51 protein-coding genes, 1 tRNA gene and 3 pseudogenes (2 of these 55 only partly in view) are annotated in these 56596 nt (G+C 60.1%); 31 read left to right on the top strand and 24 right to left on the bottom strand.

Going from position 1 to position 56596, the window contains the following annotated elements; all coding sequences use genetic code 11:
• Window positions 1–584, bottom strand: partial view of a histidine utilization transcriptional repressor HutC gene (gene hutC, locus AC1RBR_RS27095; protein ID WP_162803449.1) — the 5' portion only. It extends 127 nt beyond the left edge of the window; the window shows 584 of its 711 coding nt (coding positions 1–584); it begins with the start codon at window positions 582–584; the stop codon falls past the left edge of the window.
• 146 nt (window positions 585–730) lie between these two features.
• Between hutC and AC1RBR_RS27090 the strand changes: the two genes are divergently transcribed.
• Complete coding sequence (locus AC1RBR_RS27090; protein WP_492567352.1) at window positions 731–2095, top strand: formimidoylglutamate deiminase; 1365 nt, start codon at window positions 731–733, stop codon at window positions 2093–2095.
• A 118-nt stretch (window positions 2096–2213) separates the two neighbouring features.
• On the opposite strand, the gene AC1RBR_RS27085 is transcribed toward AC1RBR_RS27090, so the two are convergent.
• Complete coding sequence (locus tag AC1RBR_RS27085) at window positions 2214–2783, bottom strand: lipocalin family protein (RefSeq protein ID WP_492567351.1); 570 nt, start codon at window positions 2781–2783, stop codon at window positions 2214–2216.
• 31 nt (window positions 2784–2814) lie between these two features.
• Entirely contained in the window at window positions 2815–3069 is a 255-nt protein-coding gene (locus tag AC1RBR_RS27080; RefSeq protein ID WP_003220802.1) for a hypothetical protein, read from the bottom strand.
• A gap of 282 nt (window positions 3070–3351) precedes the next feature.
• On the opposite strand from AC1RBR_RS27080, the pseudogene AC1RBR_RS27075 reads away from it, so the two are divergent.
• Window positions 3352–4386: pseudogene (locus AC1RBR_RS27075) on the top strand (HAMP domain-containing protein); the annotation flags it as partial.
• Window positions 4387–4479: 93 nt separating this feature from the next.
• On the top strand, window positions 4480–5244 hold the full coding sequence (locus AC1RBR_RS27070; RefSeq protein WP_370872645.1) for a methyl-accepting chemotaxis protein: 765 nt from the start codon (window positions 4480–4482) through the stop codon (window positions 5242–5244).
• A 134-nt stretch (window positions 5245–5378) separates the two neighbouring features.
• On the opposite strand, the gene AC1RBR_RS27065 is transcribed toward AC1RBR_RS27070, so the two are convergent.
• The 5 genes from AC1RBR_RS27065 to AC1RBR_RS27045 all read right to left on the bottom strand — a co-directional run bounded on the left by AC1RBR_RS27065 (window position 5379) and on the right by AC1RBR_RS27045 (window position 14987).
• On the bottom strand, window positions 5379–5981 hold the full coding sequence (locus tag AC1RBR_RS27065; protein WP_492567350.1) for a DUF924 family protein: 603 nt from the start codon (window positions 5979–5981) through the stop codon (window positions 5379–5381).
• A gap of 3 nt (window positions 5982–5984) precedes the next feature.
• Window positions 5985–6995, bottom strand: coding sequence for a class 1 fructose-bisphosphatase (locus AC1RBR_RS27060; protein WP_007961744.1), 1011 nt, complete (start codon window positions 6993–6995; stop codon window positions 5985–5987).
• Window positions 6996–7323: 328 nt separating this feature from the next.
• Window positions 7324–8688 (bottom strand): DUF3999 domain-containing protein, encoded by a 1365-nt coding sequence (locus AC1RBR_RS27055; protein WP_492567349.1) that lies wholly within the window; start codon window positions 8686–8688, stop codon window positions 7324–7326.
• Complete coding sequence (locus AC1RBR_RS27050; protein ID WP_492567348.1) at window positions 8685–12281, bottom strand: DUF2339 domain-containing protein; 3597 nt, start codon at window positions 12279–12281, stop codon at window positions 8685–8687. The genes AC1RBR_RS27055 and AC1RBR_RS27050 overlap by 4 nt, the downstream gene beginning before the upstream one ends.
• Window positions 12282–12536: 255 nt before the next feature.
• Window positions 12537–14987, bottom strand: a complete 2451-nt coding sequence (locus tag AC1RBR_RS27045; protein ID WP_492567347.1) for a glycogen/starch/alpha-glucan phosphorylase — start codon at window positions 14985–14987, stop codon at window positions 12537–12539.
• 259 nt (window positions 14988–15246) lie between these two features.
• Here AC1RBR_RS27045 and AC1RBR_RS27040 point away from each other — a divergent pair, with 259 nt between their 5' ends.
• Entirely contained in the window at window positions 15247–15684 is a 438-nt protein-coding gene (locus tag AC1RBR_RS27040) for a YkgJ family cysteine cluster protein (RefSeq protein WP_007961740.1), read from the top strand.
• A gap of 229 nt (window positions 15685–15913) precedes the next feature.
• On the opposite strand, the gene typA is transcribed toward AC1RBR_RS27040, so the two are convergent.
• Both typA and thiI read right to left on the bottom strand, forming a co-directional pair.
• Window positions 15914–17734, bottom strand: coding sequence for a translational GTPase TypA (typA, locus tag AC1RBR_RS27035; RefSeq protein ID WP_007961739.1), 1821 nt, complete (start codon window positions 17732–17734; stop codon window positions 15914–15916).
• 139 nt (window positions 17735–17873) lie between these two features.
• Window positions 17874–19328, bottom strand: coding sequence for a tRNA uracil 4-sulfurtransferase ThiI (gene thiI, locus AC1RBR_RS27030; RefSeq protein ID WP_492567346.1), 1455 nt, complete (start codon window positions 19326–19328; stop codon window positions 17874–17876).
• A 328-nt stretch (window positions 19329–19656) separates the two neighbouring features.
• Between thiI and glnA the strand changes: the two genes are divergently transcribed.
• The 5 genes from glnA to ntrC all read left to right on the top strand — a co-directional run bounded on the left by glnA (window position 19657) and on the right by ntrC (window position 25228).
• The gene (gene glnA / locus AC1RBR_RS27025; protein WP_007961736.1) at window positions 19657–21063 is read left to right on the top strand and encodes a glutamate--ammonia ligase; all 1407 of its coding nucleotides are present in this window, start codon (window positions 19657–19659) and stop codon (window positions 21061–21063) included.
• A 288-nt stretch (window positions 21064–21351) separates the two neighbouring features.
• Window positions 21352–21864: a DUF4124 domain-containing protein gene (locus AC1RBR_RS27020; RefSeq protein ID WP_492567345.1), complete on the top strand. Its 513-nt coding sequence runs from the start codon at window positions 21352–21354 to the stop codon at window positions 21862–21864.
• Complete coding sequence (locus AC1RBR_RS27015; protein WP_492567344.1) at window positions 21861–22478, top strand: DUF4124 domain-containing protein; 618 nt, start codon at window positions 21861–21863, stop codon at window positions 22476–22478. The genes AC1RBR_RS27020 and AC1RBR_RS27015 overlap by 4 nt, the downstream gene beginning before the upstream one ends.
• A 231-nt stretch (window positions 22479–22709) precedes the next feature.
• Entirely contained in the window at window positions 22710–23795 is a 1086-nt protein-coding gene (gene glnL, locus AC1RBR_RS27010; RefSeq protein WP_007909240.1) for a nitrogen regulation protein NR(II), read from the top strand.
• A complete protein-coding gene (gene ntrC / locus AC1RBR_RS27005) occupies window positions 23792–25228 on the top strand; it encodes a nitrogen regulation protein NR(I) (RefSeq protein ID WP_007961729.1) in 1437 nt (478 codons plus the stop codon). Before glnL ends, ntrC begins: the two co-directional genes overlap by 4 nt.
• A 519-nt stretch (window positions 25229–25747) precedes the next feature.
• Here the strand turns inward: ntrC and AC1RBR_RS27000 are convergent.
• Window positions 25748–26188 (bottom strand): hypothetical protein, encoded by a 441-nt coding sequence (locus AC1RBR_RS27000; protein WP_492567343.1) that lies wholly within the window; start codon window positions 26186–26188, stop codon window positions 25748–25750.
• On the opposite strand from AC1RBR_RS27000, the gene AC1RBR_RS26995 reads away from it, so the two are divergent.
• On the top strand, window positions 26187–26642 hold the full coding sequence (locus tag AC1RBR_RS26995; RefSeq protein WP_095137967.1) for a tRNA (cytidine(34)-2'-O)-methyltransferase: 456 nt from the start codon (window positions 26187–26189) through the stop codon (window positions 26640–26642). The genes AC1RBR_RS27000 and AC1RBR_RS26995 overlap by 2 nt on opposite strands.
• 130 nt (window positions 26643–26772) lie before the next feature.
• Here AC1RBR_RS26995 and secB read toward each other — a convergent pair whose 3' ends face one another.
• The 3 genes from secB to AC1RBR_RS26980 are packed head-to-tail and all read right to left on the bottom strand — an operon-like array spanning window position 26773 to window position 27985.
• Window positions 26773–27258: a protein-export chaperone SecB gene (secB, locus tag AC1RBR_RS26990; protein WP_025110924.1), complete on the bottom strand. Its 486-nt coding sequence runs from the start codon at window positions 27256–27258 to the stop codon at window positions 26773–26775.
• A 57-nt stretch (window positions 27259–27315) separates the two neighbouring features.
• Window positions 27316–27570: a glutaredoxin 3 gene (gene grxC / locus AC1RBR_RS26985; protein ID WP_003220774.1), complete on the bottom strand. Its 255-nt coding sequence runs from the start codon at window positions 27568–27570 to the stop codon at window positions 27316–27318.
• Window position 27571: 1 nt separating this feature from the next.
• Window positions 27572–27985, bottom strand: a complete 414-nt coding sequence (locus AC1RBR_RS26980) for a rhodanese-like domain-containing protein (RefSeq protein ID WP_007961724.1) — start codon at window positions 27983–27985, stop codon at window positions 27572–27574.
• A gap of 153 nt (window positions 27986–28138) precedes the next feature.
• Between AC1RBR_RS26980 and gpmI the strand changes: the two genes are divergently transcribed.
• The 6 genes from gpmI (at window position 28139) to AC1RBR_RS26950 (ending at window position 36458) form a co-directional block, all read left to right on the top strand.
• The gene (gene gpmI, locus AC1RBR_RS26975) at window positions 28139–29668 is read left to right on the top strand and encodes a 2,3-bisphosphoglycerate-independent phosphoglycerate mutase (RefSeq protein WP_166496358.1); all 1530 of its coding nucleotides are present in this window, start codon (window positions 28139–28141) and stop codon (window positions 29666–29668) included.
• Between the two features lie 252 nt (window positions 29669–29920).
• Window positions 29921–31207, top strand: a complete 1287-nt coding sequence (locus tag AC1RBR_RS26970; protein WP_027611262.1) for a murein hydrolase activator EnvC family protein — start codon at window positions 29921–29923, stop codon at window positions 31205–31207.
• Window positions 31208–31238: 31 nt separating this feature from the next.
• A complete protein-coding gene (locus tag AC1RBR_RS26965) occupies window positions 31239–32558 on the top strand; it encodes a S41 family peptidase (RefSeq protein ID WP_047600888.1) in 1320 nt (439 codons plus the stop codon).
• Between the two features lie 2 nt (window positions 32559–32560).
• The gene (locus AC1RBR_RS26960; protein WP_492567342.1) at window positions 32561–33337 is read left to right on the top strand and encodes a divergent polysaccharide deacetylase family protein; all 777 of its coding nucleotides are present in this window, start codon (window positions 32561–32563) and stop codon (window positions 33335–33337) included.
• Window positions 33338–33467: 130 nt separating this feature from the next.
• Window positions 33468–34952 carry a S1 family peptidase gene (locus AC1RBR_RS26955; protein WP_492567341.1) on the top strand — a complete coding sequence of 495 codons (1485 nt, stop codon included), beginning with the start codon at window positions 33468–33470 and terminating at the stop codon, window positions 34950–34952.
• Window positions 34953–35153: 201 nt separating this feature from the next.
• Complete coding sequence (locus AC1RBR_RS26950) at window positions 35154–36458, top strand: Vps62-related protein (RefSeq protein ID WP_492567340.1); 1305 nt, start codon at window positions 35154–35156, stop codon at window positions 36456–36458.
• On the opposite strand, the gene AC1RBR_RS26945 is transcribed toward AC1RBR_RS26950, so the two are convergent.
• The 7 genes from AC1RBR_RS26945 to AC1RBR_RS26915 all read right to left on the bottom strand — a co-directional run bounded on the left by AC1RBR_RS26945 (window position 36439) and on the right by AC1RBR_RS26915 (window position 42249).
• Window positions 36439–37194 carry a substrate-binding periplasmic protein gene (locus AC1RBR_RS26945; protein ID WP_492567339.1) on the bottom strand — a complete coding sequence of 252 codons (756 nt, stop codon included), beginning with the start codon at window positions 37192–37194 and terminating at the stop codon, window positions 36439–36441. The genes AC1RBR_RS26950 and AC1RBR_RS26945 overlap by 20 nt on opposite strands.
• Window positions 37195–37267: 73 nt before the next feature.
• Entirely contained in the window at window positions 37268–38038 is a 771-nt protein-coding gene (gene hisF / locus AC1RBR_RS26940; RefSeq protein ID WP_007909211.1) for an imidazole glycerol phosphate synthase subunit HisF, read from the bottom strand.
• A 9-nt stretch (window positions 38039–38047) separates the two neighbouring features.
• Complete coding sequence (gene hisA, locus AC1RBR_RS26935; protein WP_095137961.1) at window positions 38048–38785, bottom strand: 1-(5-phosphoribosyl)-5-[(5-phosphoribosylamino)methylideneamino]imidazole-4-carboxamide isomerase; 738 nt, start codon at window positions 38783–38785, stop codon at window positions 38048–38050.
• Window positions 38786–38827: 42 nt separating this feature from the next.
• A complete protein-coding gene (locus tag AC1RBR_RS26930) occupies window positions 38828–39088 on the bottom strand; it encodes a DUF2164 domain-containing protein (RefSeq protein ID WP_007952545.1) in 261 nt (86 codons plus the stop codon).
• Complete coding sequence (gene hisH, locus AC1RBR_RS26925; protein WP_103368308.1) at window positions 39089–39727, bottom strand: imidazole glycerol phosphate synthase subunit HisH; 639 nt, start codon at window positions 39725–39727, stop codon at window positions 39089–39091.
• Complete coding sequence (hisB, locus tag AC1RBR_RS26920) at window positions 39727–40320, bottom strand: imidazoleglycerol-phosphate dehydratase HisB (RefSeq protein WP_007909204.1); 594 nt, start codon at window positions 40318–40320, stop codon at window positions 39727–39729. Before hisB ends, hisH begins: the two co-directional genes overlap by 1 nt.
• A gap of 264 nt (window positions 40321–40584) precedes the next feature.
• The gene (locus AC1RBR_RS26915) at window positions 40585–42249 is read right to left on the bottom strand and encodes an OFA family MFS transporter (protein WP_096796694.1); all 1665 of its coding nucleotides are present in this window, start codon (window positions 42247–42249) and stop codon (window positions 40585–40587) included.
• A 318-nt stretch (window positions 42250–42567) separates the two neighbouring features.
• On the opposite strand from AC1RBR_RS26915, the gene AC1RBR_RS26910 reads away from it, so the two are divergent.
• The 7 genes from AC1RBR_RS26910 (at window position 42568) to AC1RBR_RS26880 (ending at window position 48780) form a co-directional block, all read left to right on the top strand.
• Window positions 42568–42972: an acetyl-CoA sensor PanZ family protein gene (locus AC1RBR_RS26910; protein WP_492567338.1), complete on the top strand. Its 405-nt coding sequence runs from the start codon at window positions 42568–42570 to the stop codon at window positions 42970–42972.
• Between the two features lie 78 nt (window positions 42973–43050).
• Window positions 43051–45276, top strand: a complete 2226-nt coding sequence (locus AC1RBR_RS26905; RefSeq protein WP_456018461.1) for an AsmA family protein — start codon at window positions 43051–43053, stop codon at window positions 45274–45276.
• Window positions 45273–46340, top strand: a complete 1068-nt coding sequence (mutY, locus tag AC1RBR_RS26900) for an A/G-specific adenine glycosylase (RefSeq protein WP_492567337.1) — start codon at window positions 45273–45275, stop codon at window positions 46338–46340. Before AC1RBR_RS26905 ends, mutY begins: the two co-directional genes overlap by 4 nt.
• The gene (locus AC1RBR_RS26895; RefSeq protein ID WP_003220737.1) at window positions 46337–46609 is read left to right on the top strand and encodes an oxidative damage protection protein; all 273 of its coding nucleotides are present in this window, start codon (window positions 46337–46339) and stop codon (window positions 46607–46609) included. The genes mutY and AC1RBR_RS26895 overlap by 4 nt, the downstream gene beginning before the upstream one ends.
• 103 nt (window positions 46610–46712) lie before the next feature.
• Window positions 46713–46788: transfer RNA gene (locus tag AC1RBR_RS26890), tRNA-Phe, on the top strand.
• Between the two features lie 113 nt (window positions 46789–46901).
• Window positions 46902–48056 (top strand): hypothetical protein, encoded by a 1155-nt coding sequence (locus tag AC1RBR_RS26885; protein WP_492567336.1) that lies wholly within the window; start codon window positions 46902–46904, stop codon window positions 48054–48056.
• Between the two features lie 376 nt (window positions 48057–48432).
• Window positions 48433–48780 (top strand): hypothetical protein, encoded by a 348-nt coding sequence (locus tag AC1RBR_RS26880; RefSeq protein ID WP_492567335.1) that lies wholly within the window; start codon window positions 48433–48435, stop codon window positions 48778–48780.
• 13 nt (window positions 48781–48793) lie between these two features.
• Here the strand turns inward: AC1RBR_RS26880 and AC1RBR_RS26875 are convergent, their stop codons facing one another.
• Both AC1RBR_RS26875 and AC1RBR_RS26870 read right to left on the bottom strand, forming a co-directional pair.
• Window positions 48794–49075 (bottom strand): YceK/YidQ family lipoprotein, encoded by a 282-nt coding sequence (locus AC1RBR_RS26875; RefSeq protein ID WP_121183221.1) that lies wholly within the window; start codon window positions 49073–49075, stop codon window positions 48794–48796.
• Between the two features lie 75 nt (window positions 49076–49150).
• A pseudogene (locus AC1RBR_RS26870) lies at window positions 49151–49411 on the bottom strand (carboxypeptidase regulatory-like domain-containing protein); the annotation flags it as partial.
• Window positions 49412–49574: 163 nt separating this feature from the next.
• Between AC1RBR_RS26870 and AC1RBR_RS26865 the strand changes: the two are divergent.
• The 3 genes and pseudogenes from AC1RBR_RS26865 to AC1RBR_RS26855 all read left to right on the top strand — a co-directional run.
• Window positions 49575–50522, top strand: a pseudogene (locus AC1RBR_RS26865) (alpha/beta hydrolase family protein); the annotation flags it as partial.
• 31 nt (window positions 50523–50553) lie between these two features.
• Window positions 50554–50967 (top strand): hypothetical protein, encoded by a 414-nt coding sequence (locus tag AC1RBR_RS26860; RefSeq protein WP_492567334.1) that lies wholly within the window; start codon window positions 50554–50556, stop codon window positions 50965–50967.
• 6 nt (window positions 50968–50973) lie between these two features.
• Window positions 50974–51426 (top strand): hypothetical protein, encoded by a 453-nt coding sequence (locus AC1RBR_RS26855; protein WP_443531814.1) that lies wholly within the window; start codon window positions 50974–50976, stop codon window positions 51424–51426.
• Window positions 51427–51496: 70 nt separating this feature from the next.
• Here the strand turns inward: AC1RBR_RS26855 and gabP are convergent, their stop codons facing one another.
• Window positions 51497–52888, bottom strand: coding sequence for a GABA permease (gene gabP / locus AC1RBR_RS26850; RefSeq protein ID WP_166496346.1), 1392 nt, complete (start codon window positions 52886–52888; stop codon window positions 51497–51499).
• 560 nt (window positions 52889–53448) lie between these two features.
• On the opposite strand from gabP, the gene AC1RBR_RS26845 reads away from it, so the two are divergent.
• The 5 genes from AC1RBR_RS26845 to AC1RBR_RS26825 all read left to right on the top strand — a co-directional run.
• Window positions 53449–54222 carry an ABC transporter ATP-binding protein gene (locus tag AC1RBR_RS26845; RefSeq protein ID WP_041071351.1) on the top strand — a complete coding sequence of 258 codons (774 nt, stop codon included), beginning with the start codon at window positions 53449–53451 and terminating at the stop codon, window positions 54220–54222.
• Between the two features lie 13 nt (window positions 54223–54235).
• Window positions 54236–54985 (top strand): ABC transporter substrate-binding protein, encoded by a 750-nt coding sequence (locus AC1RBR_RS26840; RefSeq protein ID WP_027611242.1) that lies wholly within the window; start codon window positions 54236–54238, stop codon window positions 54983–54985.
• 77 nt (window positions 54986–55062) lie between these two features.
• Window positions 55063–55758: an ABC transporter permease gene (locus AC1RBR_RS26835; RefSeq protein WP_492567333.1), complete on the top strand. Its 696-nt coding sequence runs from the start codon at window positions 55063–55065 to the stop codon at window positions 55756–55758.
• Window positions 55755–56444: an ABC transporter permease gene (locus tag AC1RBR_RS26830; protein WP_007961692.1), complete on the top strand. Its 690-nt coding sequence runs from the start codon at window positions 55755–55757 to the stop codon at window positions 56442–56444. Before AC1RBR_RS26835 ends, AC1RBR_RS26830 begins: the two co-directional genes overlap by 4 nt.
• Window positions 56425–56596: the beginning of a methyltransferase gene (locus AC1RBR_RS26825; protein WP_492567332.1), read on the top strand. Its footprint extends 1064 nt past the window's final position; the window shows 172 of its 1236 coding nt (coding positions 1–172); the start codon lies at window positions 56425–56427; its stop codon lies off the right edge, out of view. Before AC1RBR_RS26830 ends, AC1RBR_RS26825 begins: the two co-directional genes overlap by 20 nt.

Here is a 56596-nt window from a genome sequence, read left to right as displayed (position 1 = left end):
TGCAGCAGCTTGCACTCGGATGGCTCGGCGAGGATCGCTTCAACCACATGCTCGCCTTCGGTCAGCGGCGCCACCTGATTGAGATAGGCGTAAGGCGTCTGCAGGGTGAAGTCCTGCTTGAGGTATTCCGGGGCGACCAGTGCGTTGACGAAACGGTCTTCGATTTGCACCGGAATATCGTTTTCGTAATGCACGATCAGCGAGTGGAAGACCTTCTGCCCTTCGCGCATGTCCAGCGCCAGTGCACGCTCGGAGCCGGCAGCCTCTTCTTCGAGGGTGATCACCTGGCAGGTGTGGCGATGGCCACGGGAGGCGATTTCGTCGGCGATGTTGTGCACTTCGAACAGCGCGGACTGGCTCTTCGGTTCGGCGACAAACGTACCGACACCTTGCATGCGCACCAACAGGCCGTCGGCGGTCATTTCGCGCAGCGCACGGTTGATGGTCATGCGGCTGAAGCCGAGCTGGCTGACCAGTTCGCTTTCCGACGGTACGCGGTAATGCGGTGGCCAGTTACCGCTGTCGATCTGCTGGGTGATCATCTGTTTGACGCGGGCGTACAAGGGCGCCGGACTGTCGCCCATGTTCGCGGCCAACGGGGAGACTGGAGGCGGAGTCGGCACGGTTGATCCCTGTTCATTGGATGAAGGTTGCTAGCTTGCCGGAGTTTACCGGGCAGGCAAACGTCTGTATATGTATATACAAATAACACACGATGGGGTGCTGAACCATGTCCGCTTTCTTTGCCGAACGCGCGCTGCTGCCTAACGGATGGGCCAATAATGTACGTCTTGAGGTCAATGCCGATGGCGTGTTGACCCAAATCCTGGCCGATTCCACCGCAGACGGCGCCGAACGGCTGAGCGGTCCGCTGCTGCCGGGCATGCCCAATCTGCACTCCCACGCCTTTCAGCGCGCGATGGCCGGGCTGGCCGAAGTGGCCGGTAATCCCAACGACAGTTTCTGGACCTGGCGTGACCTGATGTATCGCCTCGTCGGAAAAATCAGCCCGGAGCAGCTCGGCGTGATCGCCCGTCAGCTGTACATCGAAATGCTCAAGGCCGGTTACACCTCAGTTGCTGAATTCCACTATGTGCACCACGACAACAACGGTCAGCCGTATGCCGATCCGGCCGAGTTGGCACTGCGCATCAGTCAGGCAGCGAGCGAAAGCGGTATCGGCCTGACTCTGTTGCCGGTGCTGTACAGCCATTCCGGATTCGGCGGCCAAACGCCCAATGATGGGCAGCGCCGCTTTATCAACAGCACCGAAAACTACCTGAAGCTGCAATCGCGCCTGCAACCGCTGCTGGCTCAGCAAAAAGCGCAATCGCTGGGTCTGTGCTTCCACTCGCTGCGCGCGGTCACCCCGCAGCAGATCAGTGAAGTTCTGGGGGCCAGCGACAAACAATGCCCGGTGCACATCCACATCGCCGAACAGCAGAAAGAGGTCGATGACTGCCTGAGCTGGAGCGGTCGCCGGCCGCTGCAATGGCTCTACGAAAACACCGAGGTCGATCAGCGCTGGTGCCTGGTTCACGCGACCCACGCCAACCCGGAAGAAGTCACGCTGATGGCCAAAAGTCGGGCCATCGCCGGACTGTGCCTGACCACTGAAGCGAATCTGGGCGACGGGATTTTCCCGGCCGTGGATTTCCTCGCTCAGGGCGGACGCATGGGCATCGGGTCCGACAGCCATGTCTCGCTCAGCGTGGTCGAGGAATTACGCTGGCTGGAATACGGCCAGCGTCTGCGTGATCAGCGGCGTAACCGTTTGTATGGCGCGGATCAACCGATGGTCGGGCGCACGTTGTATGACGCGGCGCTGGACGGCGGCGCCCAGGCGCTGGGGCAGCCGATTGGTGCGCTGGAAGTCGGCAAGCGTGCCGACTGGATCGTGCTCGATGGCAATGATCCGTATCTGGCGACGGCCAGCGGTGACGGGATTCTGAATCGCTGGCTGTTTGCCGGTGGCGATCGTCAGGTGCGCGACGTGTTGGTCAATGGCCAGTGGGTGGTGCGCGATGGCCGGCATGCGGGCGAAGAAGACAGTGCACGCGCGTTCACCCAGGTTCTGCGTGAACTGCTGGGCTGACACAAAGCAAAATGTGGGAGTGAGCCTGCTCGCGATGGCGGTGTGTCAGACATAAATATGTGACTGACACACCGCCATCGCGAGCAGGCTCACTCCTACATTGATTTTGTGGTGACCTTTAGTTCGAAGTCTTGGCCATCTGCCGATCCGACGCCCGCCAGATCAGTCGCGTGGTGTCGTAACCCTGCTGCCGCGCCTTGCTCAAAAGCTCTTCACGCACCACACCGTTGACGGTCGGCGTGCGCGACAGCAGCCACATGTACTTGCGAGTCGGGTCGCCGACAATGGCGGTCTTGTAGTCGTCGCTGACGTACAACACCCAGTATTCGCCTTTCGCCACACCCGGAATCAAGCGCGAGAACCAGGTATCGAACTCGACCCACAACTTGTCGGTCTTGCCCGGCACCTGTGGGTAGGCCTTGCCCTTGGCTTCTTCCCATTGCCAGTCGGCGGTCAGGCAGCGATTGAGCACATCGACATTGCCGTCCGGTCTGAGCGAGTAATGGGCTTCGGACTGCGCGCAGTTACGCTGGAAGTACATCGGCAGGCGCGCCAGTTCATACCAGGTGCCCTGATAACGCTTGAGGTTGACACTATGAGCCGTCTTGGGCGCCAGCGGATCTTCACCGTGGGTGGCGCAGCCGGCCAGTACCAGGCCGGCAAAAAGGACGAACAATAACCGCTTCATTATTTTTCTCCCGTGGGCGCGTAGCCCCGGTTTACTTCAGGCCTTGGCCGGAAAACATCAGCACTTTGTCACCGGCGTACTGCACGCTGATAAAGCTGTTTTTGTCGCCCCAGGTGCAACTGGACATGCCGAGCGCGCCCGAACAGTCGGTGGGTTTGCCGAGCAGCGTCTCAACCTCGGCCTTGGCCATGCCGGCCGAAAGCTTGGAATAGTTTTCCTGATTGACCTTGCTGCACGCGGCCAACAGCACGCAAAAAGTCAGAAGGGCGATAGATCGCAGCGACATGAAGTAACTCCTGGAGCGGAAGGGGGATGGCATGGTGCCAACCAGAAGCTTAGAAGAGAAAACCCTCATCTGGTTCCCTTCAGAAAGGCCTATTTATTGCTCCGCTCGTCTGGCATTTACCGGTAAATCAGACACTTTCTGCGGCTAATGAGCATTTCGTCGCATTTCATCCAAGACGCCTAATCTTTGGCGCGCTGCGGTCGAAATAAGAGCAGCGCAAAGCCCCCGAGTGTGGCAAATTGCCGCCCTTTCTCGACCAGCCCCTTCGCGGTAGTTCATTCGATGACCAGAAACATGAAATTCAGCCACAAGATCTTGTTGGCTGCCGCCCTCGTGGTGGCCGTTGCATTCGCCTGTTTCATTTTGTTCAACGACTATCGACAACGCGAAGCCCTGAGCAGCAGCACCGAAGCCTCGATGCAGGAGCTGGGCAGCCTGACCACCAGCAACATCCAGACCTGGCTGGAAAGCCGCATCCAGTTGCTGCAATCGCTGTCGCAGCAGGTCGCCGCCGACGGCAGCGCCCCGGCCAGCCTGAAGCGCATCATCGACCTGCCCGCCTACACCGGCAATTTCCAGCTCAGTTACTTCGGCGGCGCTGACGGCGTGATGTTCTCGGTACCCGCCGGCAACCGCGCGCCGGATTACGATCCGCGCGCCCGTGGCTGGTACAAGGCGGCCAACAGTGCCCAACAGACCATCGTCACCGAACCCTACATCGCCGCTTCCTCGGGCAAACTGGTGATCACCGTCGCCACCCCGGTGCAACGTCAGGGCCAGATGATCGGTGTAGCCGGCGCGGATATCGACCTGACCAGCGTCAGCGCGATCATCAACTTGCTCAACTTTGGTGGCCACGGCCATGCGTTCATCGTCAGCGCCGATGGCAAGATCCTGATTCACCCGGACAGCAAACTGGTCCTGAAAACCCTTGCCGAGGCCTATCCGAACGGCGCACCGAAAGTCAGCCCGGGCCTGAAAGAAGTCGAGTTCGACGGCAAGACGCAGTTGATCTCCTTCACCCGCGTCAATGGCGTGCCTTCGGCTGACTGGTACGTGGCGCTGGTGCTGGACAAGGACACCGCGTTCTCGATGCTCAGCGAGTTCCGCACCTCGGCGCTGATCGCCATGATCATCGCCGTGGTGATCATCATCGCCCTGCTTGGCATGCTGATCCGCGTGCTGATGCAACCGCTGCTGACCATGGGCCGCGCCATGCATGACATCGCTGAAGGTGAAGGCGACCTGACCAAACGTCTGGTGATCCACGGCCACGACGAATTCGGCGCGCTGGGCCTGTCGTTCAACCGCTTCGTCGAGCGCATTCACACTTCGATCCGCGAAGTGGCCTCGGCCACCGGCCAGGTCAACGAAGTCGCCCTGCGCGTGGTCGCCGCGTCGAACTCATCGATGTACAACTCGGATCAACAATCCAGCCGCACCAACAGCGTGGCCGCCGCGATCAACCAGCTCGGCGCCGCCGCCCAGGAAATCGCCCAGAACGCGGCCCTCGCCTCGCAGCATTCCAGCGATGCGCGCAGCCTGGCGGTCGACGGCCAGCAGGTTGTGGATAAAACCATTCACGCGATGCAGCAGTTGTCGGCAAAAATCAGCGACTCCTGCGGCAACATTGAAACCCTCAACAGCAACACGGTAAACATCGGGCAGATTCTGGAAGTGATCACCAGCATCTCGCAGCAGACCAACCTGCTGGCGCTCAACGCCGCCATCGAAGCGGCCCGCGCCGGTGAGGCTGGCCGTGGTTTCGCGGTGGTCGCTGATGAAGTGCGCAACCTCGCCCACCGCACTCAGGACTCGGCGCAGCAAGTGCAGAAGATGATCGAAGAACTGCAAGTCGGCGCACGCCAGGCAGTGAGCATCATGACCGAGAGCCAGCGCGAGAGCGAAAGCAGCGTTGGCATCGCCAACCAGGCTGGCGAACGCCTGGGCAGCGTGACCCAGCGCATCGGCGAGATCGACGGCATGAACCAGTCAGTGGCTACCGCGACCGAAGAGCAGACTGCCGTGGTCGAGTCGATCAACGTCGACATCAACGAGATCAACACGCTGAACCAGGAAGGTGTGGAGAACCTGCAGGCAACCTTGCGTGCGTGCTCGGATCTGGAGCAGCAGGCGGCGCGCTTAAAGCAGTTGGTAGGCAGCTTCAGGATCTAAGGCGCGGCCACTGGCCTCTTCGCGAGCAAGCCCGCTCCCACAGGGATCTTCGGTGTTAACACAATGTGTGTTCCACCATGAGGCACTGTGGGAGCGGGCTTGCTCGCGAAGACGGCAGCAGCCTTAACGCAAGTTTAGAATCGGGAACCTGGCCCGGCGAGAAATTCAAGTTCTTCCGCCATCGACTCCCGCCCCAACACCGCATTGCGATGCGGAAACCGTCCAAACCGCGCAATCACTTTCTGATGCCGCTCGGCATAGTCCAGATTGTCGGCAAACACCGCCCGCTCGGCTTCCGGCTGTTCAGCCACCAGTTCGATGAATCTGGACACCGCTTCATTCTGCACCGCGAGGTTTTCGCAGTGTTCGAACACCAGATAAATGAATACCCGCTGAATCGGCTTCAGTTGCCGGTCGAAGTCCGCCGCAATGCCCTGCGCGACGAGTTTCTGCGCGCGCAGATCACCGGAAAAGGCTTTGGGTGTATCGCGAAAGATCATTCGCGGCAATTGATCGAGCAGCAGCACCACAGCCAGCCAACCTTCGGGACGTTGCGTCCACTCGGTCAATTCGCCGGCGAGGGCCTGATCGACAAAGACCCCGAAACGCTCACGCGCTTCGAGGTCTTGGCTGTCTTTCTTGCCGAACCACAACTTGCCCTTGTCAGCCGCAATCTCGTCCGGTGATTCGCTTTGTCCGAACCACCAATCGAGCAACGGCTGCCAGGGCGCGTTCATGGCTTATTCCTTGTGGTAAGCCGTGGCGCGGGCGACTTCTTCTTTCGAGCCGAGGAACACCGCTACGCGCTGGTGCAGGCCTTCCGGCTGAATGTCGAGGATGCGCTGGTGACCGTCGGTGGACGCGCCGCCGGCCTGCTCCACCAGGAACGACATCGGGTTGGCTTCGTACATCAGACGCAGTTTGCCCGGCTTCGACGGCTCACGGCTGTCGCGTGGGTACATGAACAGACCGCCACGGGTCAGGATGCGGTGCACGTCGGCCACCATCGCCGCGACCCAACGCATGTTGTAGTTCTTCTTCAGCGGGCCTTCTTCGCCGGCCAGCAGTTCGCTGACGTAGCGTTGTACCGGGGCTTCCCAGTGGCGCTGGTTGGACATGTTGATCGCGAATTCCTGGGTGGTTTCAGGAATGGTGATGTCTTCGTGGGTCAGCACGAAGCTGCCCATTTCGCGATCCAGGGTGAAGCCTTTGACGCCGTCGCCCAGGGTCAGCACCAGCATGGTCTGCGGGCCGTAGATTGCGTAACCGGCAGCAACCTGCTGGGTGCCTGGCTGCAGGAAGGCTTTTTCGTTCAGCGGCTCGTTCTGGCTCAGGTATTCGTTCGGGCAACGCAGTACCGAGAAGATGGTGCCGACCGGCGCGTTGATGTCGATGTTCGACGAGCCGTCCAGTGGGTCGAACACCAGCAGGTAGGCGCCTTTCGGGTATTTGCCCGGGATCTGGTAGGCATTGTCCATTTCTTCGGACGCCATGCCGGCCAAGTGACCGCCCCATTCGTTGGCTTCGAGCAGGATCTCGTTCGACAGCACGTCGAGTTTCTTCTGCACTTCGCCTTGGACGTTTTCAGTGCCCATGCTGCCCAGAACACCACCCAGGGCGCCTTTGGACACGGCGTGGCTGATCTCTTTGCAGGCACGCGCCACCACTTCGATCAGGAAGCGCAGATCGGCAGGAGTGTTATTGCTGCGGGTCTGCTCAATCAAATAGCGACTCAGGGTAACGCGGGACATGGACGGCTCCGGTGGAATGGGGGGCTAAAAACCCGCGCAGTTTACAGGGAGTCTGAAAACCTAGCGAGCGATGACGCCCGGTAACGTGCATTGGGGCGCAATTGCTTGTATCAGACGTGATCGGGTCGAGAGAGTTCAGGTGCCGGATTGAGCGTAGTTCGAAACGGGACGGGTGGTGCGTGGCGCAAACGTCCGGACAGAAATTTTTGTCGGCTGACCGGACGCCTTCGCGAGCAAGCCCGCTCCCACATTGATCGCGTCCATCAAGGCTACTCGGTCAACTGTGGGAGCGGGCTTGCTCGCGAATGGCGCGCAGCGCCAGCCATTCTCAGGAATTGGTGGGTGGCTTGCGCAACAGACTCGCCGCCATCATCCCCAGGAACACCACACTCACCAGCAACACCGCCCACAGGCCAATCTTCTTCCAGTTGGTCTCGGCTACCGCCGTCGTGGTTGCTGGTGCAGCCTGCGTGGCAACCACCTCACCCTGCACAGTCGCCTTGCCCAGCGTCGCGAGTTTTTCCGGCTTGAAATCCGGAATCAGCGTACTCAGCGGCAGGTGCGCGGTTTTCACCGTCGGATTGCCCAGTGCCAGGCTGTAAGGCCCGTCACCACGTGCGAGGAAAATCACCTGCGTCGCCCGCACCGCGTATTTCAGGCTCGGTGCCTGCTCGCCCAGACCACCGCCACGCTCGTCCACGCTCAGTTTCAATTGCTGCACAGTCTGCCCGTACAACTGCAATTCGTTTTGCACCACGTCCTGACCGTTCTGGGTCAGGCGATACAGCAAACCGTTGCTCAGTGTCTGCCACGGCAGGCTGCTTTCGCGGCGGCCCGCGAGCGTGACCGGAGCCAGACTGTTCGGTTGTTTCAGCTCGACCTGCACCCGCTCGACATTCAGCCCCATCGGCAACTGCCAGGTGTACTCGCCGGACTTGGTGCTACTGCCCGCCAGCGCTTGCGACCAGACCAACGGCAGCGGCACGTTGCGTGGATCGCTGCTTTTCAGTTGCGCCGACGTGAGGATGGGCGCCGAGGTTGGCGCATCCCACAGCAGACGCAGATAGCGAGCGGATTGCCCCGGCAGCGTCACTTCGTGCTGTTCGATGCGTTCGTCGGAAAAGGTCAGCCGCGCGACCTGCCCCTCGCCCCACGCCTGCCAATGCTGCAAGTCATCACTGGCCTCGATGCTGAAACGCTGGAAGCCGTCACGCTCGCTGGTCCAGTCAAGAATCAGTTGCTGCAGCGGCGCCTTGATCGCACTGGCATCGAGCAGCCAACCACGCAGCACTTCTTCACCAGCCTCCAGCTGAGTCGACGGCTGCACTTCCACCAGTGTGCCGGTGGTGGTCGATTGCACGCGCACGTTCGGCGCCCGCTCGCTGGCATCGGCAGCGTTGTACAACGGAAACCACTTCACCTCATGCAACTGCCCGTCATCGCGGGTCTGCGCCGATTCCCGGGCCAGGGCGTAGGCCTGCGGCTCGCCAGCAGCGTTGAACACGCGCAGATCACTAAGATCGGTCTGGCGAGCCTGCAATTGCGCGCTCAGCGGAAGATCGAGGCGATACCACGGGCCGTTGCCGCTCACCGTCAGCGGCACCTGCGTGGCGAAGTCCGCCGGTTTTTCCTGGGCGCCGGCAGCCATCACCACGCCCAGCGCCAACCACCCCAGATTCAGCATGCGACTCAAGATGAAACTCCTTCGGTATCCGGCACGGGTTTGTCCGCCGCCGGTTCGGCTTCGACACGTTTAGGCGGCAGCGGCGCAAAGTAGCCCACCACCAACAGCAACACGCCGACCCCGATAAACGAGACGATCCGGGCGAGGCCTCCACGGTTGCTCAATTCGACAAAAATCAGTTTGGCCACCACCAGCGCAATCAGCGCCGCGCCGATCAGCCAGACTTCGCGCCGGTGACGCAAATGCCCGCCGATCATCAGACCCAATGCCATCAAGGTCCAGACGATGGACAACCCGGCCTGCACCAGCATCGATTCGAGCAGCAGATCCAGCTCGAACGGAATGCCCGCCCAATGGTGCGCAGCGCGGGTCAACAGTGCGGTGCAGAAAGCGAACAGCGAAACCCCGGCGACCAGTTGCGTGGCGTACTCGGCGTAATCCTTGCGCAGGGCAAACTGCGTCACCGCATGACGCGACCACACGTACACCCCGAACAGAGCGAACAGCAGGCCCAGCTCCAGCGGGTTGAGCAGTGGCACGTACGGCAGCGGTTCGGCGTTACCGTCGCTGAAGCCGTTGGCCAGCCAGAACCACGCCAGCATCAGCACTGCCAAGGGCGCCGCAGCGTACAAACGATATTCGCGCGGGAATGCCGCCACCGGCCATGGCCAGTTGCGCGGAGCCGCCGCCAGCAACAGATACAGGCTCGGCAGGATCGCCCAGCCCAGCCAGCGCCACGCGTTGTATTGCTCGGACAACAGCAGCAAGCCGTAGCGCAACTCCAGCGCCAGCACGCCAATCAGCAGCCAGCAACCCAGCACGTGCGCCGTGCTCAAGGCGCGTGCCGGCAGCATCGGCTCCAGGCGCCGCAAGCTGAAGAAGTGCACGACCAACACCAGCCCCCACGCCAGCCAGCCGAAGTTCGCCGCCGGGTGATAACGAGCATGCCACGCCGCCAGCAGCACCAGCCCCGCCGCCGGGATCAGCAAGGTGCAGAGCAGGCCCAGCGCCGGCCATTTCAAGCGCAGCGCCAACAACGTCCACAACGCCACGCTCAGCGCAGCGACCAGCAGCAATAGCGGCGCCTGCAGACTCAACGGCGCAAAACGCAGCACCTCACTGACCCACGCCAACGCCCACCAACCGGCGCCCCACACCAGCAGCACTACAGACAGGCGTTGCAAACTCAGCGCATCGAACGCCGAGGCGTGATTGCCCAGTTGCAGGCGCCAGGCACCGACCAGCGCGGCCAGCCCCAGCACCAGCGGCGTCCAGAAGCCGCCATGGGCCAACGGCCGCAGTCCTTCGCTGGACAGCAGCCCGAGCAACTCGGGGCCGGCCAACAAGAACGCCGCGCCACCGATCAACTGCAACAACAGGCCGAAAACAAAACTCACCCGCTGCTTGAGGTACAGGCTCAGCCAGATGATCAGCAGACCGCTGGCCGCCCAGACCGCACTCGCGGTTTGCCACGGCAGCACGAACAGCACCGCCAGATTGATCAGCACCAACCCCGCCAGCAACACCACCGACAAGCCACGCAGCAGCCGCACATCGCCGCGCACCATCTCGTCGCGCGCCGCCAGCAGCATCCCGCCGATCAACGCCAGACCGATCACGGATGCGCTGAGCAAACCGCTCCACCCGGCGCTGAACACCGCCGCTGAATCCTCGCCCGCGCCTTGCAGACGCAACAGGAACAGCGCACCACCGAGCAACTGCACAGCGAACGCGGTGAACAGGAACGTGCGCGATTGCAGGCGCAGGCCGACAAACAGGGTCAGCAGTCCGGCCAAGGCCCAACTGATCGCTGTCGCCTGAACCAGGAAAAACAGCGGCGCCAGCAGGTACAGGAACGTCAGTCCCAGCGCCGCCAGCACCGGCAAGCCCTGGCGCTCCCACGGCGAAGCCTGTTCCGCCGAGGCTTTGCGCAATTGATAGAAACTGAACAGCAGCGCGATGCCGAGCATCAACGCCCCCAGCGGTGCGCCGTCGAGCAGGCTACTTTCGCCGACGCGCAACTGACTGAGGAACGCCAACGCCGAACCCAGTTGCAGCAGCAGGGCAAACGCTCGGGCGAACGGCCGCTGCTGACGCAGGCCGAGCCAGAAAATCCCCGCGCCCTCCACTGCCCAGGCCGCTGAAGTCCAGCGCGCATCGAGGCCCAGCGGGATCGCCAGGCTGGCGAAAATCACCCCCAGCGCCAGACAGGTCTCACCAAGCAGCAATGCGCGACCGCCCATCAACACCCGGGCCAGGCCCATGTAGATCACGCCCAGTGCGAGTGCGCTGAACGCGGCGGCGAACTCCAGGTGCTGCACTAGCGCAAACTGCAAGCCGAAGCCCACGATCGGCGGCCCGAACAGCATCGTGCCGTCGACGTAGTCGCCCTTGCGCGCCGACCAGTGCAGCAGCGCCTCACGATCGGCGTCCGCCGGCGCATCGGGCATGTCGAGCAACTTGCGCCGGGCGAACAACAGGCCGATGGCCAGGTACATCAGGAAGAACAGAATCAGGAACGGTTCGGTACTCCACAGCAGCTCGGGCGCATACGAACGCAGGCCCCAAGCGAAACCGATGCCGAAGGTACCGACAAAACCGATCAGGTTGAGCAGGCGCCAGGCCTTGAACCAGGCGATGGCGAGGATGCCGGCATTGAGCAACGCGAAATAGCTGAATAGCGCGACATGGTTGCCGGCACCGGTCGAGGTCAGGATCGGCGCGGCGAAACCGCCGAGCGCAGCGGCGGCAGCCAGTCCAAGAGCATCCTGAGAGATGGCGAGAATCGCCGAGAACACCGTGACCGCCACCAGCAAACCCAGCGCGGCGGACGGATCGAGCAACGGATGCAGACGCATCGCCGCAAACACCGTCAGGTACAGCACCGCGATCCCGGTGCCCTGCAAGATCAGCGCATAACTGCTGTTGCGCGTACGCAGCCACCAGCCCAGTGCCAGCAGGGCCAACGCCGCCGCCGCGACGCCGGCATAACGCAATTCGATTGGCACCACCATGCCCTCGGTGGCGTAGCGCAGCAGGAACGCCAGACCGAAAAACAGCAGCACTACGCCGACCCGCAACACGGTGTTGCCGCCGAACAGCCAGTTACGCGCCGCACGGATACCACGCTCGATCAGGTTCGGGCCACGGGGTTCGGCAGGTTGTGCCGGGGCTGCTGGCTCGTCGGTGACTGCATCCAGCCGCCAGACATCGGCCGGCAGCGGCTGACTGGTTTCGCTGGCGACGGTAGAGATCGGTTCGAGTTCGGGCGGCAGTTCCCAGACCAGATCCGGCGTGGGGGAGGATGATTGTTCGGCGACGATGACGGGTTCGACGGTGGCGTCCGGGGTCGGTGCCACGCTGGGTGGTGTGGTGCGCACGTCGGCACCTTCCAGCAGAAACAGACGCTGCTCGACGGCTTGCAAGGCGACCTTGGCCTGTTCCAGTTGAAGCTGTTGTTCGGTGGCCTGCGAGCCAAGACGGGCGATGCGCAGCGTTTGCCCGATCGCCAGCCCGAGCAGTGCACCAAGCAGCGCGGCACTGAACGACTCATCGAGCAGCCAGCCGAGCACCAGCCCGATCAACATGAACATCCATTGCATGGTCGATATCCCTAAGCAGCCCCAAGGCGGGGCAATCCCGACAGTTGCTTCAGTCTAGGCACAAACCCTTGTAGGAGTGAGCCTGCTCGCGATAGCGATTTGTCAGTCAACGAAGCTGTTGAATGTGACGGTGCTATCGCGAGCAGGCTCACTCCTACATTGGATCAGTGGTGACTGAACAGCCCGGTAACCGGCGCTCAGTATATCGATCCGGCCCAACAAACGTTGGGCCTTACGCACATTTGTTGCAGAAAATCACTCCAGTGCCTTCCAGATATCCGTGGCGTACTCGCGAATCGTCCGGTCGGACGAGAACCAGCCCATCCGCGCCGTGTTGAGCACTGCCGAACGCCACCAGTTGTTGGCGTCGTGCCAGTGCGCATCGACGCGTTTTTGCGCTTCCCAGTAGGAATCGAAGTCGGCGCAGACCAGGAAGCGGTCGTAGTCCACCAGCGAGTCGATCAGTCCGGTGTAACGCGACGTGTCATCCGGCGAGAACACACCACTGCGGATCGCTTGCAGCACATCGTTCAGACGATGAGACGCAGCGATGTCCGGCACGGCGCTGAACTCGTGGTTCTGTTTGCGCGCCTCGACCTGCTGTGCGCTGAGGCCGAAGATGAACATGTGCTCCGCACCGATGCGCTCGCACATCTCCACGTTGGCACCGTCTAGCGTGCCGATGGTCAGCGCACCGTTGAGGCCGAACTTCATGTTGCTGGTGCCCGAAGCCTCGAAACCGGCGGTGGAAATCTGCTCGGACAAGTCCGCCGCCGGAATGATGCTTTCCGCCAGGCTGACGTTGTAGTTGGGCAGGAACACCACTTTGAGCAGGCCGCGCACTGTCGGGTCGTTGTTCACCACCCGGGCGATGTCGTTGGTCAGCTTGATGATCAATTTGGCCTGGTGATAACTGGCCGCCGCTTTACCGGCGAAGATTTTCACCCGGGGCACCCAGTCGACTTCCGGCTCGGCACGGATTGCCTGATACAGCGCCACGGTGTGCATCAGGTTGAGCAACTGGCGCTTGTATTCGTGGATACGTTTGACCTGCACGTCGAACATCGCCGCCGGGTTGACCGCGATCCCCAGCCGCTCGTGAATCAGATAGGCCAAGGCCTTTTTGCTGTGCAGGCGCTGTTCGGCAAAGGCTTTGCGGAAGGCGGGTTTCTCGGCGAACGGTTCCAGATCGAGCAAGCGCTCTTCCGGGTTATCCAGCACCTCCGGGCCGAGGGAGTCGACCAGCATCGAGGTCAGTTCGGAGTTGGCCTGGAACAGCCAGCGGCGGAAGGTGATGCCGTTGGTTTTGTTGTTGATCCGCTCCGGGTAGAGCTTGTGCAATTCGGCGAACACGGTCTTGCGCATCAACTGCGTGTGCAGCCCGGACACGCCGTTGACGCTGTGCGAACCGAGGAACGCCAAGTTACCCATGCGCACCCGGCGACCGTTGTCCTCTTCGATCAACGACACCGCGCGCAGCACGTCGAAATCATGAATGCCTTTGGCGCGCAGCGAGTCGATGTGCTGCGCATTGATCAGATAAATGATCTGCATGTGCCGCGGCAGCATGCGTTCCATCAGGCCGACCGGCCAGGTTTCCAGCGCTTCGGGCAGCAGCGTGTGATTGGTGTACGACAGCGTGTCGACGGTGACTTGCCACGCGGCATCCCAGGCCACGTCGTAGACGTCGACCAGTTGCCGCATCAGTTCGGCGACGGCAATCGAAGGGTGGGTGTCGTTGAGCTGGATCGCCGCGTGATCGCCCAGGGTCAGCACCGAGGTGTGCATGTTGCGATGGCGACGCAGCAAGTCCTGCAAGGACGCGGCAACGAAGAAGTATTCCTGACGCAGGCGCAGTTCCTGGCCCGCCTCGGTGCTGTCGGCCGGATAGAGAACCCGGGAGATACTTTCAGCCCGGGCCACTTCGGCGACGGCACCCAGGTGGTCACCGGCGTTGAAACGCTCCAGGTGCAGATCTTCCATGGCGCGCGCGCGCCACAGGCGCAAGGTGTTGACGCTCGCCCCGCGCCAGCCGACCACCGGCGTGTCGTAGGCAATCGCCCGTACGGTTTCTGCTGGCGACCAGACCTGTTTGGTTTTGCCGCTGGGATCGGTGACGGTTTCGACACTGCCGCCGAAACCGATGGTGTACACCACCTCCGGACGTTCAAATTCCCACGGGTTGCCGAAGTCCAGCCAGTGCTCGGTCTGCTCCTGCTGCCAGCCATCGACGATGGCCTGCCGGAACAGCCCGTGCTCGTAGCGAATGCCATAGCCGTGCCCGGCGATGCCGAGGGTCGACATGCTTTCCATGAAGCACGCCGCCAGGCGTCCGAGGCCGCCGTTGCCGAGAGCCGCATCGGGTTCGAGCAGACGGATGCGTTCGAGATCGACACCGAGTTCGGTCAGCGCTTCACGGGCGACGTCGAGCAGGCCGAGGTTGCTCAGGCTGTCATAGAGCAAACGGCCGATGAGAAATTCCAGCGAGAGGTAATACACCCGCTTCTGGCCTTTGCGGTAGATCTGCCGGGTGTGGTCCATCCAGTGTTCGACCATGTGGTCGCGCGCAGCCAGGGCAATGGCTTCGAACCAGTCATGGTCGAAGGCGTGATCCGGGTCTTTGCCCACCGCGTAGGTGAGTTTGGTCAGGACGGCATCGCGGAATGCGGCCACCTCTGCTTCGCGAACTAGTGGTTCTTGAGTCATCGATAGGACCTCGAGCGAGCGGGGAATTGTCTGAGCCTAGACGGTCTGACCGACGGTAGAGGCGCAGGTTCGGCAGTTTTTCCGAAGACGTTGAGATAGCCCGGCATTACCTTGGCGAGTGGGCTAATGAATGCAGGGGCCGTGCCGGACTGAATGGCATTTGCGTGGCGTTTGCAAAAATCTGGCGAAAGGTTGTTCAAAAATCCACCAGTCCCGGTATGATCGCGCGCCCTGATGCACACACGCCTGGTAACCCCCGATGATGAAGCCCAACCTGATTGCCGCCGCCGAGATCGACCGTCTCGATACGTGGGCCAAATATTCGGCCCCGATGTGCGGCTCTTGTGTCTCCAGCTGCTGCACCCTGCCGGTCGAGGTCAAGATCAAGGACCTGGTACGCATCGGCGTGGTCGATGAGTTCGAGCTGGGCGACCCGCCGAAGAACATCGCCAAGCGCCTGCAAAAGGAAGGGCTGGTCGAGCGCTTCAATCAGAAGTCGGGGATCTTCACCCTGCAGCGCATGAGCAACAACGATTGCTACTACCTGGATCGTAAGAGCCGCCTGTGCACCATTTATGACAAGCGTCCGGACACCTGCCGCAACCACCCGAAGATCGGCCCGCGCCCAGGGTATTGCGCGTACAAGCCGAAAGAAGTCGAGCGGGTGCAGAATTCGCGGTCGATCGAGAAGTTTTGATCTTTCCTGAAATTTGCGGCGGCTGATCCGCCGCCTTCGCGAGCAGGCTCGCTCCCACAGTAGATCCTTGGTGAACACAACTCTTGAGTACGCCATGGATTCCCTGTGGGAGCGGGCTTGCTCGCGAAGAGGCCAGCACCAACACCGCACAACCCTCAGTTGAACCCCAGACAAACAAAAACGCCCCCGGTCTCGCGACCGGGGGCGTTTTTTTCAAGCTCGGGCTAAATTACGCCTTGGCTTTCTTGGCAGCGCGGGTACGCTCGCTTTCGTCCAGGATCTTCTTGCGAAGACGGATGGACTTAGGAGTGACTTCGCACAGCTCGTCTTCCTGGATGTATTCCAGAGCCTGTTCCAGAGTGAAGCGAACAGGCGGTACCAGAGCGATGGTTTCGTCTTTACCCGAAGCACGCATGTTGTCGAGCTTCTTGCCTTTGGTAGGGTTCACACCCAGGTCGTTGTCGCGGCTGTTCTGACCAACGATCTGACCGTTGTAGATCTCCTGGCCGTGTTCTACGAACAGCTTGCCACGAGCCTGCAGGGTTTCCAGCGAGTAGGTCAGTGCCTTGCCGGTTTCAACCGAAACCAGAACGCCGTTCTGACGGCCGGACATGTGGCCCGACTTCACTGGAGCGTAACGGTCGAAGATCGAGGTCAGGATGCCAGCACCGTTGGTCAGGGTCAGGAACTGGTTACGGAAACCGATCAGACCGCGAGCAGGGATGTTGTATTCCAGACGAACACGGCCCTTGCCATCCGGCACCATGTTGCTCAGGTCGCCCTTACGCAGACCCATCTCTTCCATGACCTTGCCCTGCGATTCTTCAGGGATGTCGATGGTGACGTTTTCGAACGGTTCCTGCTTCACGCCGTCAACTTCACGGATGATCACTTCAGGACGGCCCAGGGCCAGCTCGAAGCCTTCGCGACGCATGGTTTCGATCAGTACCGAGAGGTGCAGCTCACCACGGCCGGAAACCTTGAACTTGTCAGCCGAGTCGCCTTCTTCAACGCGCAGTGCAACGTTGTACAGCAGCTCTTTGTCCAGACGATCCTTGATGTTACGGGAGGTCACGAACTTGCCTTCTTTACCGCAGAATGGCGAGTCGTTTACCTGGAAGGTCATGGAAACGGTTGGCTCGTCAACGGTCAGCGGCTTCATGGCCTCGACAGTGTTGATGTCGCACAGGGTGTCGGAGATGAACAGCTCGTCGAAGCCGCTGATGCAGACGATGTCGCCAGCTGCTGCTTCTTCAACGTCAATGCGGTGCAGACCGTGGTGACCCATCAGCTTCAGGATACGACCGTTGCGGCGCTTGCCGTCGGCGCTGATAGCGACAACCGGGGTGTTCGGCTTGACGCGACCACGAGCGATACGGCCAACACCGATAACACCCAGGAAGCTGTTGTAGTCCAGAGCGGAGATCTGCATCTGGAACGGACCGTCACGGTCAACGGCCGGAGGCGGAACGTGGTCGACAACTGCCTGGTACAGCGCAGTCATGTCTTCGCCCATGGCGGTGTGATCCAGACCGGCGATGCCGTTCAGGGCCGAAGCGTAAACAACCTGGAAGTCCAGTTGTTCTTCGGTAGCACCGAGGTTGTCGAACAGGTCGAAGATCTGGTCCAGAACCCAGTCCGGACGCGCGCCTGGACGGTCAACCTTGTTGATAACCACGATTGGACGCAGGCCGGCTTCGAACGCCTTCTTGGTCACGAAACGGGTTTGCGGCATAGGGCCGTCTTGAGCGTCAACCAGCAGCAGAACGGAGTCAACCATCGACATTACGCGTTCTACTTCACCGCCGAAGTCGGCGTGGCCCGGGGTGTCCACGATGTTGATGTGGTAGCCGTTCCAGTTGATGGCGGTGTTTTTCGCCAGAATGGTAATACCGCGCTCTTTTTCCTGGTCGTTGGAGTCCATCACGCGCTCGTCGTTGAGCTCGTTGCGCTCCAGGGTGCCGGATTGACGCAGGAGTTTGTCTACCAGGGTGGTCTTACCATGGTCAACGTGGGCAATGATGGCGATGTTACGTAGATTTTCGATCACTTGTGTATCTCGATCAGAGGATTCGGTTTGCTGACAAGTCTTGGCAGCGATTAACAGTAGTGTCCGGCATGGCCGTTACAGCTTGACGGCGGTGTCGGGGGGCCGGTGACGCAGGCCACAGGCAAACAGCCCCGGGCACTTAGCTCGGTCGATAAACGCGCACATTGGCATGCCCCTCACTGAGCAAATGGTGAGCATGCAGGCGACTCATCACGCCTTTGTCGCAATACAGCAGGTACTGGCGAGTCGGATCCAGCTCCTTGAAACGAGCGTTCACTGCGTAGAACGGCATCGTCTGTACTTCTATGCCGGCAAGTTCCAGCGGGTCATCCTCGGCCGCATCCGGGTGACGGATGTCGATGACGATCTGACCGGCCAGCGCTTCGCCGACTTCTTCGATCTGCAAATCCTGGCCCAATTCGTCGATCACTCGGTCGATCGGCACCAGCTTGGCGTTTTCGAGCGCACGCTCGAGAACCGCCATGTCGAATTCTTTCTCTTCGTGCTCAACACGGTGGCGCTTGGCGGCAGTCTTCGGATTGACCGAGATGACCCCGCAGTACTCCGGCATGTGCCGGGCGAAATCGGCGGTGCCGATCTCGTTGGCCGTGTCGATGATGTCCTGCTTGTGCGCAACGATCAGTGGACGCAGGACCAGTTTGTCGGTCACGCAGTCGATCACCGACAGGTTCGGCAGCGTCTGGCTCGATACCTGGGAGATCGCTTCGCCGGTGACCAGCGCATCGATGTGCAGCCGGTCGGCGATGGCCGACGATGCGCGCAACATCATACGCTTCAATACGACGCCCATATGACTGTTATCGACTTTGCCGAGAATTTCGCCCAACACTTCTTCGAACGGAACACTGACAAATAGCACGCGTTGCGAGCTGCCGTACTTCTTCCAGATGAAATGCGCGACTTCCATCACGCCCAATTCGTGGGCACGCCCGCCCAGATTGAAGAAGCAGAAATGCGCCATCAGGCCGCGACGCATGATCTGGTACGCGGCAACCGTCGAGTCAAAGCCGCCGGACATCAATACCAGCGTCTGTTCCAGGGCGCCGAGCGGGTAACCGCCGATGCCGGTGTGCTGGCTGTGGATGACAAACAACCGTTGGTCGCGAACTTCGATGCGAACTTCGATTTCCGGGTCTTTGAGGTCGATTCCGGCCGCACCGCACTCACGACGCAGCTTGCTGCCGACGTATTTTTCAACGTCCATAGAGCTGAACGGATGCTTGCCGGCACGCTTGCAGCGCACCGAGAAAATCTTCCCGGCCAGCACATCGCCGTAGTGCTGTTTGCACTTCTCGGTGATGTCGTCGAAGTCGCCCAGCGGGTACTCGTCGATCTGCAGAAAGTGCGCGACACCCGGGGTGCAGGTCAGGCGCTCCCCCATCTCTTTCAAGGCTTTGGGGTCGGTAACGCGGGTTTCCAGCTCGAGATTGTCCCACACACCGTTCACCACCACGGCCGGGTCCAGATCGCGGAGCACGGCGCGGATGTTCTTGGCCAGCTGGCGGATGAAACGCATCCGGACAGGGCGGCTCTTGATGGTGATCTCGGGGAAGACTTTTACGATTAGTTTCATGAAAACAGCGCGCGCAGGGCCAGCCGAAAAAGGGGGGCGCGGATTATAGCGGAAATTGCTCAAGGTTTAACCAGTTAATATGCAGAAGGTTTCACATGCACCAAAACGGGTCATTTCTGATTTGAAGCGCTACATTAAGGGGCGAGATTTTCGCCTTTATGGCGCTTTGCAGTGCTGCAAGCGTGAATTTGGGGCAAAAAACCCATGCTGGGGCACTGGCATGCAATTTGCTCCCTTGTGAGGCAGGTTGCCTTGGCAGAGTATCTGCGCCGGCATCACCCCTATTAAGGGCATCCACTACCAAGCCCTAAGCCACCCGGAGGACACTATGTCGAAGTCGGTTCAACTCATCAAAGATCATGACGTCAAGTGGATTGATCTGCGCTTCACGGACACCAAAGGCACTCAGCACCACGTGACCATGCCGGCTCGCGATGCGCTGGAAGACGACTTCTTCGAAGTCGGCAAGATGTTCGACGGTTCCTCCATCGCTGGCTGGAAAGGCATCGAAGCCTCCGACATGATCCTGCTGCCGGACGACGATACTGCCGTTCTCGACCCGTTCACCGAAGACGCGACCCTGATCCTGGTTTGCGACATCATCGAACCTTCGACCATGCAAGGTTACGATCGCGACCCGCGCGCCATCGCTCACCGTGCCGAGGAATACCTGAAGACTACCGGTATCGGTGACACCGTCTTCGCCGGTCCAGAACCAGAATTCTTCATCTTCGACGAAGTGAAGTTCAAGTCGGACATCTCCGGCTCGATGTTCAAGATCTACTCCGAACAAGGTTCGTGGATGTCCGACCAGGACATCGAAGGCGGCAACAAAGGTCACCGTCCAGGCGTCAAAGGTGGCTACTTCCCGGTTCCGCCGTTCGACCACGACCACGAAATCCGTACTGCCATGTGCAACGCACTGGAAGAAATGGGTCAGACCGTTGAAGTTCACCACCACGAAGTGGCGACTGCCGGTCAGAACGAAATCGGTGTCAAGTTCAACACCCTGGTGAAGAAAGCTGACGAAGTTCAGACTCTGAAATACGTTGTCCACAACGTTGCCGACGCTTACGGCCGCACCGCGACCTTCATGCCGAAGCCACTGTACGGCGACAACGGCTCGGGCATGCACGTGCACATGTCCATCGCCAAAGACGGCAAGAACACCTTCGCTGGTGAAGGTTATGCCGGCCTGTCCGAAACCGCCCTGTACTTCATCGGCGGTATCATCAAGCACGGTAAGGCCCTGAACGGCTTCACCAACCCGGCCACCAACTCCTACAAGCGTCTGGTGCCAGGTTTCGAAGCTCCGGTAATGCTGGCCTACTCGGCGCGCAACCGTTCCGCCTCGATCCGTATTCCTTACGTCAACAGCCCACGCGGCCGTCGTATCGAAGCACGCTTCCCGGATCCGGCTGCCAACCCGTACCTGGCTTTCGCAGCTCTGCTGATGGCCGGCCTGGACGGTATCCAGAACAAGATCCACCCAGGCGATGCCGCTGACAAAAACCTGTACGACCTGCCGCCTGAAGAGGCGAAAGAGATTCCACAAGTTTGCGGCAGCCTGAAAGAAGCCCTGGAAGAGCTGGACAAGGGCCGTGCGTTCCTGACCAAGGGCGGCGTGTTCTCCGACGATTTCATCGACGCTTACATCGCGCTGAAATCCGAAGAAGAAATCAAGGTGCGCACCTTCGTACACCCACTGGAATATGAGCTGTACTACAGCTGCTGATCCGGTAGCGCCGCGCTACGCGGCGTGACAAAAAGAGGCCTCCTTCGGGAGGCCTTTTTTATTGCCCCCGATTTATGAAGCTACGCCCCCCCCCCTGTGGGAGCGGGCTTGCTCGCGAAGGCGGCGTATCAGTCGCCATCTCTGTCAATGACCCACCGCATTCGCGAGCAAGCCCGCTCCCACAGAGAATTTTTGGCATCTGAATGATCTCCGGATATGTCCCGGGTTGGGCCAACCGCCGCACCTGACCTATGCTGCACTCCATCGTTTTCTTTCCCGGTCGATTTCATGGGTCGCACCTTTCTCTACATCCTGCTGCTGATCGCCCTGCCCGCCGCCGCGCAGATTTACAAGTACACCGACGCCAACGGCAACACGGTTTACAGCGATCACTCGCCGGACGGTGTTCAGGCGCAGCCGGTCGAGTTGCCGCCACTCAACCGCGTCGAGCCACAGGCACCGAGCGCGCCAGCGCCCTCCAGCACTGACAATCGCCCCGCGGCACGCAGTGCTTATGAAGTGCTGGAACTGACCGGCCTGCCCGACGAGGAAGCGCTGCGTGCCAACAATGGCACTTTCACTGTCAACGTGCTGATCAAGCCGCGCCTGCAGGCGCCGCACCAATTAAGGCTGGTCCTGGACGACGCGCCTTATGGCCAGCCGAGCAACGTACCGATCCTGCAACTGGTGAATGTCGATCGCGGCGAACATCGTCTAGCGGTACAGGTGATCGACGGCGAAACGATCATCCAGCAGAGCCCGGCGGTGGTGTTCACCGTGCAGCGGGTGCACAAACCATGAGAGTTGCCTGGCTGATCCTATGTGCGCTGGCACTGCCCGTTTCAGCGGAGGTATTCACCTACGTCGATGCGCAGGGCAATCGCGTCTACACCGACCAGCCGCGCGGCAACGCCAAGCGTGTACCTGTTGCGACCAGCAATCGAATGTCGGCCAACCCCACATCTGCTGCACCGAACAGCGCTGCAAAAAAGGTCGCGGAACAACCGCTGTTCCACTACGACATGCTGCGCATCCTGATCCCCGAGCCGGACGCGACCCTTCGCAGCAGCGCGGGCGAGGTGATCGTCAGCGTCACCAGCGAGCCCGGCCTGCAGCAGGGCCATCGCTATCGCCTGCTGCTGGACGGCCAGGCCACTGGCGAGCCCGGCCTGAGTCCGGTATTCCCGCTGAGCAACATCGACCGCGGCAGTCACAACCTGTCGGTGGAAATCCTTGATGAGCAGGGTCGCACTGTCGAGCGCACCGCCAACCAGCCATTCCACATGCTGCGCATCTCGCTGGCGCAGAAACGCCAGATCAAACCCTGCGTCAGCGAGGACTACGGCGTGCGCCCGGAATGTCCGCTGAAAGACAAACCCGCCGAAGAAAAAAATCCCTTCCTGCGCTTCTTCTAACGCCATTCAGCTTTACGCACTATATTGGTGCAATAGACTGCACCGTACCCAGATTCCAACCCATTTTGGTTCGAAACTTCCCGTTCGAGCTGGCACCCTGCCACTCAAACGAGCGTCAAACGCCTGTTTCACGGGTTGAACGCTTCTTTTCGGAGCCTTGGTTTGGTTTTTGCATTTTCCGTTTAACGACGCCTGCTTCTTGCGCACGCTCCGCCCCCAAAAGAGGCTCCGATGACTATTAGCGACGCAATCCACCGTTTGCTGCTCGACAACCTGACCACCGCTACCATTCTGCTCGATGCCGAACTGCGCCTTGAGTACATGAACCCGGCGGCCGAGATGCTGCTGGCCATCAGCGGTCAGCGCAGCCATGGGCAGTTCATCAGCGAGTTGTTCACCGAGTCCACGGAGGCGCTCAACTCGCTGCGCCAGGCGGTCGAACAGGCACACCCGTTCACCAAGCGCGAAGCGATGCTCACCGCTCTCACCGGCCAGACCCTGACCGTGGACTACGCGGTGACGCCGATCCTCAGCAACGGCGCGACCATGCTCCTGCTGGAAGTGCACCCGCGTGACCGTCTGCTGCGGATCACCAAGGAAGAGGCGCAACTGTCCAAGCAGGAAACCAGCAAAATGCTGGTGCGTGGTCTCGCTCACGAGATCAAGAATCCGCTCGGCGGGATCCGGGGCGCCGCGCAATTGCTGGCCCGCGAACTGCCGGAAGACAGCCTGCGCGATTACACCAACGTGATCATTGAAGAGGCCGACCGCCTGCGCAATCTGGTCGACCGCATGCTCGGCTCGAACAAGCTGCCGTCGCTGGCCATGTGTAACGTCCATGAAGTGCTCGAACGCGTCTGCCAACTGGTCGAAGCGGAAAGCCAGGGTTGCATCACCTTGGTGCGCGACTACGACCCGAGCATTCCCGACGTATTGATCGACCGCGAACAAATGATTCAGGCCGTACTGAACATCGTGCGCAACGCGATGCAGGCGATCAGCAGCCAGAACGAGCTGCGTCTGGGCCGCATCAGCCTGCGCACCCGGACCATGCGCCAGTTCACCATTGGCCACGTCCGCCATCGCCTGGTGACCAAAATCGAGATCATCGACAACGGCCCGGGGATCCCTGCAGAACTTCAGGAAACCATCTTCTTTCCCATGGTCAGCGGCCGCCCGGACGGTACCGGGTTGGGCCTAGCCATCACTCAGAACATCATCAGCCAGCACCAGGGCCTGATCGAGTGTGACAGCCACCCCGGCCACACCACGTTCTCGATCTTTCTGCCACTGGAACAAGGAGCCACATCGACATGAGCCGTAGTGAAACCGTGTGGATCGTCGATGACGACCGTTCTATCCGTTGGGTTCTGGAAAAAGCCTTGCAGCAGGAAGGCATGACCACGCAGAGCTTCGACAGCGCCGATGGCGTGATGAGTCGTCTGGCCCGTCAGCAGCCTGATGTGATCATTTCCGACATCCGCATGCCGGGCGCCAGTGGCCTCGATCTGCTGGCGCGCATCCGCGAGCAACACCCACGGTTGCCGGTCATCATAATGACCGCTCACTCCGACCTGGACAGCGCCGTCGCGTCCTATCAGGGCGGCGCGTTCGAGTACCTGCCCAAGCCGTTCGACGTCGACGAGGCGGTATCGCTGGTCAAACGCGCCAATCAGCATGCGCAGGAACAGCAAGGCCTGGAAGTGGTGCCGGCGCTGACCCGCACCCCGGAAATCATCGGCGAAGCGCCGGCGATGCAGGAAGTGTTTCGCGCCATCGGCCGCTTGAGCCACTCCAACATTACCGTGCTGATCAACGGCGAATCCGGTACCGGTAAAGAACTGGTGGCCCACGCCCTGCACCGCCACAGCCCGCGCGCGGCCTCGCCGTTCATCGCGCTGAACATGGCGGCGATTCCCAAGGACCTGATGGAATCCGAGCTGTTCGGCCACGAGAAAGGCGCATTCACCGGCGCGGCCAACCTGCGTCGCGGCCGCTTTGAACAGGCGGACGGCGGCACGCTGTTCCTCGACGAAATCGGCGACATGCCGGCGGATACGCAGACCCGTTTGCTGCGGGTGCTGGCCGACGGCGAGTTCTATCGCGTCGGCGGGCATGTGCCGGTCAAGGTCGATGTGCGGATCATTGCCGCGACTCACCAGAATCTGGAAACCCTGGTGCACGCCGGGAAATTCCGTGAGGACTTGTTCCACCGCCTCAACGTGATCCGCATCCACATTCCGCGCCTGTCGGACCGTCGCGAAGACATCCCGACCCTGGCCAAGCACTTCCTCAGCCGCGCCGCACAAGAACTGGCGGTGGAGCCGAAGCTGCTGAAAAGCGAGACCGAGGAATACCTGAAGAACTTGCCATGGCCGGGTAACGTGCGGCAGTTGGAGAACACCTGCCGCTGGATCACCGTGATGGCCTCCGGGCGCGAAGTGCACATCAGTGACCTGCCACCGGAACTGCTGAGCCTGCCGCAGGATTCGGCGCCAGTGACCAACTGGGAGCAGGCGCTGCGCCAGTGGGCCGATCAGGCGTTGGCCCGTGGCCAGTCGAGCCTGCTCGACAGCGCGGTGCCGGCGTTCGAGCGGATCATGATCGAGACTGCACTGAAGCACACGGCCGGTCGTCGTCGCGATGCGGCGGTATTGCTCGGCTGGGGGCGTAATACCCTGACGCGCAAGATCAAGGAACTGGGGATGAAAGTGGATGGCGGGGATGACGATGAGGGGGATGAGGGCTGATCAACCAAGCCCCCTGTGGGAGTGGGCTTGCTCACGAAAGCGCTGTTCATGAAACATATCAGTGACTGACGCGACGCCTTCGCGAGCAAGCCCGCTCCCACAGTGGCCCCGCCGTGCACCAACCTAATGCACTTTGACCCGTGATCGGGCATCGCAGCCTGTGCAAAAACCATCCAGGCAAGACTGAAAAAACCAGTCAACAAAAACACGAAAGCCCCGATTTACGGGGCTTTCGTGCATCTGAAGCTTTTTTCTGTTTCCAAATACTAAAACTGGCACGCCCCCTGCAATAACCCTCACAGGTGATTCGATTCACCACCCGTTTCGGGGACCTTGGTACAGGCAGGCCGGGGATTCCCCTCTTTACACCGGGTTCAAACCGCAACGCGGCGAATCCACCCTTTTGGGATCCTTGGTACAGGCAGGCCGGGGGTTCCCTCTTTACACCGGACCGACGCTCTCAGCGAAGTCCACCCCGTTTTGGGAACCCTGGTACAGGCAGGCCGGGGATTCCCGCTTTTATTGCTCCCGGAGATGGATCTCCAGCCGCCAGCGGTCATCGACCTCGCTGCCGGCCCAGTCCCCCCGCAGCGGCCGCGCCGCCAGCACCGTCAACAACAGCCCACCGTCACTCACTTGAGTACGCCAGTTCACATCCTTGCCATTGAGCTTGAGCTGGCCCTTTTGCGCGCGGCCTTCTGCCTGGAACAACAGGGCCACGGTGCCATCGATGATTTCGCCATGCAGCTTCGGCTCGTTGTTGAACCACACCACCAGGCCGTCATCGGTAACCTCGACCTGCTGCAGCACACTGGGGTCCGGCGTGGTCAGGCGACCGATCATCAAACCGACCATCAAGCCGACAATCGCCAGCGAACCGATCACCCGCGGGAATAGTTTCGAACGGTTGTCCACAGGCGGCGTAGAATGCCGCTCATCTTTACCTTCGGAGCCGTGCATGTTTCACGTCATCCTTTTTCAACCAGAAATTCCGCCGAACACCGGCAACGTTATCAGGCTGTGCGCCAACAGCGGCTGCCACCTGCATTTGATCGAACCGCTGGGTTTCGAGATGGACGACAAGCGCTTGCGCCGGGCCGGTCTCGACTACCACGAATATGCCACGTTGCAGCGCCACGCCGACCTCGCCAGTTGCCTGGAAAGCCTCGGTAACCCACGGTTGTTCGCCTTCACCACCAAGGGCTCGCGGCCGTTTCACGATGCCGCGTTCGTCCCGGGCGATGCGTTCATCTTCGGCCCGGAAAGCCGTGGCCTGCCGCCGGAAGTGCTGGACGCGCTGCACGCCGAACAGCGCCTGCGCCTGCCGATGCGTGAAGGCTGCCGCAGCCTGAACCTGTCCAACACCGTGGCGGTGGCCGTGTACGAAGCGTGGCGGCAGAACGACTTCAAATAACACCGAATAACAAATGTGGGAGCGGGCTTGCTCGCGAAGGCGTCGGATCAGATGACATTGATGTCGCCTGACACTGCGCTTTCGCGAGCAAGCCCGCTCCCACATTGGACTTGCGTCGTCGCTCAGATACTTACTGAACGGTCGGCGTCTCGCCTGCAGCCTGCATGCGCTGCAGCTCTTGCGCGTACAGGGCGTCGAAGTTCACCGGCGCCAGCATCAGGGCCGGGAACGAACCACGGGTCACCAGGCTGTCCAGGGTCTCGCGAGCGTACGGGAACAGGATGTTCGGGCAGAACGCACCCAGAGTGTGGCTCATCGAAGCCGCATCGAGGTTCTTGATCAGGAAGATACCGGCCTGTTGCACTTCAGCGATGAAGGCCACTTCGTCACCGTTTTTCACGGTCACGGACAGGGTCAGCACGACTTCGTAGAAATCGCCTTCCAGTTCTTTCTGGCGGGTGTTCAGATCCAGACCGACGGTCGGGTCCCACTGCTGGCGAAAGATCGCCGGGCTTTTCGGGGCTTCGAAGGACAGATCGCGTACGTAGATGCGCTGCAAGGAGAATTGCGGTGCGGTTTCTTCTTCGCTGGCTGCAGTGTTCTGTTGGTCAGTCATCTCAGATCCTTTCTGATCTTGGGTCTTTTAGGGATTGCTGTACGTGGGTGCAGCCGTTCAGGCCTTGAGCAACGCGTCGAGCTTGCCGGCGCGCTCCAGGGCATACAAATCATCACAACCGCCGATGTGCTTTTCGCCGATCCAGATCTGCGGCACCGACGTGCGTCCGGCCTTCTGGCTCATGGCAGCACGAATCTGCGGCTTGCCATCGACCTTGATCTCTTCGAAGGCCACACCTTTGTTCGCGAGCAATTGCTTGGCTCGCATGCAATAAGGGCAGTAGTCGCTGGAGTAGACGATGACTTCGCTCATATCACTTCACCAGCGGCAGGTTGTCGCCTTTCCAGCTGGAGATCCCGCCGGACAGCTTGGCGGCGGTGAAGCCGGATTTCATCAGCTCGCGAGCGTGGGTGCCAGCGGTCTGGCCCAGGGCATCGACCAGAATGATGGTCTTGGCCTTGTGCTTTTCCAGCTCGCCGGTACGCGCAGCCAGCTTGTCTTGAGGAATGTTGATCGCGCCAACGATATGACCGGCGGCGTAATCTTTCGCCGGACGGATGTCCACCACCACGCCTGCGTCCTTGTTGACCAGTGCGGTCAGTTCGCCGGTGCTCAGGCTTTTACCGCCGCCCTGCATCGTGTGCGCCAGCAGCAAAGCCAGCAATACGACGAAGATACCGACAAGAATGTAGTGGTTAGTGGCAAATTCAATCAGGTGAGCAACCATCGAAGGAGGTTCCAGGGCGTTAAAATGTCGGCCAGTATACACAGCCACTATGGTGGGCCAAACCCCGTCCGGCGGTGACGCCGCAGGAACTTCGCTTTAAACTGCCACTCCCTTTTCCATCGCCCTCTTCTTTAATAGCCACGAGTGGATTCCATGACTACCACGCCTAAACCTTTGGTCCTGATGATTCTCGACGGCTTCGGTCACAGTGACAGCCACGAATCCAATGCCGTTTATGCGGCGAAGAAGCCTGTGCTCGATCGTCTGTGGGCCACGGTGCCGAACGGCCTGATCTCGGGCAGCGGCATGGACGTCGGTTTGCCGGACGGCCAAATGGGCAACTCCGAAGTCGGCCACATGAACCTCGGCGCCGGGCGCGTGGTGTATCAGGACTTCACTCGCGTGACCAAAGCGATCCGCGACGGTGAATTCTTCGACAACCCGACCATCTGCGCCGCGGTGGATAAAGCCGTGGCCGCCGGCAAAGCCGTGCACTTCATGGGCCTGCTGTCCGATGGCGGCGTGCACAGCCACCAGGATCACCTGATCGCCATGGCCGAACTGGCCTTCAAGCGCGGCGCCGAGAAAATCTACCTGCACGCTTTCCTCGATGGCCGCGACACGCCGCCGAAAAGCGCCGCTTCGTCGATCGAACTGCTCGACGCGACCTTCCAGGCGCTCGGCAAGGGCCGTATCGCCAGCATCGTCGGTCGCTACTACGCGATGGACCGTGACAACCGTTGGGACCGCGTATCCCAGGCCTATAACCTGATCGTCGACGGCAATGCCGAATTCAACGCCGCCACCGCCCAGGAAGGCCTCGACGCCGCCTACGCCCGTGGCGAGAGTGACGAATTCGTCAAAGCCACCACCATCGGCGAGCCGGTCAAGGTCGAAGACGGCGACGCCGTGGTGTTCATGAACTTCCGCGCCGACCGCGCCCGCGAGCTGACCCGCGTATTCGTCGAAGACGACTTCAAGGAATTCGAACGTGCGCGCCAGCCGAAACTGGCCGGTTTCGTCATGCTGACCCAGTACGCCGCCAGCATCCCTGCGCCATCGGCCTTCGCCGCCGGCAGCCTGGAAAACGTGCTCGGCGACTACCTGGCGAAAAACGGCAAGACCCAGTTGCGCATCGCTGAAACCGAAAAATATGCACACGTGACCTTCTTCTTCTCCGGCGGCCGCGAAGAGCCGTTCCCGGGTGAAGAGCGCATCCTGATTCCGTCGCCGAAAGTCGCCACTTACGACCTGCAACCGGAAATGAGTGCACCCGAGGTCACCGACCGCATCGTCGATGCCATCGAGCATCAGCGTTACGACGTGATCGTGGTCAACTACGCCAACGGCGACATGGTCGGCCACAGCGGCGTGTTCGACGCTGCGGTGAAAGCCGTGGAGTGCCTGGACACCTGCGTCGGGCGCATCGTCGAGGCACTGGAAAAGGTGGGCGGCGAAGCGCTTATCACCGCTGACCACGGCAACGTCGAGCAGATGTCCGACGCCTCCACTGGCCAGGCGCACACTGCGCACACCACCGAGCCGGTGCCGTTCATTTATGTCGGCAAGCGTGACCTCAAGGTCCGTGAAGGCGGCGTGTTGGCGGACGTGGCACCGACCATGCTGATGCTGTTGGGCCTGGAAAAACCGGCGGAGATGACCGGTACCTCGATTCTGGTCTAATTCGCCAGATCAAACACCGCAAAACCCTGTAGGAGTGAGCCTGCTCGCGATAGCAATCTGACAGTCAACTACTCTGTTGAATGTGAGAACGCCATCGCGAGCAGGCTCACTCCTACATTTGTTTATGGTTGTTTCAAAGATTATTTGATGCTGTATCTCCAGCCAGTTATCACACAAGCCCAATTGGGCGTTTTTTTTGCAGCCTCGGGCGGGCATACTAGGCCGTCCATTACCCTGGTGCCGCCCGCCTCTATGCTCCGCGTCCTGATCGCCCTCGCTCTGACCTGCCTGCTCCAACCGGCCTTCGCTGACGAGCGCGCGCAAACCCAACAGCAGCTGGATGCCACGCGTCAGGACATTGCCGAGCTGAAAAAGCTGCTGGGCAAGCTGCAGGAAGAAAAATCCGGTGTGCAGAAAGAGCTCAAGGGCACTGAAACCGAGATGGGCAAGCTCGAGAAGCAGGTCGATGCCCTGCAGAAAGAGCTGAAGAAAAGCGAATCCGAGCTGCAGCGGCTCGATGCGGAGAAAAAAAAACTCCAGAGCGCGCGCACTGAACAGCAGCGACTGATTGCCATCCAGGCCCGCGCGGCCTACCAGAATGGCCGCCAGGAATACCTCAAGCTGCTGCTCAACCAGCAGAATCCCGAGAAGTTCGCCCGCACCCTCACCTATTACGATTACCTGAGCCAGGCCCGCCTGGAGCAGTTGAAGAACTTCAACGAAACCCTGCGCCAACTGGCCAATGTCGAAAAAGACATCGCCATGCAGCAGGCGCAATTGCTGGTACAGAAAAGCAGCCTCGACACCCAGCGCGACGAACTGGAAAAGGTCCGCAAGGAGCGCCAGCAAGTCCTCGCCAAGCTCAACGATGACGTAAAGGCCCGCGACCAGAAACTGGCCGCCCGCGAGCAGGATCAGGCAGACCTGTCTAAAGTCCTTAAAACCATTGAAGAAACCCTGGCCCGCCAGGCCCGTGAGGCAGAAGAAGCGCGGCAGAAAGCGCTGATCGCCCAGCAGGAAGCGGAAAAAAAGCGTTTGCGTGAGGCGCAGGCTGACAACAGCGACGCCCCACGAAAACCAGTCAAATCAACCCCCGGCGCGCTGGTGTCCAGCAGCGGCGAGACCTTCGGTGGCCCTTTTGCTGCAACCCGGGGAAAACTTCCGTGGCCGGTTGATGGTCGATTGCTGGCACGCTTCGGCGAAAGCCGTGGCGACGATGCCCGTACCAAGTGGGATGGCGTGATGATCAGCGCCGCCGCCGGCAGCCAGGTGCATGCCGTGCACGGCGGGCGCGTGGTGTTTGCCGACTGGTTGCGTGGTGCCGGGCTGCTGGTGATCCTTGATCACGGCAATGGTTATCTGAGTCTTTACGGTCACAACCAGACACTGCTCAAGTCGGCCGGTGACGTGGTAAAAGCCGGTGAGTCGATCTCCACTGTGGGTAACAGTGGCGGTCAGGACACGCCAGCGCTGTATTTCGCAATTCGTCAGCAGGGTCACCCGAGTGATCCGGCGCAATGGTGTCACGCGCAAGGATAAGCGCGTCGCCTAATTCAGGAGTTCGTTCGACATGCTGCATTTGTCCCGCCTTACCTCGCTGGCCCTGACGATCGCCCTGGTGATCGGCGCGCCTCTGGCGTTCGCCGCTCAACCGGCCCCGGCCGTCGCCCCGGCAGGCACAGCCGCGACCGCCAAGGCACCGTTGCCGCTGGAAGAGTTGCGCACCTTTGCCGAGGTCATGGACCGGATCAAGGCGGCGTATGTCGAGCCGGTGGACGACAAGACTCTGCTGGAAAACGCGATCAAGGGCATGCTCAGCAACCTCGATCCGCACTCCGCGTATCTCGGCCCTGAAGACTTCACCGAACTGCAGGAAAGCACCAGCGGCGAATTCGGCGGCCTGGGCATCGAAGTCGGCTCCGAAGACGGTTTCATCAAAGTCGTGTCGCCGATCGACGACACCCCGGCGTCGAAGGCCGGCATTCAGGCCGGTGACTTCATCGTCAAGATCAACGGCGCGCCAACTCGCGGCCAGACCATGACCGAAGCCGTGGACAAGATGCGCGGCAAGATCGGCCAGAAGATCACCCTGACCCTGGTGCGCGACGGCGGCACGCCGTTCGACGTGACCCTGGCCCGCGCCGTGATTCAGGTGAAGAGCGTCAAGGCGCAGCTGCTGGAATCGGGCTATGGCTACATCCGCATCACCCAGTTCCAGGTCAAGACCGGCGAAGAGGTCTCCAAGGCTCTGGCCAAGTTGCGCAAGGATAACGGCAAAAAGCTCAACGGCATCATCCTCGACCTGCGCAACAACCCGGGCGGTGTGCTGCAGGCGGCGGTGGAAGTGGTCGACCACTTCATCAAGAAAGGCCTGATCGTCTACACCAAAGGCCGGATCGCCAACTCCGAACTGCGCTTCTCTGCCACTGGCAAGGACGAAAGCGAGGCGGTGCCAATGGTCGTGCTGATCAACGGTGGCAGCGCCTCGGCCTCGGAAATCGTCGCCGGCGCCTTGCAGGATCAGAAACGCGCCGTGGTCATGGGCACCACCAGTTTCGGCAAAGGCTCGGTGCAGACCGTGCTGCCGCTGAACAACGACCGCGCGCTGAAGATCACCACGGCGCTGTACTTCACGCCGAACGGCCGCTCGATCCAGGCGCAGGGCATCGTCCCGGACATCGAAGTGCGCAAGGCCAAGATCACCAACGAAGCGGACGGCGACTACTTCAAGGAAGCCGACCTGCAAGGCCACTTGGGCAACGGCAACGGCGGCGCGGACAAGCCGACCGGTTCCGGCGCCAAGGCCAAGGCCATGCCGCAGGATGACGATTACCAACTGGCCCAGGCCCTGAGCCTGCTCAAAGGGCTGAGCATCACGTCCGGCCGTTGAGAATGTCGTTGCGTTTGCTCTTCGTCCTGCTGTGCTGTCTGGCGGGTGCTGCTCACGCAGAACCCGCCAGGAACACCGCGCAAAAAGCCTACCTGACGCTGATCATCGACGACCTGGGGCAGAACCTGCCCCGGGATCGCCGCGTGCTGGCCCTGCCCGGCCCGGTGACCACGGCGATCATGCCCGACACCCCGCACGCCACCGAATTCGCCCGCGAAGCCCATCGCGCCGGCAAGATCGTGATCCTGCACATGCCGATGGATCCGGCCACCGGCCCGTATGCCTGGCATCCCGAGCTACCGCTCGAGGAACTGCAAAAGCGCCTCGACGCCGCGTTCAAAATGGTCCCCTACACCGCCGGCATCAACAACCACATGGGCAGCCGCATGACCGCCCAGCCCGTGGCGATGGCGTGGTTGATGGGTGAGTTGCAGCGCCGACACAAGTTCTTTGTCGACAGCCGCACCAGCGCCCAGACCGTGGCGGCGCAGCAGGCCCAGAAGATCGATCTGGCGAGTGTTTCGCGGGATGTGTTCCTCGATGACGAGCGCACCGAAGCCGCCATCTTCACCCAGCTACAGACGGCGATCAGCCTGGCGCGCAAGCAGGGTTCGGCGGTGATGATCGGCCACCCTTACCCGCAGACGCTGGCGGTGCTGGAACGTGAATTGCCCAAACTCAAGGCCCAAGGCATCGAGTGGATCGATATCAAGCAGATGATCAGTGTGCGCAGTAACAAGGCGACAGCTGCACACGGGAAAAATGGTATTTATCGTTAAACTATCAAGTCATTAAATTCTCATAAGCCCCTACAACAAAAACAAGTAGCAATAACTTATGGAACCGACTCAAACCTAACTGTCTTATTCTGCGCCAGTCTTGCACTCATCTATTAGCCAAGGACTGGCCATGAACTTGAAATATATTCACCCAAGCTTTTTATTACTGACTGCCTTCTCACTTCCTGCCTGTTCCAGCCCCGTCGATTACGGCAAAGGCGCTGAGAACTTCTCACCGTCGCAACACCTGACTAACAAAAATGGCGAAAATAACCACTGGATGGGAATCGGCGAGTATAAAAGCCGCGAGCATGGCTCCTGCACCGCCTTCCTGATCGACACAAACAGCTCTCGCCCGTCCGATTCCGCCTATGCACTGACCAGTGCGCACTGCGTGGGCAAGGAAAACGGGGTCATGCGAATAGATGACCCTATCGAAGCCACCATTACCTTCAACAACTTCATCGATACGACTGCTGCCTCCAGGACTGTTCCTCTGCAGAAAGTAGCCTGGAGCAGTATTCAGGGTGTCGACCTGGCTCTGTTGGAGCTTGGAGTGTCACAGGGCGAACTTCTGGCACAGGGCATCACGCCCATGAAACTGGCCCGGCAGGCGCCGGCAGAAGATAGCGACATTCTGGTTGTGCACAAACCCGTTGGTTCTCCATTACAAATGTCAGCCTGCACCCACATGCCCTCCCCGGCGATTTTCGAAAAGCCCTGGGTTTGGCGGCATACCGTCAGCAACCAGTGCAAAGATATTGCTTCCGGAAGCTCGGGCAGTCCGGTCATCGTTCGAGCGAACAACGAGGTCTATGGCGTCCTTGGGACCTTGGCTCACCATCTGACGCCACTGCCTGGATACGGTCAGATGCCGAGCGGCAGTTACGGCAGCCCGACCTCGGTTTTCAACAATTGCTTTATCGATGGCAAACTCAATACGGATCCGCAGGTGTGCGAATTATTTCCGGCTGCCTCTATCAGACTGCCCGCCCAACTGCCAACGCATGCAAAGATCAGCGTAAGCGCTCAGGGCAACTACATTTATCCAGAATGGAACTTCGAAGTAACCGCCAGCACCCGGTTTATCCGGACTAAGCGGACGGCTGACCCGGTCGACTGCGAAGTTCCGCAAGGCTACAGCCAGCCGATCAATACTGGCACTACTCCCACCCAGTTAAATATTCCAATGGGACCTGAAACCGGGCTTAACAACCTTTGTATCATCGCCACAAACAGTACTGAGGACATATTACCGGCAGGCACTTATCGCAATGCCGTCACTGTTCCCACTTATCTGGTTGATACGGGCCCGACGCCTGTTCCAACCATAGAGACTTCGTTTAACAAAGAGATAAACAGGGCGCTGATTCTGTGGCCGGAACGCAAGAACGAGGGTCTTGATCGATACGAGGTAAAAGGCGGCCTTGCTGAAAAAGTCAGTTGCGAAGACCCACAGGGTTATAGGCATGTGACCTCCAATTGGCTACGCCCGGAAAGCAACTTCCCCCTCAAGCTCTGCGTTTACGCTGTCGACCCCAACAATCAGCGCTCAGAATTGAAGGAATACATCCTGGAATGGGAGGCGCTCAAAAACAGCGCCCCCCCGAGCTGATCAGTGACGTTGGCCTTGTGCTTCTGCATCAATAGTCAAAACAGGAGCGCAAGGCTGCCAATGGCAAGGAACGGAATTTTGGAAATAACTGGTCACGACGTCATACATAGTTACCGCCAGAGGCCGGATGCGAATACCGATAGTGAAACCTGCAAAGGGTCGCGACTCCCTTGAGTCGCCGTTCAACTATCAGGAGTGACCATGACCATTCATGACCAGGCCGCAGCGCCATCCGGGCAAATCGAACCGATCAGACACGACAATCTGCTGATCCATTTCACCACGGAATTTCACCGGATCTGGGACAGCACCGGCTCGCGGGCAAAACCCGCAGCCTTCTGGCGCCCGACTCCGGCTCCGGATGTATTGCCGGGCTATTTCCCGCTCGGCGACGTGTTCGTCGCCGGGCACGACAACATTAACGGCAGCACCGTGGTAGCTGTGGTTTGCGAAGGCGATGCACCCAGTGCAGATCCGGCCAGGGGCCCGGCATTAAGGCGCCCGGACGATTTCGAGCTGATCTGGAAAGATTCCGGCTCAGGCTCGAAGAAAGACGGGGCCGTATGGCGACCGATCGCCCCGCAAGGTTATGTGGCCATGGGCGCGGTCTGCTCCAATGATCACGAAAAACCTTCACTCAACGCGGTTCGCTGTGTACGCGCCGATCTGGTGGTCGCCTCGGACGTTGGCGAACTGATCTGGAATGACAGGGGCAGCGGCGCCAAGCAGAGCTTCAGTGCATGGAGTGTCATACCACCCAATGCACCGCCGGGAGAGATTCATTTCGCACCGGGAACATTTGTTGCGGCCAGCAGTTTCAATCGGCCAGAGGGCAATGTCGGTGCCTATTCACTAAGCATGCAGATCGCGCCGCTGATCCAGTCATCGCCACAGCTACCGACACTCTCCGCAGCGCAAGCCCCAGAAACCAAAAGCGCGGCCAAGCTCTCCCAAGTCATCGAGCTGCCATGGTTCGTGGTCAAGGATGACTTGTCGCCAATTGAACAATTACGCACCACGCCGTTTTATCACCTGGAAAGAACCGACCAGTACTATTTGGTGGGGAGCGGACATAACACGGGCGAGGAGGCACGGGCTTTCAAGTGGACTGCGCAGCGGCTGCAGAGTCCGAAGACGTTGCGTCTGTTCACTCAACTTACCGCGATCAGTTTTGTGAGTCCGTGGGCATCGAAGGCAGACGCTCCACCGTCACTCCCATTCTCGGCAAGACTGGACAGCCAGTTCACTCACAGCGAGACGTCAACCAGTGGTTGGCAGACTCCATTTGTTACCCATGTGATCGCGATGGCCGGCAAAGGCAAATTCGTCGCGGTTTATCAGCTGGAGAGTTTCTACGAGCTGCGTCGTGCTGACGGCTCGCAGGCGGGGATCAATCTGGCTTACACCCAGAACGAAAACCTGAATCTGCTGCAATATCCGCCGCAAGAATGCACCCACGATGCAGCGGACCAGTCGTTGCCGACGGCTACAGATAGCGCCCCATGATTTCATCGACAACCCCGTCCTTGCGCATCTGATCCAGCGCCGCCTGCAGCCTGGCGACCGTTGCATCCGACACGTCCTTGTTCAGCGCCAGATATAACTCGGCGCTGTTGAAGCGCAACACGGTCTTGAGCCCGGTGACCCCGTCCTGCCGCGCCAGATAACGCCCGGCAGGATCACCCGTGGCCCACAAGTCGATCTGGCCATTGACCAGTTTTTTTGCGTTGTCCTGATCGCGCAGCACGACCGTGGGTTTCAAGCCCTGCTTGGTCAGCGTCTCGGCAATCGCGTCGCCCTTGTAGGCGCCGATCTTGTATTTGCGTGCATCGTTGAGGGTGTCGAGGGTGATCTTGCTGTCGGCCCTGGCCAACATGATCCAGTCGTCCGGACCGATCGGGCCGACCCATTTGAAGAGTTTTTCGCGATCCGGCAGGCGGGCCATCACGAAGGCGCCGTAACCCGGGTTTTCCAGCGCCAGTTTGTAGACCCGTTCCCAGGGGAAGCGCAGCGTCAGGCTGTAGGTGAGCCCGGCGCGCTTGAACATTTCGCGCACGATGTCGGCGGCAATGCCGTTGATGTTCTCGCCCTTGGCGAAGTTCTTGCCGTCTTTCGCCATGTTGTAGGGCGGAAAGTTTTCGGTGAGGAGCACCAGATCGGTGTCGGGACTGTTTTCGGCCCACGCCGTGTTGAGCAACAACACAGAGGCACTGGCGAGAACAAGAAGCAGGCGTTTGATCATGTCGGGCTACCGGAATCCATGGCGTGCCCAAGAGTGCCTTGGGTACGCCATGCTGTCCACTGGCCTGTACGGTTTAGCGCATCACGATGCCGCGTTTGGCCATATACGCTTTCGCTTCCTGCACGGTGTATTCGCCGAAGTGGAAAATACTCGCCGCCAGTACCGCGCTCGCGTGGCCTTCGAGGATGCCGTCGGCCAGATGCTGCAGGTTGCCGACGCCGCCGGAAGCGATCACCGGGATGCCCAGCGCATCGCTGATCGCGCGGGTCACGCCGAGGTCGAAGCCGTTTTTCATGCCGTCCTGATCCATGCTGGTCAGCAGGATCTCGCCGGCACCGAGGCCTTCCATTTTCTTCGCCCACTCGACCGCGTCGAGACCGGTCGGCTTGCGCCCGCCGTGGGTGAAGATTTCCCAGCGCGGGGTTTCGCCCGGGCCGGAGACTTTCTTCGCGTCGATGGCGACGACGATGCACTGCGAGCCGAAATGCTGCGCCGCTTCACCAACGAATTCCGGGTTGAACACGGCAGCGGTGTTGATCGAGACCTTGTCCGCACCGGCGTTGAGCAGGTTGCGGATGTCCTGCACGGTGCGCACGCCACCGCCGACGGTCAGCGGAATGAACACCTGGCTGGCCATGCGCTCGACGGTGTGCAGCGTGGTGTCGCGGCCATCGACGCTGGCGGTGATGTCGAGAAAGGTAATCTCGTCGGCACCCTGCTCGTCATAGCGACGAGCGATTTCTACCGGGTCGCCGGCATCGCGGATGTTCTCGAACTTCACACCTTTAACGACCCGGCCGTTGTCCACGTCCAGGCAAGGGATGATGCGTTTGGCCAGCGCCATGATCAGTCCTCAGCCTTGGTACGAATCGCAGAAAGCTTGCGCTTCAGCGACGTCGAGGGTGCCTTCGTAGATCGCCCGGCCAGTGATTGCACCGATGATGCCCGGCGCCTTGGCGTCGAGCAGCGACTTGATGTCCCCCAGATTGTGGATACCGCCGGAAGCGATCACCGGGATCTTCGTCGCTGCAGCCAGCGCAGCGGTGAACGGTACGTTGCAGCCCTGCATCATGCCGTCTTTGGCGATGTCGGTATAAACGATCGACGATACGCCGTCGGCTTCAAACTGTTTGGCCAGGTCGATGACCTGCACGGTGCTGATTTCAGCCCAGCCATCGGTGGCGACAAACCCGTCTTTGGCGTCCAGACCGACAATGATTTTGCCCGGGAACGCGCGGCAGGCTTCAGCGACGAACGCCGGATCTTTCACCGCTTTGGTGCCGATGATCACGTAGCTCACGCCCGCCTTGACGTAATGCTCGATGGTTTCCAGCGAGCGAATGCCGCCGCCGATCTGGATCGGCAGGTTCGGGTAGCGCTTGGCGATCGCGGTAACCACTTCACCGTTGACCGGCTGACCTTCGAATGCGCCGTTCAGATCGACCAGATGCAGACGACGGCAACCGCCCTCCACCCACTTGGCAGCCATGCTCACCGGGTCATCGGAGAACACTGTGGAATCTTCCATGCGGCCCTGGCGCAGACGTACGCAGGCACCGTCCTTGAGATCGATAGCGGGAATAATCAGCATCTGGCAAACCTTCAAATTTGAATGTTCAGCTTGGCTCGGAAATCAGTTTTTCTCGAGCGCCCACAGGTCGCTTTCGATGCTTTCAAACCGCTCTTTGAGGTGGGTCTGCACATCGAAAATCGCCCTGTTGTAATAGTGCGGAGCAATTTCGCGGGTAAACAGCTCAAGAATTTCCGCCGCCTCGAACGAACCCAGGTCGAGTTCGAACCGATCCTCCATGAACCGCTGGATCTTGCGGTTGGCCTCACTCTCCTGTTCGGGAGTGAGGGTCAGGATCGGCGGCTTGGACTTCTTGGCAGCCATTTACCAGCGACCGTCCCACGCGGCGAAGTTCTGCAGCAATTGCAGGCCATGGGTATGGCTCTTCTCCGGGTGGAATTGCACGGCGAAACGCGAGCCTTCGGCCAGCGCTGCAGCGAAATCGACCCCGTAATGACCGCTACCGACTACCTGCCGCGCATTGGCAGCGGCGATGTAGTAGCTGTGCACGAAGTAGAAGCGCGCCATGTCCGGAATGTCGTGCCACAGTGGGTGACTGACCTTCTGCTTCACCTCGTTCCAGCCCATATGCGGGACTTTCAGGTGCTCGCCATCTTCATGCAGGTCTTTGCCGAAGAACTTCACCGCGCCCGGGAACAGGCCGATGCAGTCGACGCCGTCGTTCTCTTCGCTGCTGTCGAGCAGGGCTTGCATGCCGACGCAGATGCCGAGAAACGGACGATCCTGGCTGACTTCACGCACCAGCGCGTCGAACCCGAGGCGACGGATCTCCGCCATGCAATCGCGAATCGCACCTACGCCGGGGAATACCACACGGTCGGCTTCGCGAATCACGTCGGCATCGCTGGTGATCAGCACCTTGCCGGCGCCAACGTGCTCGAGGGCCTTGGCGACCGAGTGCAGGTTGCCCATGCCGTAGTCGATAACTGCAACCGTCTGCATTACAGAACGCCTTTGGTCGATGGCATTTGCCCGGCCATGCGCTCATCCAGCTCGACGGCCATGCGCAGCGCGCGGCCGAAAGCCTTGAACACGGTTTCGATCTGGTGGTGGGTGTTGGTGCCGCGCAGGTTGTCGATGTGCAAGCTGACCAAGGCGTGGTTGACGAAGCCCTGGAAGAATTCCTGGAACAGGTCGACGTCGAAGCCGCCCACGGTGGCGCGGGTGTATGGCACGTGCATCTGCAGGCCTGGACGGCCGGAGAAGTCGATCACCACGCGCGATAGCGCTTCATCGAGCGGCACGTAAGCATGACCGTAGCGACGGATGCCTTTCTTGTCGCCGATGGCTTTGGCGAAGGCCTGGCCGAGGGTGATACCGACGTCTTCCACGGTATGGTGGTCGTCGATATGCAGATCGCCCTTGCATTCAATATCCAGGTCGATCAACCCGTGACGGGCGATCTGATCCAGCATGTGCTCAAGAAAAGGAACACCGATATCGAATCGGGCCTTTCCGGTGCCATCAAGGTTGATCGAGGCTTTGATCTGGGTTTCCAGAGTGTCGCGCTCGACAGACGCCTTACGTTCGGCCATCACCAGCTCCGCAAAATCATTGGGCGAAAAAGGCAGCCATTATAGGCACGCGGGGCCGAAACAGAAACACGCGACGTTAGATGCCTGACGGATAGAACGCCCGGCTGTCGCGGGTAGACATGTCCATACAAGCCATTACAGGCACCCCGAAAACAACTGTAGGAGTGAGCCTGCTCGCGATGAGGGCGTGACAGCCAACATTTCCGTGACTGTCAGACCGCTATCGCGAGCAGGGCTCACTCCTACAGGGGTACTACGTTTTGTTTAGTGGAACAGTACCGCCGTCTTCTGCAGGGTCACCCACACACCCCACGCCAACGGAATGCCCACCACCAGCCATGCAGCGATTGCCAGCGGCTTGCTGCCCGGTGCGGCTTTCCACTCCAGCACGGTGCTCGCATCAGCACCTTTGTCGTGGCCCAGCGCCTGTTCGGCGGCCAGTTCGGCGTCGGTCATGAAGTACTTGTCGGCCACCGGGCGCACCATCAGGTTGCACAGGAAACCCAGCACCAGCAGGCCGGCGAGGATGTACAGAGTGATGTCGTAAGCGGCAGCGCGTTCAACGCCGATGCTCAACTGATACTCACGCAGGTAGTTCACCAACACCGGACCGAGCACCCCGGCCGCAGCCCAGGCAGTCAGCAGGCGACCGTGGATCGCGCCAACCATCTGCGTACCGAACAGGTCGGCCAGATACGCCGGAACGGTCGCAAAACCACCGCCGTACATCGACAGAATGATGCAGAACGCCGCCACGAACAGCGCAACGTTGCCCAGATGGCCCATGTTCGGGATCAGCGCGTACAGGGCAAAACCGAGGGCGAAGAACACGAAGTAGGTGTTTTTGCGACCCAGGTAGTCCGAGAACGAGGCCCAGAAGAAGCGGCCACCGATGTTGAACAGGCTCAGCAGACCGGTGAAGCCGGCAGCGATCGCGGCGATCGAAGCCAGTTGCCCGGCGTCCAGTTGACCGAACGGCACGTCAACGCCCAGCAACTTGCCGCCGAACACTTCCTGCAGCAGTGGCGAGGCCATGCCGAGGATGCCGATACCGGCCGACACGTTCAGGCACAGCACCAGCCACACCAGACGGAACTGCGGGGTTTTCCACGCCACATTCACGTGCACGTGACGGTGGGTGATCATCGCGTTCGAGGCCTTTTTCGCCGGAGCAGTCCAGCCTTCAGGCTTCCAGCCGGTTGGCGGCACGCGGTAAGCCAGGGCGCCACCGATCATGAACACGAAGTAGATCGCGGCCATGGCCACGAAGCTTTGCCAGACGCCGACACCGGCAGGCGAAGCGAAGTGGCTCATCAGCGCAGTCGCCAACGGTGCACCGACCATCGCGCCGCCACCGAAACCCATGATCGCCATGCCGGTCGCCATGCCGCGCTTGTCCGGGAACCACTTGATCAGGGTCGATACCGGCGAGATATAGCCAAGGCCCAGACCGATACCGCCGATCACGCCGGAGCCGATCCACATCAGCCAGATCTGGTGGGTATAAATCCCCAGTGCCGAGATCAGCAAACCGCCGCACCAGCACAGTGCCGACACCACACCGGCCTTGCGTGGCCCGGCGTGTTCCAGCCAGCCACCCCAGATCGCTGCCGAGCAGCCGAGGAAGATGAAGAACAGGGTGTAGATCCAGCCGAGCATGGAGATCGGCCAGTCGCATTGCGAAGAGAAGACCTGAGCGATGAAGCTCATGTCGGGTGCGCAAGCCACTGGTGCGGTGACGCCCAGCGCCTTGGACAACGGCAACCAGAACACCGAGAAGCCATAGGCCATGCCGATGCACAGGTGGATGGCCAGAGCGGCCGGTGGAACCAGCCAACGGTTGAAACCGGGCTTGGCGATGATGCGTTCCTTGGACAGGAACGCAGGCTGGTCGGCGCGCAGGCCGTCCGCCGTGATGCTCGTGCTCATTGTGTATCCCCCAATTATTAGTATGGTTCGACAGCCACTGCTCACCCTCGGCCTTTATGCACGCAGGCATGACCGTTTTTTCGGGTGAAGCTCCTTGAAGGCGCGACGTTAAGTCGCAGAAGGACGGACGAACCGGCGAAGGTTACCATTTGCACGTGACAGAAAAACCAAACTGATATCACCTTTTTCATGTCATCTGATCCAGTCCCGTGCAGGAGCTGCGGAACGCTGCGATTTTTTGACCTTGTTTTGAAAGGCAAAATCTAAGGATCGCAGCCTGCGGCAGCGCCTACAGGGGGTACTTTTGAGGAGGCACCAATGCCTGTCACCGTTCAAATGCTTGAAGACGCCAGTTACCAGGATCAACAGGATCTGCAAAAAATCTATCGTGACGCTCCGCAATGGCTGTTCGCACCGTATTCCGGGGACGCTCAACTGATCGAAAGCAGCTTGGCTGACGGCTCTTTGATTGCAGGACGTTTCAACAATCGCCTGCTCGGTGCAGCACGCCTGACACGGCACGACAAGGTTTGGTACTTGTCACATTTGTGTGTACGAAAAGTCACCCGGCGCCGTGGGGTAGCCGAGCGTTTGGTGAACCAAGCACAGAAAATGGCGTCGCAAGCGGGTGCCCAACTACGCCTGCTGGCACCGGCCGGACACCTTGAAACCCAGGCGCTGGCCGCCAAATTGCAATTGCCGCTGGACGTCATCGCGACATGACAGCGCCCCGAACCGGGCGGATGCAGCGCTATACTCCCCGGCTAAATTACGAATTCGACTAACTACAAGGACTCGCCCATGAAAGCGTTCGGCAAAATCCTGGGTCTGGTACTTCTCGGGCTGTTGCTGATCATTGTGGCGGCGGGCTTCGCCCTGACCCACCTGTTTGATCCCAACGACTACAAAGACGAGATCCGCCAGATAGCCCGCGACAAGGCCCACATCGAGCTGACGCTCAATGGCGATATCGGCTGGAGCCTGTTCCCGTGGCTCGGCCTGGAACTGCACGAGGCCAGCGTCGCCACCCTGATCAATCCGACTGAACCGTATGCCGACCTGCAGATGCTTGGACTGTCCGTGCGCGTGTTGCCACTGTTGCGCCGCGAAGTGCAGATGAGCGATGTGCGCGTCGAAGGCCTGAACCTGCGCCTCAAACGCGACAAGAACGGCCACGGCAACTGGGAAGACATTGGCAAGCTGCCGACAGCCGCTGCACCTGCCGGCAGCTCGGCACCCGCCAGCGCACCTGCAGCAGAGGCCGCCGCCCAGCCGGAAAAACCGCCGCAGCCGATCCGCCTCGACATCGACAGCCTGACCGTCAACAACGCCCGCGTTGAATACAACGACGAGCAGACCGGCAAGCAGTACAGCGCCGAAAGCATCCAGCTGAGCACCGGTGCGGTACACGATTCGACCAACATTCCGCTGAAAGCCACGGCGTTCCTCAGCACCAATCAGCCTGTGCTGCGGGTGCGTACCGAACTCAACGGCGAGCTGCGCATCGAGCGCGCCTTGCAGCGCTACAAGTTCGAAGACATGAAATTATCCGGCGAACTGACCGGCGATCCGCTGCAGGGCAAGGCCATGACTTTCTCCGCCCAAGGGCAGATCTTGCTGGACAAGGCGGCGAACGTCGCCGAATGGACCGGGATCAAGATCTCCGCCAACCAGTTGCGCGCGCTCGGTGAGCTGAAAGCCAACGACCTCGACAAGACCCCGCAGATCACTGGCGGGATCTCGATCGCTCAGTTCGATCTGGCGAAATTTGTCGACAGCATCGGCCAGACGCTGCCGGCCATGGCGCCCGGCAGCCTGAGCAAGGTCGAACTGGTCAGCCGCGTGGCCGCCACGCCCACCAGCGTGGCCTTCGACAACATCAACCTGAAACTCGACGACAGCAGCTTCAGCGGGCGCATTGCCGTGGAAGATTTCGCCAAGCAGTCGCTGCGCGCGATCCTCAAGGCCGACACATTCGACGTCGACCGCTACCTGCCGCCGAAGTCGGAAAAAGCCAATAACGCCACGCAAGTGCGTCAGGCCGAAGTCGCCAGCACCGAAGCCGATGCCATGGCCGGTGCCGGCAGCACACCGCTGCCGGACAAGCCGAGCAAAAGCGCCTGGAGCACCGAGCGCCTGCTACCGGTCGAGCGTCTGGCCAAACTCGACGTCGATGCCGACCTGACCTTCGGCCAACTGACCCTCGACAAACTGCCGATCCAGAACGCCGCGCTCAAAGCCACCGGCCAGGGCGGCCTGCTGACCCTGGAGAACCTGCGCGGCGGCCTGTACAACGGCGACTTCGAAGCCAAGGGCACCCTCGACGTGCGCCCGAGTGCGCCGGTGCTGAACCTGCAAACCAGAATCAACCGCGTGCCGGCCGAGAAAATCCTCGAAAGCCAGGGCAAGAACCCGCCGGTCAAAGGTCTGGTCACGCTGACCAGCAGCCTCACCGGCAGCGGCAACAGCCAGCAGGCGCTGATCGAAACCCTCAACGGCAACGCCAGTTTCGTGATCAACAACGGTGTGCTGCTCAACGCCAACCTTGAACAGCAACTGTGCAAAGGCATCGCCACCCTCAACCGCAAAACCCTCAGCGGCGAGCCGCGGGGCAAGGACACGCCGTTCCAGGAACTCAAGGGCAACCTGACCTTGCGCAACGGTATCGCCAGCAACCCGGACCTGAAAGTGCGCATCCCGGGCATGACCGTCAACGGCGATGGTGACATCGACCTGCGGGTGCTGGGCATGGATTACCGCGTCGGCATCATCGTCGAAGGCGACACCAGCGCGATGCCGGATCCGGCCTGTCAGGTCGGCGAGAAATTCGTCGGCATCGAGTGGCCGCTGCGCTGCCGTGGTCCGCTGGAGCTGGGCGCCAAGGCCTGCCGTGTGGATAACGAACGTCTCGGCCAGGTCGCGACCAAAATGGCCGGTAACAAACTCAGCGAGAAGATCGATGAAAAACTCGGCGACAAGGTCAGCCCGGAATTGAAAAACGCATTGAAGGGGCTGTTCAAGCGATGAGAGCGGAGCAGTTTTCCACGGCGGTGCTGGAATGGTTCGACCGCCACGGCCGCCACGATTTGCCTTGGCAGCAAGACATCAACCCGTATCGGGTGTGGGTGTCGGAGATCATGTTGCAGCAGACCCAGGTCAGCACCGTGCTCAATTACTTCGACCGCTTCATGGCCGCGTTGCCAACGGTGCAAGCCCTGGCCGCAGCGCCGGAGGACGAAGTGCTGCACCTGTGGACCGGACTGGGTTACTACACCCGCGCGCGCAACCTGCAGAAGACCGCGAAGATCGTCGTCAGCCAGTACGGCGGCGAATTTCCGCGGGACGTCGAAAAACTGACGGATCTGCCGGGTATCGGCCTGTCCACCGCCGGGGCCATCGCCAGCATCAGCATGGGCCTGCGCGCACCGATCCTCGATGGCAACGTCAAACGCGTTCTCGCGCGTTTCACTGCGCAAGAGGGTTACCCGGGTGAACCGAAGGTCGCCAAACAGCTGTGGGCCAACGCAGAGCGTTTCACGCCGCACGATCGGGTCAACGCCTACACCCAGGCGATGATGGATCTCGGTGCCACGCTGTGTACGCGGAGCAAACCGAGCTGTCTGCTGTGTCCGCTGGAAAAGGGCTGCGAAGCGCACATGCTCGGCCTGGAGACGCGCTACCCGATCCCCAAACCGCGCAAGGCGATCCCGCAAAAACGCACGCTGATGCCGCTGCTGGCCAATGGCGAAGGCGCGATTCTGCTTTATCGCCGCCCGTCCACAGGGCTGTGGGGCGGCTTATGGAGCCTGCCGGAACTCGACGATCTCGACGACCTGCAGCATCTGGCCGATCAGCACTCGCTGACCATGGGCGAGCAGCAAGCGCTGCCAAGCCTCGTCCACACCTTCAGCCACTTCCAGCTGTCCATCGAACCCTGGCTGGTTCACGTGCAGGAGGCAGGCCACCACGTGGCCGAGGCCGACTGGCTCTGGTATAACCTCGCCACCCCGCCGCGCCTGGGCCTTGCCGCCCCGGTCAAAACCTTGCTCGAACGCGCGGCCGCCGTATTGAACGCAGGAGAGTCGTCATGACCCGCACCATCATGTGCCGCAAGTACAAAGAAGAACTGCCCGCGCTGGAACGCGCTCCTTTCCCGGGCGCCAAAGGTCAGGATATTTTTGACCACGTCTCGGCCAAGGCCTGGGCTGACTGGCAGAAACACCAGACCCTGCTGATCAACGAAAAGCGTCTGAACATGATGAATGCCGAAGACCGCAAATATCTGCAGGGCGAAATGGACAAGTACTTCTCCGGCGAGGATTACGCCAAGGCGGAAGGCTACGTTCCGCCTGCTGAGTAAACCCGCAAAATCAGGGGGCGGATCGTAAGCGACGGAATTAATTTAAGAAATTTTAAAAAAGTCGTTGACGTAAATCCGAAAAACCCTTTTAATGCGCCCCGTTGCCCAGATAGCTCAGTCGGTAGAGCAGGGGATTGAAAATCCCCGTGTCGGCGGTTCGATTCCGTCTCTGGGCACCAAATACCGAAAACCCTGAATCGCAAGATTCAGGGTTTTTTTATGCCTGAAGAAAAGTGAAACACCCACACCGCATAAGAGCAGCCCCTGTTTCTTGCAAGGATGAATCAAGCCAATGGACATGCAAACCTCAAGCAAGCCGACCAACCAATACGAAGCCAAGACCGAGAAGCCGCAACCTCAATCTCTGGACACGTTTTTTGAGTTCATCGAAAAGCACAATTGGAAACTCTTCCGAATCGCATCACTTGGTTTTGGCTTTTTGATATTTCTTATCTACTTCTGCCAAAACCACTTCTATCCCGACTTCGATCTCTTCAGCTTTCTTTCGTTGCTTGCAACTGCCGCGCTCATCGGTGGCCTGATGGTTCTGGTAATTGCCTTTGGCTTTTGCGCACCCGGTTGGACTTGGTCAGAGGCTTTCTTTAGCGACAAGCCGGTACGCGAAGAGCTGGAGTATCGAATCAATGGAAATATGCCCAAGGAGCGCCTCGATCATCGCCTGATCAACCGCTACTTTTTCGCTCCAGGCTTCATATGCATGAGCATCCTATGGATGGCTCTATATTTTTTTGAAGGGGATACCGCCTACACCATCGGCCTTGTAGCAGGACCGTTTCTCAGCGGTCTACTTTTCGGTTCGATTTTGCAGAGAAATTACGAACTCCCTCCCTTTAGCTGGGCCAAGTTCACTGTCACAGCATTTCTCGTATTTTTCATCGCAAACATAGTTGCATTGCTGTCCACACTGGAGGTTGCCAGAGGCGTCCCTGAGGCCGTCAAAGCCGTCGGAGAGTATCCGTTCATGGCAGCCTGCTTCTTCGCCTCACTGGTGGTGTTTACCATCGTCACGGCAATAATCAGAGGTAATCCGCGCTTTGTGCTGATCGTCAGCCCGTTGTTTGCTGTCGTGCTGATGCTGTGGACCAATACCTGGATAGATCTTCCGGGCAAAATCGTCAAACTGCTTGGGCTGGGCAACTATCAAGCCGAACAAGTAATTCTCAGCAGCGATCTCTGCGAAAAATACAAAGCCATTGAGGGTTATGGCATCAAGAGCAATTGCGCATTGAATGACGTGCACGTGATCTGGTCGATGGGCAGTACCACTGTGATGACGTGGCAGTTTGCGAGTCAGGAATTAAAGGTAAAAATCCCCAGCAGCTCAATCCTTTCTACCAGGATCTTTGTGCCGAAAGCCTTACCCAAGCCTAAACCCCTGCCTTCTTCACTGCCAACATCTGACACAAGCACCCCACAGACGCCATGAGGTGGTGCCGCACCCTTCATTAACTGGCATCCTAGCGCCCATCAAGTCGCCTGATGGCGACCCGCCTTTTCAGGGTCTTGCTGCACAGGGATGATCATTCGCTAACCGGATTACTCCGCTTTACGCCATCCCTGGCAGGCGCGTGACAAGCGCAAGATTGAGTATGAAATACCGAAAAACCTGAATCGCAAGATTCAGGTTTTTTTATGCCTGCGATCTGATAGCGGCACAATTCAACCCTCTGCGCAGTCAAGAAAAACCCCGCGAGTCCTTTTTAGGCATCGCAGGTTTTTATTGCACAAATACGTGCCGGGTTTCGAACAAAGACGATCCGCGCTACTTTGGCCGCACCTTATGGAAGAGGGTCATCCGCTCGATGAACCAGAAAAGAACCCGCGTCCCCCTGCCCCATCCGCCACCCTATCGTCAGAGCCGGGTGGCATTCTGGCTGATGGTGCTGGTCGGCTTACTGATCGCCTTCCTCATCAGTGCGTCGATTTACCTGATCGTCCACAGCTTGATCAGCGGCTCCATTACTACCTGGAACCGATCGGGTCCACGCCATACCTACACCCTCGCGCTGCAACCCCGAATGTTTTGGTTCGAGATCGTGTCGCAGTGCGTCGGCACCTTATTCCTGATAGCCGTCGGCTGGATCGGATTATGGATTCACCGAATGGCGCAAGAGCCCAGTGACAAGCAGAAGGTCAGGCGCAAGCGCTAAATGAAGACCGGCCTCAGAGGGTGTTGACGTAGTCGACCGGCAACAAAACCGTGTCGAGCGCAGCGTCTACCGGCAGCGACACAACGCTAATCAGCGGGCAAACGATCATCATGTAGCAGATGACCGCAGAGGGCATGCCGTCTCCCCCCCTCACGCCAAGCAAGTGCAGGTTGCCATCGACACCCTTGTAGTACGGCTCCGCAGAATCACCGTTCAGGCGCCCCATCATCGTTCCACAACCCGCCAGCAGCAAAACCAGGCTCACCACTGAGCCAATACGCAAAATCCCTTTCAAACCAGTACTTCCTTGCATCACAAAACATAAGGCGCGGGATTGTACCCGCGCCTCGATTCTTCAATACACCCAACGTTATCCAGCGTCATTCCAATGGAACACCAGATTGCGCGCAGTGCCGCTGCCAACGTCTGTCACGTCACGCCGTGTTTCGCCATTGCGCGTGGCGACCACGGTGTACTTACCGGGTGGCAGTTGCACGTACACCAGCGGACCCGTTTGGGTGAGGGTCAGCACGGTTTGCCCCGGCGACTTTTCAATCATCACATCGACATCAGCGGTGTACTGGTCTTGCGCGCCCACCGCGAACGTCATGTGCAGGTTGTAACCGGTGGATAATGGACTACGCCTGCAGGACTGCATTGATTTTGTGACGCAGTGCTTCACGAATTCTCGAAAGCGCACTGCCTTCGGATCTGGAACGCAGCGCGTTCCGAATCGTTGCATTTACGCCTTGATGAAGCTCATGCTCAGGAGATCCCGCAAAGACCGAGTCCTTATGAACTCATGCAGCACTGCGCTCACCCACAGCGCCGTTATCGTCAATGAGCCCTTCCATGAGGCCGCGGCCGACGACTTTGTCCTTGGAGGCTTCACCTGGCGTCACGCCCTGCCCGACATCCAGCGACCGGCTGTCATCATCAACGCCGCCACTTCGGTCCGCTGCCGACACTATTCGCGCTTCGCCGATTACCTGTTCGCCAACGGCTTCGACGTGATCACCTACGACTACCGAGGCATCGGCGAATCGCGCCCGGCCACCCTGAAAGGCCTTGAGGCCTCATGGACCGACTGGGGCGCGCTGGATTTCGAAGCGATGCTCAAACGCGCGCAACGGGAATTCCCCGGCCAGCCAATTGATGTGGTCGGCCACAGTTTCGGCGGTTGCGCGGCTGGGCTCGGCGAGTCCGGGCAGGTCATTCGTCGGCTGGTGACGGTCGGCGCGCAGTTCGCCTACTGGCGCGACTATGCGCCGGCACAGCGCTGGCGCATGTTTGGTCAATGGCATTTGCTGATGCCGCTGCTGACGCGGCTCTGCGGCTATTTCCCGGGCAAACGCCTCGGCTGGCTGGAGGACACGCCAACAGGCGTCGTACGCGACTGGAGCACGCCTGCCGCGCGCTACGAGCAGCGGCCGAGCGGGCGCCGACTGCTGAAGACAACCGGTCGCTTGCCCTTCGCCAACGTCCGCGCACAAACCTTGGCGATCAGCTTCAGCGACGACCCTTACGGCACGATCCCGGCCATCGAACGCCTGCTCGGCTACTTCAGCCATGCGCACAAAACCCACCTGCGCATCGAGCCGCAGGACATCGGCGAACAACAAGTCGGACATTTCGCCTTTTTTCGTAGCGCATACCAAGCCACACTATGGCCCATCGCTCTGACCTGGCTGCAAACCGGCGAGCTGGCCCCCGCCACACCCGGGCGGCCAGTGCCGCGCAGCCGAGCCCTTTCAACGCACGACGGAACACACCATGGCCTCCGCCAACAAGCAGCAAAAACGCGCCGCCCGGGCCAAGACCAAGGCCAAGCAGAACCGCAGCAAACGCGCCGAGGCGCCGGTCGAACTGGACCCGAACGATGATCGCATCGACTTCGAGTCGGTGGATCTGACCGAGCTGTTCAAGAAAATGATCGACGCCGAGAAGATCAGCCAGCAAGCCATGTGCACCGCATTCCTCGAAGACCCGCTGCTGGAGCTGGTTTACGAGCAGGAAGGCGAAGAAGGCGCGATGGACTTCATCCTTGCCGCTCTGATCGAGTATCGCCAGTGGTCGCAGGAAACCGACGAAGCCGGCGCCCTGGCGTGGATCGAATCCCCGGCCTTCCAGGCCGACTATGTGGCGGCGTCCGACACGATTGCCGCACAAACCCAACAGAAGAACTGAGTTCCCATGGCATCCCTGAACAAGCAACAGAAACGCGCCAAGCGCGCCAAGGCCAAAGCTAAGCACATCCGCATGGTCGGCCGTAAGCCGCTGGACCAGGACGACAACCTCGGGCATCTGGACGAGCCGATCCCGGAATACACCCTGGCGATGTTCAGCAAAATGCGCGACGCCGAAGCCGTCAGCCGCAACGAAATGCTGCTGACCCTGCTACGCGAACTGGCGTTCATCATCGTTGACCATCCAGAGCTGCTGGACATGGAAAACGCCGAGAACGAAGGCATGGCCGCCACTCACCTGGCCGCCGACATGCTGATCGACTACCGCATGTGGGCCGACGGCATGGACATCGAAACCGCCCAGGCCTGGCTGACCGAGCCACAGTTCATCACCGATTTCGGGATTGCGCTGGATACTTACGGCAAGTCGCTGGATGCCCAGGAAGACAAGGGCGAATAAACCCCGCGCACAAATAAAAACGGCCGCTCGTCATCACTGACAGCGGCCGTTTTGCATTACGCGCTACGGATCAGTTCAACACCACCGCACCACGTTTTTCCAGCTTGCGACGGCGTGCCACCAGCAGGCCGGCGGCAACGACCATGAGGCTCAGCAGGCCGGTTGCGAGGATTTCCACGCGATGGGCTTCCTGGAACAGCATGATGGTCAGGGCCGCGACGATGAAGATGATCACCGCGTAGGTCAGGCCCGGGAACAGCCACATGCTGAAGACGATTTTCTCGCCGCGGGCCATGCGCTGTTTGCGCATGCGCAGTTGCGAGAACGCGATCACCAGGTACACCAGCAGCGCGATGGCGCCGGAGCTGGCCAGCAGGAATTCGAACACTGCAGCCGGGGCCACGTAGTTGGCGAAGGTGCAGAGGAACGCCGCGCCGGTCGACAGCATGACTGCCCAGTAAGGCGTACCGCTTTTGTTGACCCGGGTCGACATCGCCGGTGCGTCACCGCGCTTGCCGAGGGAGAAAAGCATGCGCGACGAGGTGTACAGCGCCGAGTTCAGGCAGCTGGTTACCGCGACCAGAACCACGATGTCGACGATCATTTTCGCGTTCGGAATGCCCATGCGCTCAAGCACGGTCTGGTAGGAACCGAGGCTGGCCAGCGCAGGATCGTTCCACGGCACCAGGGCCACAACGATGAAGATCGATACGAGGTAGAACAGGCCGATCCGCCAGATCACCGAGTTGGTGGCCTTGGAAATCTGCTTGCCCGGGTTCTTCGACTCCGCGGCCGCGATGGTCACGATTTCGGTACCCATGAACGAGAACATGGTGGTCAGGATTGCACCCAGTACCGCGCCCATGCCGTTTGGCAGGAAGCCGCCGGAATCAAACAGGTGCGAAACACCGCTGACCTGGCTGTTCGGCAGGAAGCCGAAAACGGCCGCAAGACCCAGCGCGATGAAGCCGATGATCGCCAGGACTTTGATCAAGGCAAACCAGAATTCGAATTCACCGTAATTTTTCACGCTGAACAGGTTGGTGACCGTCAGCAGCATGGTGATGATCAGTGCGAACGCCCAGATCTCGATCCCCGGGAACCAGGCATGGAGGATGGTCGCGGCGGCGTTGGCTTCCAGCGGAATCACCAATACCCAGAACCACCAGTACAACCAGCCGATGGTGAAACCGGCCCAGTGCCCGATGGCACGGTCGGCGTATGTCGAGAACGAGCCGGTGTCGGGCGATGCGACAGCCATCTCACCGAGCATACGCATCACCAGCACCACCAGAGTACCGGCGGCGGCGTAGGCCAGCAGCACGGCAGGGCCGGCGGCAGCGATCGCGTGGCCGGAGCCAACGAACAGACCGGCGCCGATAACACCGGCGATCGACAACATGGTCACATGACGCGGTTTGAGCCCCTGTTCGAGGCCATTGGAGCTTGGGGTACTGCTCATCGGAACTACCTTTGCGAGGAAAGCGATTGCGTCCGTCCTGTCTGGTATTTCCTTCTCGTAAAAAGAAACCAACAGGGCGTTCCAGATTCTGCACGCAATAAATGCGCCAAAATGTTTCAAACACTTATAGGCCGCGGTTTTCAGCGAGACCGGACAGTCATCGCAAGTCATTGGAATGAATGGCAATTCGCCAGAGCGTTACCCTGCGACTCACTTTTCAAACGAATCTGCGCACCAGAAACACACTGAAAAAGTGTGGGATGCACAATAAAAGGGCGATTCAGGAACGTTCGGCCGGATAGCGCTTCCAACACCCCGCCAAAGCTGGCAACATCGCGCCTTTTTTTACGCGACGCCCACGGGTTTGCACGATCAAACACCCGTTCGGTTGTTGATGGGGCGACAGTCTGCTGTGCCGATGCGACAACCTGCCACACGCCACACGCCATCCGCTTACCGCTCGTAGCGCTGTTGGCTGCCATTGAAACGCTATGCTAGCTTGGCCGCCTCGCCAGGAAGGCCCGCCAACAGCAGGAGCGCAACATATATGAGGAACGCACATGGCTGAGGCCACGCCCGCGCTTGAAATCCGCAACTTGCACAAACGCTACGGACAGCTTGAGGTGCTCAAAGGTATCTCGCTGACCGCCCGCGACGGCGATGTGATCTCGATCCTCGGTTCCTCCGGTTCCGGCAAGTCCACGTTCCTGCGTTGCATCAACCTGTTGGAAAACCCGCACCAGGGCCAGATTCTGGTGGCCGGTGAAGAACTCAAGCTCAAGCCCGCCAAGAATGGTGAACTGGTTGCCGCTGATGGCAAACAGATCAACCGCCTGCGTTCCGAGATTGGTTTTGTATTTCAAAACTTTAATCTGTGGCCGCACATGAGCGTGCTCGACAACATCATCGAAGCCCCACGCCGCGTGCTCGGCCAGAGCAAGGCCGAGGCGATCGAAGTCGCCGAAGCGCTGCTGGCCAAGGTCGGCATCGCCGACAAGCGCCACGCCTACCCGTCGCAACTGTCCGGTGGTCAGCAACAACGCGCGGCGATTGCCCGCACGCTGGCGATGCAGCCGAAGGTGATTCTGTTCGACGAGCCCACCTCCGCGCTTGACCCGGAAATGGTTCAGGAAGTACTTAGTGTCATCCGCGCACTGGCCGAAGAAGGCCGCACCATGCTGTTGGTGACCCACGAAATGGGCTTTGCCCGTCAGGTGTCCAGCGAAGTGGTGTTCCTCCACCAGGGGCTGGTGGAAGAGCAAGGATCGCCTCAGCAGGTGTTCGAAAACCCGCTTTCGGCGCGCTGCAAACAATTCATGTCCAGCAACCGCTAACGGAGCAACATGCATGCAGAATTTTAAAAAGGTCTTCCTGGCCGCCGCCGTCACCCTCGCGTTCAGCGCCGGTGCCATGGCCGAGACTCTGAAGATGGGCATCGAAGCGGCTTACCCGCCGTTCAACAACAAAGACGCCAGCGGCAACGTGGTCGGCTTCGACAAAGACATCGGCGACGCCCTGTGCGCCAAGATGAAAGTCGAGTGCAGCGTGGTCACCTCCGATTGGGACGGCATCATTCCTGCGCTGAACGCCAAGAAGTTCGACTTCCTGGTCTCCTCGCTGTCGATCACCGAAGAGCGCAAGGGCGCGGTAGATTTCACCGACCCGTACTACTCGAACAAGCTGCAGTTCATCGCGCCGAAAGATAAAGACTTCAAAACCGACAAGGATTCGCTCAAAGGCAAGATCATCGGCACCCAGCGCGCAACGCTCGCTGGCACTTGGCTTGAGGACACCTACGGCAGCGATATCGAAGTCAAACTCTACGACACCCAGGAAAACGCCTACCTGGACCTGACCTCCGGTCGTGTCGACGCGATCCTCGCCGACAAGTACGCCAACTACGACTGGCTGAAAAGCGACGCCGGCAAGAACTACGAGTTCAAGGGCGACGCGGTCGTGGAAAGCGACAAGATCGGCATCGCCGTGCGCAAAGGCGATCCGCTGCGTGAGAAGCTGAACGCCGCACTGAAGGAAATCGTCGCTGACGGTACCTACAAGAAGATCAACGACAAGTACTTCCCGTTCAGCATCTATTGATCTGACCTGCGGGACCGGCACCGTGATCCGACGGCGCCGGCTCCCGGCCTTGCCTGCCGCGATTTGAAAAGAAATCCATGATTATCGACCTCTACGGATTCGGCCCGGCCCTCGCCGCCGGTGCGCTGATGACCGTCAAACTGGCGCTGACGGCCCTGTGCCTGGGACTGGTGCTCGGTCTGCTCGGCGCCTTGGCCAAGACTTCCCCGTACAAGCCGCTGCAATGGCTTGGCGGTACTTATTCGACCCTGGTGCGTGGCGTTCCGGAATTGCTCTGGGTGCTGTTGATCTACTTCGGTACGGTTAACCTGATGCGCAGCCTCGGTGAGTTTTTCGGCAACCCCGACCTGCAACTCAGCGCCTTCGCCGCTGGCGTGATTGCCCTTGGCCTGTGCTTCGGCGCCTACGCCACGGAAGTGTTCCGCGGTGCAATCCTTGCCATTCCCAAGGGCCATCGTGAAGCGGGTGTGGCGCTGGGCCTGTCGAAATGGCGGATCTTCACCAAGTTGATCATGCCGCAGATGTGGCGCATCGCCCTGCCAGGCCTGGGCAATCTGTTCATGATCCTGATGAAAGACACCGCGCTGGTCTCGGTGATCGGCCTGGAAGAAATCATGCGTCACGCGCAGATCGGTGTGACCGTGTCGAAACAACCGTTCACCTTCTATCTGGTGGCGGCGGTCATGTATCTGGGCCTCACCGTGCTGGCGATGACCGGCATGCATTTCCAGGAAAAACGCGCCGCTCGCGGCTTTGCGAGGAGCACTTCATGAACTGGGAAGTGATCATCAAGTGGCTGCCAAAACTGGCGCAGGGCGCGACCCTGACCCTGGAGCTGGTGGCGATTGCCGTGATTGCCGGTCTGTTGCTGGCAATTCCACTGGGCATCGCCCGCTCTTCGAAGCTGTGGTACGTGCGCGCCTTGCCCTACGCCTACATCTTCTTTTTCCGTGGCACGCCGTTGCTGGTGCAACTGTTTCTGGTCTATTACGGCCTGGCGCAGTTCGATGCGGTGCGTAACAGCGCGCTGTGGCCTTACCTGCGCGATCCGTTCTGGTGTACTACCGCGACCATGACCCTGCACACGGCGGCATACATCGCCGAGATCCTGCGCGGCGCGATCCAGGCGATTCCGCCGGGCGAAATCGAGGCGGCGCGGGCATTGGGCATGTCCAAACCCAAGGCAATGTTCTACATCATGCTGCCGCGAGCGGCGCGCATCGGCCTGCCGGCCTACAGCAATGAAGTGATCCTGATGCTCAAGGCCAGCGCGCTGGCGAGTACCGTGACCCTGCTGGAACTGACCGGCATGGCCCGCACGATCATTGCCCGCACCTACCTGCCGGTGGAAATCTTCTTCGCCGCCGGCGTGTTCTATCTGCTGATGTCCTACGTGCTGGTGCGCGGCTTCAAGCTGCTGGAGCGCTGGCTGCGCGTCGATGCCTGCCAAGGGCGTTGAAACTTCACACGTGCTGACGGGCGAGACCCTACTCGCCCGCTTCACCGCGCTGGATGCTTTTCTGATTGAACATCAGGCGCTGTGGAAACCTCGTCCGTTCACTCATCTTTCGCTTCCATGGGAAGCCGCCTACCCCGAGTTGTCCAAGTGGC

The organism is Pseudomonas sp. GW823-FHT01D03 (genome assembly GCF_058798255.1).
Note: the sequence above shows the minus strand (reverse complement) of the source record. Positions and strands in the feature narration are given on the sequence as shown.

Excerpts from the sequence above, each read along its gene's own strand:
- AC1RBR_RS27090 (WP_492567352.1), top strand. The coding sequence starts at position 731 with ATGTCCGCTTTCTTTGCCGAACGCGCGCTGCTGCCTAACGGATGGGCC.
- AC1RBR_RS27085 (WP_492567351.1), bottom strand. The coding sequence starts at position 2,783 with ATGAAGCGGTTATTGTTCGTCCTTTTTGCCGGCCTGGTACTGGCCGGC.
- AC1RBR_RS27080 (WP_003220802.1), bottom strand. The coding sequence starts at position 3,069 with ATGTCGCTGCGATCTATCGCCCTTCTGACTTTTTGCGTGCTGTTGGCC.
- AC1RBR_RS27070 (WP_370872645.1), top strand. The coding sequence starts at position 4,480 with ATGTACAACTCGGATCAACAATCCAGCCGCACCAACAGCGTGGCCGCC.
- AC1RBR_RS27065 (WP_492567350.1), bottom strand. The coding sequence starts at position 5,981 with ATGAACGCGCCCTGGCAGCCGTTGCTCGATTGGTGGTTCGGACAAAGC.
- AC1RBR_RS27060 (WP_007961744.1), bottom strand. The coding sequence starts at position 6,995 with ATGTCCCGCGTTACCCTGAGTCGCTATTTGATTGAGCAGACCCGCAGC.
- AC1RBR_RS27050 (WP_492567348.1), bottom strand. The coding sequence starts at position 12,281 with ATGCAATGGATGTTCATGTTGATCGGGCTGGTGCTCGGCTGGCTGCTC.
- AC1RBR_RS27045 (WP_492567347.1), bottom strand. The coding sequence starts at position 14,987 with ATGACTCAAGAACCACTAGTTCGCGAAGCAGAGGTGGCCGCATTCCGC.
- AC1RBR_RS27040 (WP_007961740.1), top strand. The coding sequence starts at position 15,247 with ATGATGAAGCCCAACCTGATTGCCGCCGCCGAGATCGACCGTCTCGAT.
- thiI (WP_492567346.1), bottom strand. The coding sequence starts at position 19,328 with ATGAAACTAATCGTAAAAGTCTTCCCCGAGATCACCATCAAGAGCCGC.
- glnA (WP_007961736.1), top strand. The coding sequence starts at position 19,657 with ATGTCGAAGTCGGTTCAACTCATCAAAGATCATGACGTCAAGTGGATT.
- AC1RBR_RS27020 (WP_492567345.1), top strand. The coding sequence starts at position 21,352 with ATGGGTCGCACCTTTCTCTACATCCTGCTGCTGATCGCCCTGCCCGCC.
- AC1RBR_RS27015 (WP_492567344.1), top strand. The coding sequence starts at position 21,861 with ATGAGAGTTGCCTGGCTGATCCTATGTGCGCTGGCACTGCCCGTTTCA.
- glnL (WP_007909240.1), top strand. The coding sequence starts at position 22,710 with ATGACTATTAGCGACGCAATCCACCGTTTGCTGCTCGACAACCTGACC.
- ntrC (WP_007961729.1), top strand. The coding sequence starts at position 23,792 with ATGAGCCGTAGTGAAACCGTGTGGATCGTCGATGACGACCGTTCTATC.
- AC1RBR_RS26995 (WP_095137967.1), top strand. The coding sequence starts at position 26,187 with ATGTTTCACGTCATCCTTTTTCAACCAGAAATTCCGCCGAACACCGGC.
- AC1RBR_RS27000 (WP_492567343.1), bottom strand. The coding sequence starts at position 26,188 with ATGCACGGCTCCGAAGGTAAAGATGAGCGGCATTCTACGCCGCCTGTG.
- secB (WP_025110924.1), bottom strand. The coding sequence starts at position 27,258 with ATGACTGACCAACAGAACACTGCAGCCAGCGAAGAAGAAACCGCACCG.
- grxC (WP_003220774.1), bottom strand. The coding sequence starts at position 27,570 with ATGAGCGAAGTCATCGTCTACTCCAGCGACTACTGCCCTTATTGCATG.
- AC1RBR_RS26980 (WP_007961724.1), bottom strand. The coding sequence starts at position 27,985 with ATGGTTGCTCACCTGATTGAATTTGCCACTAACCACTACATTCTTGTC.
- gpmI (WP_166496358.1), top strand. The coding sequence starts at position 28,139 with ATGACTACCACGCCTAAACCTTTGGTCCTGATGATTCTCGACGGCTTC.
- AC1RBR_RS26970 (WP_027611262.1), top strand. The coding sequence starts at position 29,921 with ATGCTCCGCGTCCTGATCGCCCTCGCTCTGACCTGCCTGCTCCAACCG.
- AC1RBR_RS26965 (WP_047600888.1), top strand. The coding sequence starts at position 31,239 with ATGCTGCATTTGTCCCGCCTTACCTCGCTGGCCCTGACGATCGCCCTG.
- AC1RBR_RS26960 (WP_492567342.1), top strand. The coding sequence starts at position 32,561 with ATGTCGTTGCGTTTGCTCTTCGTCCTGCTGTGCTGTCTGGCGGGTGCT.
- AC1RBR_RS26955 (WP_492567341.1), top strand. The coding sequence starts at position 33,468 with ATGAACTTGAAATATATTCACCCAAGCTTTTTATTACTGACTGCCTTC.
- AC1RBR_RS26950 (WP_492567340.1), top strand. The coding sequence starts at position 35,154 with ATGACCATTCATGACCAGGCCGCAGCGCCATCCGGGCAAATCGAACCG.
- AC1RBR_RS26945 (WP_492567339.1), bottom strand. The coding sequence starts at position 37,194 with ATGATCAAACGCCTGCTTCTTGTTCTCGCCAGTGCCTCTGTGTTGTTG.
- hisF (WP_007909211.1), bottom strand. The coding sequence starts at position 38,038 with ATGGCGCTGGCCAAACGCATCATCCCTTGCCTGGACGTGGACAACGGC.
- hisA (WP_095137961.1), bottom strand. The coding sequence starts at position 38,785 with ATGCTGATTATTCCCGCTATCGATCTCAAGGACGGTGCCTGCGTACGT.
- AC1RBR_RS26930 (WP_007952545.1), bottom strand. The coding sequence starts at position 39,088 with ATGGCTGCCAAGAAGTCCAAGCCGCCGATCCTGACCCTCACTCCCGAA.
- hisH (WP_103368308.1), bottom strand. The coding sequence starts at position 39,727 with ATGCAGACGGTTGCAGTTATCGACTACGGCATGGGCAACCTGCACTCG.
- hisB (WP_007909204.1), bottom strand. The coding sequence starts at position 40,320 with ATGGCCGAACGTAAGGCGTCTGTCGAGCGCGACACTCTGGAAACCCAG.
- AC1RBR_RS26915 (WP_096796694.1), bottom strand. The coding sequence starts at position 42,249 with ATGAGCACGAGCATCACGGCGGACGGCCTGCGCGCCGACCAGCCTGCG.
- AC1RBR_RS26910 (WP_492567338.1), top strand. The coding sequence starts at position 42,568 with ATGCCTGTCACCGTTCAAATGCTTGAAGACGCCAGTTACCAGGATCAA.
- AC1RBR_RS26905 (WP_456018461.1), top strand. The coding sequence starts at position 43,051 with ATGAAAGCGTTCGGCAAAATCCTGGGTCTGGTACTTCTCGGGCTGTTG.
- mutY (WP_492567337.1), top strand. The coding sequence starts at position 45,273 with ATGAGAGCGGAGCAGTTTTCCACGGCGGTGCTGGAATGGTTCGACCGC.
- AC1RBR_RS26895 (WP_003220737.1), top strand. The coding sequence starts at position 46,337 with ATGACCCGCACCATCATGTGCCGCAAGTACAAAGAAGAACTGCCCGCG.
- AC1RBR_RS26885 (WP_492567336.1), top strand. The coding sequence starts at position 46,902 with ATGGACATGCAAACCTCAAGCAAGCCGACCAACCAATACGAAGCCAAG.
- AC1RBR_RS26880 (WP_492567335.1), top strand. The coding sequence starts at position 48,433 with ATGAACCAGAAAAGAACCCGCGTCCCCCTGCCCCATCCGCCACCCTAT.
- AC1RBR_RS26860 (WP_492567334.1), top strand. The coding sequence starts at position 50,554 with ATGGCCTCCGCCAACAAGCAGCAAAAACGCGCCGCCCGGGCCAAGACC.
- AC1RBR_RS26855 (WP_443531814.1), top strand. The coding sequence starts at position 50,974 with ATGGCATCCCTGAACAAGCAACAGAAACGCGCCAAGCGCGCCAAGGCC.
- gabP (WP_166496346.1), bottom strand. The coding sequence starts at position 52,888 with ATGAGCAGTACCCCAAGCTCCAATGGCCTCGAACAGGGGCTCAAACCG.
- AC1RBR_RS26845 (WP_041071351.1), top strand. The coding sequence starts at position 53,449 with ATGGCTGAGGCCACGCCCGCGCTTGAAATCCGCAACTTGCACAAACGC.
- AC1RBR_RS26840 (WP_027611242.1), top strand. The coding sequence starts at position 54,236 with ATGCAGAATTTTAAAAAGGTCTTCCTGGCCGCCGCCGTCACCCTCGCG.
- AC1RBR_RS26835 (WP_492567333.1), top strand. The coding sequence starts at position 55,063 with ATGATTATCGACCTCTACGGATTCGGCCCGGCCCTCGCCGCCGGTGCG.
- AC1RBR_RS26830 (WP_007961692.1), top strand. The coding sequence starts at position 55,755 with ATGAACTGGGAAGTGATCATCAAGTGGCTGCCAAAACTGGCGCAGGGC.